This window comes from Pseudoxanthomonas sp. 134C1 (assembly GCF_057773065.1).
In genome coordinates this window covers 226,431-281,974 of record NZ_JBYMTH010000003.1, presented here as the reverse complement: position 1 = coordinate 281,974, position 55,544 = coordinate 226,431, and the positions used below count along the sequence as shown (strand labels likewise).

Below are 55,544 nucleotides of genomic sequence, written 5' to 3'. Positions count from 1 at the left end.
AGATGTAGGTTCGCGACGTGCCTTTCTCGAAATCATCCTTCGAGGAGTCGATGTAGAACTCGCGGCCGCACAGGCCGAGATAGACGTCTCCATCGGTGCCGGCGTCGCTCTCTTCGCCGGTTTCCAGTTGGAGTTCGATGCGGGTGATCAGGGGCATGACACGCTCCATGTGGCGGGATGTGCGCGGGCCGTGCGCATCGCGGCGGGACGGGCCGGCCGGTACGCACGGGAACGACGGCTATCGCTTCCGTCGCTGGGGAAAACGCGTGGGCACGGCGCCCGAGGTCACCGTTCGTCGTCGGAGCCCCGGCGGGGTGCGACCTCCACACCCACGAGCCGCAGTGCGGGCCCGGTGATCAGCGCGCCCAACAACGCGCATGGCGTACCCCACAACAGTACGGCCACGTAGATCAGGGATGCTCCGCCACCCGAGTAGGGCGCGACGCAGTCCGTGTAGTAGGCGAGCCACAACCAGGGCGACAGCAGCAGGCAGGCGCCCACCGCACGGAGCGGATTGGCGGTCAGCAGGGAGATCAGGGCAGGCAGCAGCGGGACGAGGAGAAAGATCCCCACGGCACCCAGATAGTCGAGGAACGAGTGGTCGTAGCAGGAAACACTGTTGAACGCCTGTTGCGCGAGGATGGCGGCCACGGCGGCGGCGCCAAGCGAAAGGGCGGCCTTGCGGGAAATGATCACGGGAAGCTCGGGCCGGGAACGACGCGGGCCACCCGCCACGGATTACCGGGCCGGCGCGGCATCGGCTTTCCCGGCGAGTGCTTTCAGGGCGGCGACGGTCTGCTTGTCGGAAAAACCGCAGTGTCCTTCACCGGCTGGCGGCAACACCACGGGCGGCGGTATCGCACCCGCCCGGCTTGCCAGTTGCGGATACACGCCCTGCATGTGCGGCACGATGGTCGGATCGCGCCGGTTGAACTGAATCACCAACGGTCGCTTCAGTGCGCCGCTCAACGTCAACTCGTCAACGGCCTTCGCGTGGGCCGCCGGATCCGCCGGATGGCGTTTCACGCCCGCATTGAAAGCGGCGTCGTCGCCGAAACCGGCGTACACCGTGTCCTGATTGCCGACCAGCATGCCGCCATGTCGCTTGGCCATGTCATGGAACACCAGTGCGTGCAGGCTGATGACGCCCGCGAGTTCGTCCGGTGTTACTTCCAGTCGGGTGGCGAGTCGTTGCCGCTTGTCCGGCTGCGCCTGCAGCGCTGTCGCGATGCCTTGATACAGCTGCATCTGGGGAAGACCCGCCGCCGTCGGCGAGGCCAGGCCGTCCGCGGGCAGCCCTTCCACCTTCGGGAAGAAGTAGTCGAAGGCCACCAGCGTGGTCAGCAGTTCGCCGGCCAGCGCTTCGCCCGGCAGGTTGGCGCCACACAGCGAGACACCGCCGGTGTAATGGGCGGGGTGCCGTTCCAGGCTCGCAATCGCCACCGCGCCGCCCATCGAGAAGCCGAGGATCCAGGTGCGCTTCGTGTCCGGATGGCGGGCGATGAAATGCTGGCGCAGGTGTTCGGTATCCGCGACCGCATCGGCGACCGCCCAACCCTGGCTGCGATAACCGCTCTGCGCGACCGCGTAGCCGGCACCGAGCAATGCAGGCGTGGCTTCATTGGCCGGCCATGCGGAGGGACGCGGAGTGCCGACCGGTTCGAATCCGTGCGCCAGCATGACCAGTTCGCCGTTCCAGTGATCCGGAACATCGATGCGCCAGGGCGCACCCTGCAGTTCGCCTGTTTCGGAGACCGGTGGTGTGGCGATTGCACAAGGCGCCCACTGGGAGAGACACAGCAGGAGAGCGAGTCTTGCTACCGCGGACATGGCGTCGTTCCTGGCGGGCGGGACCGGGCAAACATAGCATCCGTGCGGTCGCTGCTGTACAAGGACACGACCGCCGAGATTCAAGGAGGTGCGGCATGGTTCGACTCACTGCCGGTTGCCTGTGCGGCGACGTCAGGCTGGTGGCGACGGGGCATCCGTATCGCGTGGGCATCTGCCATTGCCTCGACTGCCGGAAACATCATGGCGCCCTGTTCTATGCCGCCGCGATTTTCCCCCGCGAGGCCGTGGTCATCGAGGGTGAAACCCGCGACTACGCCGGGCGGCACTTCTGCCCCCGCTGTGGATCCTCCGTCTTCGCGCGGAGTGGGGACGAGCTCGAGGTGCACCTCGGCGGCCTGGATGCGCCGGATCAGCTCGTGCCGACGTACGAATGCTGGACCGTCCGTCGCGAGGCCTGGCTGCCTGCGTTTCCCGACATGCACCGATACGAACGCGACCGCGAGGCTACAGGCAGATCGGGGGCGTAGTCAGAATCCCGCAAGCCGGCCTGGCGAGCGCGGCATGTGCCAGGGAGCGCGTGACCTTGCCATCGCTTCTGGGCTCGGCCACGATCCCGTTGCCGTGTGGCGCAAAGCGGGTGATGGGTTTCTGGATGACGGACTTTCCCGGCAAGACGATCGTCGCGACGGAGGCTTCGTACGCTGTCCACGGTGGACCATTCGGGCTGGCTTCCATTTCCATCCGCCTGGCGCCGTTCGAGTTCGATTCGGAGGTGCACGATACCTCACTCCGTTGCGATCAGATTGATCTCGATCTGGGTGATCTGTCCGCGTTGGCGGGGAAGGTGTTCGATTTTCCCCTCAATCCCGAGCCGGGTTGCATCGATGGCAGTCTCTATCTTCTGAACAGGCATGTTTTCTTCCTCACCAGGCGCCTGTCATTTGGTTCTGTCGCCAACGATGCGATCCCATTGAGGATAGAAGGGTTGCTGGAGTTCAGCAGCAGCGGGTTGCCCGGACATGCGGATGTCGAGCTGTCCCTGGACACGGTGCTCCCACTGCCGCTGACGTCCGCCCAACTTGGGCAACTGGCCGAGCGCGCGATCGATGAGGTGGGGGCGCAGTCTCCGCGTGACATCGGCAAGGTCATGGGGTTGCTCGCCAAGGATCGCCGCGTCCGCGGCCGGCTGGCCGAGCTCAATGACGAGGTGCGCCGCGTACTTCAGGAGAAAGACGGGAAAGGCCGGTAATCGGCGGTCCCTGCAGGTCTGGAACAGGCGGCGCGCCCACGCGGGGCCATCCATGGCGGGATTGGGGGCGCAGGGATAGGGGCCCCTGCGCCGGCACCGGATGAGTGACGCGCCGGATGTTCCGAACGTCTATTTCTTGCGCAGCCTCGTCAGCGACTCGACCAGTCCGTCATTGCGCACCATGCACAGGTAGCGGCCATCCGGATAGTCGACGATCAACTCGGTGACGCTGTCGTTGACCGGCACCCGGGTGACCAGCGCGCCGTCCGCCTGCGCACGTACGTTGCACGCACCCAGCAGGGTCGTATCGATCCCCGGCCGGCCACCGGACGCCGGCGCGCTGTATCGGCTTCCCGAGACATTCCTGAAAACCGCCCGGCAGCCGTCCTTCACCCAGACCGAGTGGTGGTAGAGGCCCCAGGTCTCGCCCTGTTCGCAGCGCGCCTTGCTCAGTTGGCGTATCAGGCGCACATCGCCGTGCGTATCCATCGGGCATTCGGATTGCCGCTGATCCACGGATTCGCAGGTGACTTCGGCCGCACCATCGGAACGGGTTTCCGCCCGGTTTCCCGTGTCGGCGCCGGCACTGGCCACGGGAGCGGTATTGCCGATCGAGCAGACACCGTTCGCGCCGCCCTTGCCGGTATACGAAAGCTGCGTGCTCCCATCCGGCGAATTGCTGATGGAAAGCGTGACCCCGCTCTGCGCATCCCGGGCCTCGAAGTAGTTGTCGTTGAAGCGCTTGAGCTGGGTTTCCCGGCCATTGATGTAGACCGGTCCTCCCTCGTCGGCATGGACCTCGATTGAACCGGGGCAGGTCGCGTTGAAGCCCGGAATCGCCGCCGCCGCTTTGCCGGCGAGGCCAAGGGACAGGGCAAGCGCGCTCGTCAGCATCCATCTCTTCATCCGTCTGCTCCTTTTGGGCGGTGAGGCGGAGAAGCTTACGCCCGCAAGCCTTTCGACGGATATGCGGTTCTGTGACCTGGTTGCGACTCCCGTTTGCCGATCGGGCAGATACCGGCCGGCGGAGAGGAGTATCCGCTCCTCGTCAGTCGGCTTCAGGGGCGCCTTCGGCGTGGTGTTCGCCTTGAACCCGGGCAGGCATTCCGGGGGATGGAGAACGACCGGCCAATGGAGAATCCGCCATTGACTCGCGACGTCCGCCGCCCGAGCATGCCTGGACTTCCCTGGCCGAGGCGGGCTCGATCAGGAGCGCGATCAATCGGGGGCGAAGATGGCGAGGATTACCGGAATTGGCGGCGTCTTCCTGAAGTGCAGGGGCGACAGCGCCGCATTGGCCGCCTGGTACGAAAAACACCTGGGCATGCCGTTGGAGCCCTGGGGTGGCGCGATCCTGCGCTGGCCGGACGACAAGGCCGGGGACGGGGGACTGACGGTGTGGCATCTCGCCCAGCGGGACAGCCAGTGGTTCAGTCCCAGCGAGTCGTCTTTCATGATCAACTACCGGGTCGACAACCTCGACGAGCTGCTGGCGCAACTGCGCGAGGCCGGCGTGGACATTGTCGGCGGCCCGGAGTCGCACGAGAACGGCAAGTTCGCCTGGATCATGGATCCGGACGGCAACAAGGTCGAGCTGTGGGAGCCGATGCTGTGGGATGAGAAGAACAAGGGGACGTGACCCTGTTCCCTTGTCCCGGGTTGGCTGACGCCAGCGTCTTCGCTAGGGAACCCGCGTGAACGTCGTGGTCTGCAGGATCGGGTTGCCTTCCTTGCTGAAAAAGGCCTTGGTTTCGGTCAACGTCTTGCCATCACCGGTCACGGTGTAGATGCGTGTGGACGAGGGCGTGCCCTTGTAGGCCAGTTGCAGGACCAGCACATTGGGTGCGGGCATCTTCATCGCGGACACGTCGGCCCAGTAGTCGCCGGTGACCGGACCGGGGGTGCCGTCCAGCGCCAGCATGGCGTCCGAATGCATCGTGCTGCCATCCGGATTGACGATGTTGACCTGCGTGGTCCACTTGCCGTCGGCGTGATCGCGGAACTCCAGCGTCACGCTTTTCGGCCGCGCTTCCGGCGGCATCGGCAGCTTGTCGACGTCGATGGCCCACTTTCCCGTCAGCGGAGATGCGGCGGGCGAGTCGGCGAAGGCCGGCGCGGCTTGCAGTACGACAGCGGTCAGCAGGGCGGCGAACATCGTCTTCATGGGAATCTCCGTCGAAGGGGAGGATGAAATGTGGACGCAGGGAGGCAAGCGTACTTCCGAGCCGCTGGAATGTACTTGGCGGATTGCGGCATTCCGCGAAGTTGCGGTCGAGCCCGCTTCAGGAAGGGCAACACTCTCCGTGCTGCACGGCAGACGGCAAGTGAATCCCCTGACAGCCCAAAGACAGCAGCGCGAAACAAGAAAGGGAGGCGCCGCGCGCCTCCCACCGCAAATTTATATGACGCCCGGGGGCTTGCGGCAAGGCCCTGCGCATGCGGCAGCATCGCCAGCCTGTCGAAACGGCGGCGCACCGGAGCGGACGATGACGCATTCGCAGACCTACTACCACGGCACCAAGGCCGAGCTGCGGGCGGGCGATCTGATCGCCCCGGGCCGTGTTTCCAACTACGGCACCCGCAAACCGGCGCGTTTCGTCTATCTGTCCGCCACCCTGGATGCGGCGATCTGGGGAGCCGAACTGGCGATGGGCGAGGGGCCCGGTCGGATCTACATCGTGGTACCGACCGGCCCCATCGAAGACGATCCCAACCTGACCGACAAACGGTTTCCCGGTAATCCCACCCGGTCCTACCGGTCCGCGCATCCCTTCCGCGTGGTGGGCGAGGTCGCGGAATGGGAAGGGCATTCTCCCGAGCGGCTCGCCGAGATGCGCGCGCACCTGGAGAATCTCCGCCGCCAGGGCATCGAGGCGATCGAGGAATGATCGCGGTGACGCATGGGGGCCTGCGTTGTGTCGAGGCGCATGGGACGCTTTAATGGGAGTCTGTTTCGCGCGCATCCGGGAACCATGCACAGGCCAGTCATGAAGCGATTCGCCATGTTGCTGATCGCGGCGTCCCTGATGCTGCCCGCGTTCGCCGCGCCCGATGCGGAGGTGGCGCCCGTGGCGGTCGTTGCCGGTGGACATTGGGAAGCCGGCGCCGTGAAGGGAACCTATCGCGTCGTCGCCGAAAGCATCGGTTTCGAGCACGTCAGCTGCCGCGTATGGATCGAGTGGGTGACGGTGCCCGGGTCCGGCCCGTCAACCGTCGCCGCGCGCGTACCGTTCACCGAGCTGTCGAACGGATTCTGGGCCTGCGATCCGGGCGGAAATGCCATCTCGCTGGTCGACGACAGGCTGGCGCTGCGGGCAACGCACACGTATTCAGGTGAAACGCGGACGTTCGAAGTCATGCTGGGCGCGCCCGGCGAGTATCGGATGGTCGGCCAGTAGCCGGTGCGGAGATCCGCGAACCGCCGGGATGCCGCCACCGGACATCCGCATCGCTCGGGCACCACGAATCAGTGGCCGGCCAGCCACAACACGATGAGCAGGAACACCACCGCCAGCAGCAGCGCCAGCGTGTACGCGACCACCCTGCCCATGAAGGTGGGGGCGGGACGCCCGGGCAATACGGCCACATCGCCGTCCGGCCAGCCCAGGTAGGCGTCCAGAAGGCGACTCGCAACGGACAGGACATAGCCGCAGGCCAGAGAGAAGATGCCAGCGACACGCAAGGTCATGGTGGCGAGCGCGGAATCCGGCAGCGGGGACGCCAGCAGGAAAAGCACGCCCAGCGCCATCGAGATCGCCTCGAAGCGTTGCGCCAGGCGTCGATCGAGCGGTGTGGCGCCCATCGACAGCCCGTTGCCCAGCCGCCGGACCCAGCGCGGTTTCTCCACGAATTCGCCGGCGGATGGACGCGTGGCATAGAGCTCGCGTTCGAGCTGATCGACATCGAGGTTGAACGCGGCCGCCAGCGCTCGCAGCGAGGCATAGCTGACCCGATGGCCCGCTTCCAGCCGCTGCACGGTCCGCAGGCTCAGGCCGCTCATCTCGGCCAGCTTTTCCTGCGACAGGTACCGGGTTTCTCGAAGGGATCTGAAGGACATGGCGGTTTTCGTCGAATGGGCGCCGCAGGTTGGTCCGGAATCGTCGCTGTCGGTGACGTCAGGACGCCGCCAATCCGCCGCCAGTGCCACGATTCGCCATCACGGCGCCGTCTTCGGGGTCACGAGCGTTTGTCCAGCGCGCCGGTCAGCCCGACCGCCATCCGCTCGGCCAGCGAGCGTTGCAAGGGCACATAGTCGTCCATGTCCGTGTCGCCGGTGAATTCGCCCGACCACAGCAGGCGTCCATCCCGCTTGTCGACCAGGGTCAGCACCACGACGGTCTGCCGAGGCGTCTGCCGCACGCTGACGCGGGCGTGCAGATCCGCTTCCCGGCTGTCGGCTGCCACGCTGTAGCCGGCGGGCAGGCGATGGCTGATCCGCGCGGTCAGGCTTTCGCGCAGGCCGGCGTTGAACTTGGGGAACAGCACGTATTCGCACAGGCCCTGTACCGGTTCGATGGCGATGCGATGTTCGGGCGGGGACAGCGCCGCATGCGCCCAGAGCGCGCCGCCGACACCCAGCGCCACGGCGAGCAGGCCGCCGGCCAGCGGCCAGCGCGCCGGAGCTCGCGCGCTCGTCGGTGGCGGTGGCCCCGCCGCGTCGTCTTCGCCGGCCAGCGTACCGATGAAGCGATAGCCCGCGCGCGGCCGGGTCTGGATGTAGCGCGGGGCTTCGGCATCGTCTTCCAGCAGGGTGCGGATGCGACGGATGCAGGTGTTGAGGGCGGCATCGCCGCCGGTGCCTGCGCGCGGCCAGAACCGTTCGAGCAGTTCGTGGCGGGAAACGATCCGATCCCGATGCGCGATCAGGTAGGCCAGGACGTCCACCACCTGGGGCGGTGCATCCAGCGGAATGTCGTTCCGGAACGCCTGCAGGGCGGCCGGGTCCAGGCGGACATCATCGAAGCGAAGCATCACTTTCTCCCAGTTCCCGCGGCCCGGAAGCCTTGCGGTGACGACATGTCAGCCGATGTCAGGACATGTCATTGGCCGATTCTGACAGATGGCCCCAGGCTTTTCCGGACCGCGCCGCGGGCATCCGGCCGGGAAAGGCGTCATTCCCGCCCGATCCCGGATCCGACATGGATCCGGGGGCGGTCCGCGGTCGCTGTCGTCTTCCACATTCCTCTGGAGCCTGTTCATGCGTTTACCCGTCCGCGTCGCGTGGTGCGTCTTTCTCGCCTGTGCCGGAATGGCCGGTCCGGCCCGCGCGGAGCGGACCGACGTGGAGGTCCGCGTGCTGGCGCGGGGCGCCAAATTCCTCGGTGGCTACACCGCGCCGGTGCGGGTGGTCCTGAGCGATGCCGACACCGGCGAGATCCTGGTCCGGGGCCAGACATCGGGCACCACCGGCGACACCCGGATCATCATGGCCGCAGGAGCGGACCCGGGCGCCAAACGATCCAGCGCCGATTCGGCGCTGTTCCGGACCACCCTCGATCTGGATCGCCCGCGCCGGGTCACCGCGAGCGTGACCGGACCGCTCAGCCAGCCGCAGGCCATCACGACCGCCACCAGCACCCAATGGATCCTGCCGGGCCGCCACCTCGCCACGGGCGACGGCTGGTTGCTGGAGCTGCCGGGCCTGATCGTCGATCTGGCCAGCCCGGTCGCCTATCAGTGGATCAGGACCGGCGCGACAGTGCCGGTGCGCGTGGGCGTCACGCTGCTGTGCGGTTGCGCGATTTCCGCCCAGGGACCTTGGCGCGTGGACGAAACCGACGTCGAACTCCATGTGACGGTGGAGGGTGGCGCCCCGCGCCGCTACCCGCTCCGGTTCGATCCGGGCAGCGGCTTGTTCGGCGCGGACATTCCCGTCGAACAGGCGGGGCTGCATGAACTGGAGGTGCGCGCCTGGATGGAGGCGAGCAACAATGCGGGCGTGGCGCGCACCGCGTTCTTCGTCCAATGACCGCGGTGCTTGAACGGAGGGATGACAACCGCATCCGGCGTGCCCTCGGAGCGAGGCGGGATATCGCGGCACCCGGCAACAGGGGAAACGGAATGACGTACAGGGGGGTGATGACGGTACTGGTCGTGCTGGCGGTCCTGTTGCCGAATGCCGTCTTCGCGCGTGACGGCGATGCGTTGTCCCGTGCGCTGGAACGACAAATGGCGCTCAACCGCGAACGCCATGGCATCGCCGGCCAGGCAATGCTGGTCGCGCGTGACGGCAAGGTGGTGTTCCGGGGCGTGGATGGCGAGGCGAACGTGGACACGCGCCGGCTTGTCGCGAGCGACGACGTCTTCCCCGCGTATTCGCTGGCCAAGCTGTTCACCAGCACCCTGATCATGCAACTGGTCGAGCAGGGGCGGGTGGATCTGGACACCCCCGCGAGCGCCTACCTGCCCGGGCTGCCGGCGGCCTGGCGGACGATCGCGGTGCGCGACTTCCTCGATCACACCTCCGGCGTACCGGAGTACTTCGACAACCGGAACGGTGCGGGCGCGGCGGCGGACACGGTGTTCGCTCCGGATCTGGCGGATGTGTTCACCTTGCTGGCGGACAGGCCGATGCAGTTCGCTCCCGGCACCGACACGCGCTACACGCAGACCAACTATCTGGTGCTGGCCGCGCTGCTGGAAGCCCGCTACGGGATGCCGTATCCGCGGATCGCCGAAAAACGCATCCTGCGCAGACTCGGCATGCGCCACACCTGGCTGGGACCGGCCGGATTGCCCCGACGCGGCGTGGTGACCAGCTACATCGGCAAGGCGGGGCGCCTGCAGGAAGAGAAGGATCTCGCCTGGCCGGCCTACGCCTACGGTCACGCCGGCCTGTATCTGACGCTGGATGATCTGGGCCGGTTCCTGCGGGCGATGAGCTCGGGTGAACTGGTGGGCAAGGCAACGCTGCGTCGTCTCTGGCAGCCACGCACGCTGCCCGGCGGAAAGCGCGCCTGGTTCGCCGCCGGCTGGGAATACGGCGAGAGCGACGGATACCGCCAGGTCGGCCATGACGGCGGCACGCGTGTCCGCGTCCGCATCGTGTTCAAGGATTCGCTGGACGAAGACGTCCATGCCTTCGCCTATCTGACCAATGGCAGCGTCCGGAATGCCTGGTCGCGCATGCTGATGGACAGCGCGATGGGAGCGGCGGCGCCGGATAGGTTTCCGGCGGAAGCGTTGTCGGAAACGCTGGTGGCGTACGCGCTGCAGGCACCCGCCGAAGGCGACGTGCAGGCCATGGCCCGCTCGATTCGCGCGGGCAGCGTGCGTGATGCCGCCGAACGGGAGCGGATCGTCAACAACGCCGGTTACGCCGTGCGCGAGAACCTGGGAGTGGATGCGGCATTGCGCGTGTTCGAACTGAACACCGTCCTGTTCCCCGCGTCGGCCAACGTCTGGGACAGCCTGGCGGAAGCCCGCGCGGCCAAGGGAGACGTGGACAAGGCCAACGCGCTGCGTGACAAGGCGCGGCAACTCGCGGCACCGGCGGCCGAGCGGCCGCTGCGATAGCAGGGAGCAGGGCGACGGACGTCTTCAGGCGCGCATGACGAACCCGAGCGTTCCGCGCTGCCGGGTGCGGGAGCGCATCCGGCGTCGGAGTGGTACGTTCACTCCATTTCTTCGGACAATCATCGAACCGTCGTCGTCGGGAGATGGGCGTGACCATGGGGAGACACAGGTTGAAATCAGCCATGTTGACGCTGACCGCCGCACTCGTTCTTGCGGGCTGCGGCTGGAACGGTTCCGGATCGCCCGATCCTTACGCACTGTTGCCGGGAAAATGGGGCTGGGAGGGATCCGATGACTGCAAGGTCGCTCCCGAGGTCATCAGTTTCAGTGGAGACAGGAAGCACATGTACATCGCGCTTTCGCCCGTCAGGGAAGACGGAGGCCGCGAACCCAGGAGGCTGGCCGAGTACCGGATCCTGCGGGAAACCCCGGCGGGGCTCGAAATGTCGTTGACGGGGGAAACGCGTACCAATGATGCCGGTCAGCCGGTGACCTGGACTCTCGTTCTGATGAGTCAGGAAAAATACTGCTGGCAGCGCAGTGACTGGGGAGCCGGCTGCACGAGGCCGCTGCAGCGTTGCGCGATCAAGGGGTGAACGGACGCCGCGCTATTCACTCGCGCGCGCATACCGTCCCGGCGACATGCCCACGTAGCGGCTGAAGGCCGCACTGAACGCGCTGAGGGAACCGTAGCCCACGCGCTCGGCGGCCTCGCCGACGCTGGCGTCCTGGTGGCGCAGCAGATCCCGCGCCAGGGCCATGCGCCAGGACAGCAGGTATTCCATCGGCGCCACGCCGACGTGGCGGGTGAAGCGATCGAAGAAGGCCGAGCGCGACAGCGCGGCCAGCTTCGCCAGTTGCGCGACGGTCCAGCCGTGCGCGGGACGCGCGTGCATTTCTCGCAGGGTGGGAGCCAGGCGCGCGTCGGCCAGCCCGCGCAGCAGGCCGGGAGGATTGTCGTCGCCCGCCGACGCGCGCAGTGTCTCCACCAGCAGCAGATCGATCAGGTGCGCCAGCACGATGCCGCGGCCGGGTTGGTCCGCGTCGGCCTCCTCGCCCAGCAACCGCACCAGCATCGACAGACGTGTCTGGCCGCGCACGTGTACCAGCGCCGGCAGCAGGGAAGCGAGCAGGGCCGGGTCGTGGGTATCGAACTGGAACCAGCCGCCGAGCAGGCGCACGTCCGGCGGACCATCGGGGTCTCCGTGGCGGATGTCGGTGGTGCCGGCGGCCGCGGCATGCGGATCGATCCGGGTGGGCAGGTGGGTGTTGCCATTGCCCAGGGTGAAGCCGGGCGTCGCCGGCAACAGCACGAAGTCACCGGCCCGCAACGCGACCGGCGCCAGGCCATCGACGGTCAGCAGGCAGTCGCCTTCCAGCACCACGCAGAAGCTCGGCTCGCCGAACTCGGTATAGCGGACCGCCCAGGTGCCGGCGCCGCTGATGCCCTTGGAGAACACCGTGCGGGGCCGGAGGAGGTGGACGATGTCGGACAGCGGGTCGCTCATGGCGGATGATGGCTAAACAAATTAGGACTATATCGCATGGATAGTCCTGTTTTCGACGCCTATCGTGGTTCCTCCTTTCCCTGGAGTCACCCGCATGAAGACCGTCCTGATCACCGGCTGTTCCTCCGGCTATGGCCTGGAGACCGCCCGCCATTTCCATGCGCGGGGCTGGCGCGTGATCGCCACCATGCGTGCCCCGCGGCCGGATCTGTTGCCGTCGGATGAGCGCATGAGCGTATTGCCGCTGGATGTCACCCGGCCGGAGAGCGTCGTGGCCGCGCTGCGCGCCAGCGGTCCGATCGACGTGCTGGTCAACAACGCCGGCATCGGCCTGTTCGGCGCTTTCGAAGCCACGCCGATGCGAACGGTGCGGGAGATCTTCGAGACCAACACCTTCGGGGTAATGGCGATGGTCCAGGCGGTGATCCCGCAGTTCCGCGAACGCGGCGCGGGGATCATCGTCAACGTCACCTCGAGCGTGACGCTCGCTCCGATGCCGCTGGTCGCGGCCTATGCCGCCAGCAAGACGGCCGTCGAAGGATTCACCACGTCGCTGGCGCATGAAATGGAAGCGGTGGGCGTGACGGTGAAGCTGGTCGAACCGGGCTACGCGCCCACCACCCGATTCGCCGTCAATGGCGAAGAGCGGATGCGCGGCCTGATCCCCGAGGCCTACGCCGATTTCGCCAACCGGATTTTCGCCGCGCTGTCCGCGGGCGGCGACTTCACCCGCGAGACGGACGTGGCGCAGGCTGTCTGGCAGGCGGCGAATGATGCGACCGGTACCCTGCGATTCCCCGCCGGCGCGGATGCGGTTGCGCTGGCGTTGGCGGGTTCCAGGCAACCAGCGGGCTGAGCCGGGCAGAAAGCATCGTGCCCGCCGGGCCCGGCAAGCGGCATCGAACAGCCGCGGCATGGCCCGGATCGCGGGAACGGTGACCGCCGTCGAACATCTCCTCTTGACCGCAAGCGGTGTGTGGATCAATTTCTCTGCTGGACGCCCCAAGGGAAACAGGGGACTCCCGCACCGACATGGCCTATCTGTCCGCGCTGCTGTTCCTGGCGGCTCACGCCTGCGCCATCGGGATCTCCGGCGGCGCGCCGTTGGCGTCCTATCCGTTCCTGGTGCTTGCGACGCTGATGGCGGCGGTGAGCTGCGCATGGCGCGCGCGCCGCGCGCCGCGTCCCGAGCGGGAATGGGATCTCGCCGCGCTGGCGATGCTGCTGTGGGCCGGCGGCATGCTGGCGGCGGCCTGGCAGGCATGGACCGGCAGCCCACTGGCCGGCGCCGCCAGCCTGCTGTTGTACGTGCTGTACGGTGTGCCGCTGACCTTCGCGATCGCCAGCGCGGGCAACGAAGCATGGCCGCTGCGGCTCATCGACGCGGTGCTGGCGATCGGGCTGGGCGCGCTGTACGCGGGGCATACGCTCTCTTTGGCGATGGACCAGACCGTGGGCGGGCAGAATTTCCTGGATCTTCGCCTGACCCTGGATCTGGAAAACCTGTTCATCGCCACTTTCGCACTGGCACGCCTGGCGATCAGCACCACCAGCCGCGCACGCGATTATTTCCGCGCACTGTCCTGCTTCGCGGTCGCTTACCTGCTGGTGGCGGCCATCACCAACCACTTCTTCGCCGACATCGATTTCGGCGGCTACACGGATCTGATCATCGGCATCCCGTTCCTGTGGCTGGCCATCCTGGGCCGACAGGCGCCCTCCGCGCCCTCCCTCCGCGCATATCCGCCGCGCCGCAACCATCTGGTGCGGGCCGGCAGCCACCTGTTCCTGCCGTTGACCCTGCTGCCGATCTCCGCGCTGGTGGTCGGCACCCGGCCGCTGCTGGGCGCGCTCGGCTTCGTGCTGGCCACGCTGGGCGCGGCGATCCGCGGCGTGATGCTGCAGATCCGGACCTACGAGGAGCGGGATCAGCTCGACGTGCTCGCCCGCATCGACGGACTGACCCGCATTCCCAACCGCCGTCATTTCGAGGAATCGATGGATCGGGAATGGCGCCGTTGCATGCGTTCCGGGGATTCGCTGGCGTTGCTGATGATCGACATCGACCACTTCAAGCAGCTCAACGACACCTACGGGCATCCGGAAGGCGATCGCATCCTGCAGGCCGTGGCCCGCGCGCTGGCGGCATGCGCGCATCGTTCGTCGGATACGGTGGCCCGCTATGGCGGCGAGGAGTTCGCCGCGCTGCTGCCTTCCATCGGCCGCGGCGGCGCACTGAATGTCGCCGAGGCGATGCGAAACGCGGTCGAGGAACTCGCGCTGCCATCGCCCCACGCCGGGGATCGGGTCACGATCAGCATCGGCGTGGCCTTCATCGCCGCCGTTGAGGGCGGCCATCCTTCCGATCTGCTCGCCAACGCGGACGAGGCGCTGTACCGGGCGAAGGCGGAGGGACGCAACCGTGTCCGGGACGCGGCTTCGGCGGTGTCCTGATCGCGACGCGGACCTCGACGGGCGGATCAAGCGCCCGGCGACGTGAGCGGTTTCAGCAACAGCAACACGCACAAGCTCCCCATGAAGACCGCCATCAGCGCATCCAGCACGCGCCAGGCGCGCGGATCGCGGAACATCGGGAGCAACAGCCGCGCCCCGTAACCGAGGCTGGAGAACCACGCCATGCTGGCGAGGCAGGCACCCGCCGCGAATGCGACGCGCGCGGACCCCGCATAGCGGGTGGACAGGCTGCCCAGCAGCACCATGGTGTCCAGGTAGACGTGCGGGTTGAGGAAGGTGAAGGCCAGGCAGGCCAGCAGCACGCGTCGCCCATCGGCGTCTCCGGTGCCCGTGGGTGCCAGCGCGCCGCCGCCCCGCCAGGCGCGACGGGCCGCCATCAGCCCGTAGGCGGCCAGGAAGGCCGCGCCGCCGTAACGCAGCGCCTCCAGCAATGAAGGCCATTGCCGCACCAGCGCGCCGATGCCGGCCACGCCGCAGGCGATCAGCGCGATGTCGCCGAGCATGCAGGTCAGCACCACCCTGCCGACGTACCGGCGCTGCAGCCCCTGGCGCAGGACGAACGCGTTCTGCGCGCCGATGGCGATGATGAGGCCGGCGCCGGCGATGAATCCGGCGGAAGCGGCGGCAGGAAGCATGGGGTCATCCGGAGACGGGGCAGCGCAGCCTGCCGCTCCGGACCACATAAGGCCAGCTGATTTTGCTTTAGGCTGTGAAGCAAATCTAATCCGGGGTTCCCGCCGTGGATCTCATCCACCCGCAACTGGCCGCGTTCGCCGCGGTGCTGGAGGAAGGCAGTTTCGAAGCCGCCGCCCGCCGTCTGTCCATCACCCCGTCGGCGGTGTCGCAACGGATCAAGTCACTGGAGGATCGCCTGGGCCAGGTGATCGTCGTGCGCCAGGCGCCGTGCCGGCCCACGCCCGCCGGCGAGAAACTGCTGCGACGCGTGCGGCCGATGCAGGCGCTGGAAGCCGAGGCGCTGGCGGATTTCCTGCCGGAGGCGGCGACGTCGCCGGCCAGCCGCTCGATCGCCATCGCCGTCAACGACGATTCGCTGGAAACCTGGTTCATCGCCGCGCTGGCATACCTGCATGAGCGCCACGGCTACCTGTTCGACGTGCGCGTGGACGATCAGGATCACACCCTGGAACTGCTGCGCGACGGCACCGTGCTGGGCGCGGTGACCGCCGAGGCGCGCGCGCTGCAGGGTTGCAACGTCCATCCACTGGGCACCATGCGCTACTGCGCAATCGCCTCGCCGGCCTTCGCCGCGCGTCATTTTCCCTCCGGCGTGGATGCCGCTTCGCTCGCGCGGGCGCCGATGGTGGTCTACAACCGCAAGGACGAACTGCAGGCGCGCTTCGTCCGCCGCATCACCCGCGCGCGCATCGCGCCGCCCACCCACTACCTGCCCACGTCCACCGGCTTCGTGGATGCCGCCACGCTTGGCCTGGGCTGGTGCCTGGCGCCGGAATCCATGGTGGCGCCCGCGTTGAAGGCGAAGACGATCGTCAACATCGATCCATCCCGCTGGATCGACGTGCCGCTGCACTGGCAGCACGCGGCGGTGCGCTCCAGCACGCTCCGGCAGATCAGCGATGCGTTGCGCGAGGCGGCGGCGGGTGTGCTGCGTACCTGAAAAGACGATGGACTGAGGCGGAAAATCCGCGACGTGGCAAGCCGGCCGCCGTGATCGGCCTAGAGCACATGACCGGTCGCCGCGGTCCAGTACTGGATGACCTGACGGCTGGTTCTGGCCGGCGCTGAATCCGCCGGCCCACCGAGCAGCGATTCAGCCAATGCGCCCGATTCGACCGCACGCAGGAATGCGGAGATTTCGGTCGCGAGGGGAATGAGTGCGGCGGATCTGGCGTGCGCGGCCAAACCGACGCGCTCGCCCATCCCGCGCAACCGATCCGCCGCCGAATCCGCATGAGCGCCGAGATCCTCCACCACGGAAGTGTTGGTCCGCAGGGTGAGATCCGCCCAGCCCAAAGCCGTGGACGCGGCAAGCTCCTGTCTGGCGAGTTGCTGGCCTTGACGACGGGCGAGCAAGCGGTCGCGAAGTCGGGCCGCCGCGCGAACCATCGAGCCGCCGTCCGAGCTTCCCGCATCGAGCGCCCGGGAGATCTGCCGAAGCAGTTCCTCGAACAGCGGCACGAAATCGGCGTTGTGCTGCTCCGCCTTTTCGTAGGCTGCGGGACTGTTGTCTTCCGCGCCAAACGCCAACTCCATGCCGAACAATCGCCAGTAGGCATTCCGGCGACCCGCCTCCGGGTCGCGCGCGGGCGGGCGCGAGGAAGGCCAATGCGCCATCGGCATCACTTCGCCGTCCAGGATCACCTCCGAGGCATCCAGCCAGCGCTGTGTCGCCGGGCTCGGCACGCCCAGCGATTCACCGCTGCGGTACAGGCGCACGACGCGCTGGAGAATCTGCACGACACGCGTGTTTTCCAGCATGAAAGCATAGGCGAGGTGATTCCAGGCCGGGCCGGCCTCCGGTTCAAAGCCTGCGAACGCGCCCGTCGTCCATCGGGTGCGCCGCGCCGGACCCGCGGGTCGTGGCTCCGGCTTCCAGGGATCGAACGCGTCCCAGACCTGCTCCATGTGCAGCACCAAATCGAGCGGGTCGGATGCCAGGATGACCGCATCGAGTGCGTCGCTCCCGGCGGTGGCGATGGACGCGCCCGGCGCGCTTGCGGCGTCTCCCGCGGCAATGCGCTCGACAAGCTGGATGAACATGGCCGGCCACTCCGGTGGGATGAACCCATCGTAGACCCGTGAGCGGGCGAAGCGCCAACGCGCGGCGCGATGCGGATCGGGGTGTCGATATACTTTCATCGAATTCCGGATGCGGCTTCCATCCGGCGAGCCATCGCCACCGCTTCCGCCAGGAGACAACGCATGCTGAAGATCTGGGGCCGCATCAATTCCTCCAATGTCCGCAAGGTGTTGTGGGCCGCGCGGGAACTGGGGCTGGCCTGTGAATCCATCAACGCCGGCGGCGCATTCGGTGTGGTGGACAGCCCGGAATACCGGCGGAAGAATCCGAATGGCCGGGTGCCGATGATCGAGGATGGCGATTTCGTCCTCTGGGAATCCAACGCCATCGTCCGCTACCTGATGGCGCGCTACGGCGCCGATGGCCTGTACGCCGCCGAGCCGATGGCGCGGGCGAGCGCGGACAAGTGGATGGACTGGACGACCTCCACCTTCGCCGGGCCGTTCCGCACCGTGTTCTGGGGTGTGCTGCGCACCCCGCCCGAACAGCAGGACCGGGACGCCATCCATGCCGCCATCCGCGACATCGACGAACTGCTGCGGATTCCGGAACAGGCGTTGGCCGAACAGCCGTACCTTTCCGGCGAGAACTTCGGCATGGGCGACATTCCACTGGGCAGCTTCATCTATGCATGGTTCGAGATGCCCATCGAGCGCGCGCCGGCGCCGCACCTGTCCGCCTGGTACGCGCGCCTCAGGACGCGCCCGGCCTATCAGTCCGCCGTCATGACCGCGCTGACCTGATGCGCGGGTGAAGAAAGACACTCCGTACGCCGGGCCTGGGGTGGCACGCAGTGGGCCATCCCGGACGTTGGCGGGCAGGCGGGTGCGACCCTGTTCGCGGAGGCGGCATCCCGGAAGAGAGAAGTGCCGGCCCCCTTTCACTGGACACCGGAGATTGCCCGCATGCGCCGCTGGATGCTGTTGTCGCTGATGACCATCACTCCCTTTCCGGGGTCCGCCGCCATCCCCGCTTCCGGTCAGGCGGAATCTGCGCCACATGGGAGCGCGGAGACGGAGCAGATCCTGTCGTTCCTGCTCACCTGCACCGCCGATGATTTCCGGAAATCCGATCCGGGAACTTCCGTGCGGGTCCGGGACGTTCGTCTGGCCCGCGTGCCGACCACGACGGGAAAGTCTCCCCAATACGAGCCGTGTGGAGAGTTCATCGCCGGTACGGAGCAGCATGAATGGGCCAAGTTCGCCACGGTGAAGACGTCCGGTTACGAGCAGTGGACCGGCGCGGCGGCGACCGGGCTCTGTGGACGCGAGGACATCGCGTGGGAAGAGGTTCCCGGCCTGACCGAATCGCTCCGGCGGAAACTGGACGCGCATTGTACCGGCGCGCGCGTTCCGGCGATCGCGCGCATGCGTCTTTCATCCGTCAGGACCAGCGGCGGGGATGCCGGCGCCCGTTGATCCAGCCACCCAGCCAGGTCGTGCGGACGAACAGCCCGTAACTGCCCAGCAGCAAGGCCAGGGCGACCAGCAGGACGGCGATGAATTTCAAACCGGCCGGGCCGGGCACGCGCACGATCAGCACCTGCAGGACCATCACCACCGGGATGTGCGCCAGATAGATCCAGTAGGACGCATCGGCCAGGTAGCGGCGGAATGGATGCGCGTTGGCGAATGCCCGCAGCGCCGCGCCGGTGAGGCCGAAGGTCCAGCTCCACGCGCCCAGCGCGTAGAGCGTCGCGTACAGCCAGGTGCGCGACTCGCGCGCGGCGGGTACCAGCACCACCTGGCCTCCCAGCAGCGCCAGACAGATCAGCGTGCATGCCACAGCGACGACGAGCTGCATCCGCCAATGCCGCGCCAGTCCGGGCAGCAGGTCGCGCCCGCGGTGCAGCCACCAGCCGAACAGGAACGCGCTGCCGAAGGCGACGCACGCCGCCAGCGAGGGATACAGCGATTGGTCCGGGGTGGGAACGCCGAAGAACGCATACCACTTCGCCGTGCTCGCCAATGCGATCGCCAGCGGCAGGGCCAGCAGTGGCGGTCCGGCGCGGGACGCCAGCACGCGCGTGACGGCGTCGCCCCATCGCAGCAACGCCGGCGAAAACGGCAGGCGGCCGATGATGGCGCGTAACGCCAGCAGCGCCGCGTAGCAGAGCGTCAGCGCGTACAGGAACCACAGGTGGGTCAGCGGAAACGTCTCCGGAGTGAGCGGCGGCGGAGGTGGCGACGGCGGCAGGGTGCCGCCGTTGTCCAGCATCGCGCCCAGCGCCAGCGCCGACACGATGCCGGTCATCACCAGCGGCCAGCCGGCCAGCAGGACCAGGGTGATGCGCTTGCCGCGATCGCGGATGAAGCCACCCGTTCCCAGCCGTTCGCAGGCCAGCCGGCCGAAGAAGCCGGCCAGCAGGAAGAACAGCACCATCCGGAACATGTGCGGAATGTAGAAGCCCAGGCCGATCCAGGCGGAAGGATCCGGATCGTGGGTGACCCAGAACGCCTTTGCGCCCGGCATGAAGGCGATGCTGGCGTGGACCACGAGCCCGAGCAGCAGCGCGAATCCGCGCAATGCGTCCAGCCCATGCAGGCGGTCGTTGCCGGAGAGGGAGGCGGGAAGTGAGGGGCTGGACATGCGAGGTTCCTTTTTTGGGCACGCGCGTCCCCGGCCCGCCGTTGATGGGCGGGAGCGCGTGTGGAAACAGGGAATGACGCGGCACGGTCGCCGCGCGGCGGATCAGCGGTCCGGCGGGTGGATGGCGGATGGCATGGCGGGAGCTCCGGGCGACGGTCGAACCGTGATTCGCGGCGGAGCCGGAAAAATCACGGCGATGCCGGCAAGCGCGCGCAGGCGGCCGGCGAGGAATGCCGATACGACAACGCGGCTGGCGCTGCCTAGGCCTTCGCGGCCTCGGCGTAATGCGCCCGCATGAACCCGGTGAAGGCGCGCACCTTCGCCGTCAGTTGGCGCGCATGCGGATACAGGGCGAAATAGTGGCGGTGGCCGGCGTGGTATTGCGGCAGCACGCGGAGCAGGCGGCCGGCGGCGAGATCGGCCTGGACAGTCAGGAAGGTCAGCGCGGCGATGCCCTGGCCGGCCAGGGTGGCCGCATGCAGCGAGAGGATCGAATCCACCCGCAGCCTGTCGCCGGTGGAGACGGACGTTTTCTTCCCGTCCGGCGACACCAGCGTCAACGCCGCGCCGTCACCGGCGTAGGCCAGCAGGCCATGTCCCGCGAGATCGTCGGGCGTGCGTGGCAGGCCATGCCGGGCGATGTAGGCCGGCGCGGCGACCAGTACGCGTTCGGAGACCGCCAGTTCCCGTGCCGCGAGGGTGCTGTCGGCGAGCGGGCCGGAGATCCGGATCGCCATGTCGAATCCGCCCTTGATCAGATCCACCGGGCGATCGTCGCAGGACAGATCCAGGCGGATGCCCGGATGGCGTTGCACGAAACCGGGCAGCCATTGCCCCAGTTCCAGCGCCCCGATCGCGTGCGGAAGACTGACCCGCAGCAGGCCCGACGGCGAGCCTGCATCGCCTTTCACACGTTGCCGCGCGATATCCAGCCGATCGAGGATGTCGACGCAATCCAGGTAGTACCGGGCGCCGGCCTCGGTGGGCGTGAGGCCGCGGCTGTTGCGGTTGAGCAGGCGGGCGCCCAGTTCGCGTTCCAGTTGGCCAATCTGGCGGGACAACGAGGTGTGGGTCGTGCCCAGGCGTTCGGCGGCGCGGGTGAAGCTGCCGGCTTCCACGATGTTCCGGTATGCGCGCATGGCCGAGGCATGATCCATTTTCCACTCCGGTGATGGCATCCGCGGACCTGCGGATGCCGGGTTGGGCCGGGAGCGTATCACCGCACCGGTCAACGCATCGATCACCGCACCGGCAGGGCGAGGATCTGATCGGTGGTCATCACGTCGCCGAAGGTGTCCTCGATTTCCGCCAGCGCCGACGCGTGCAGTTGCTGATGGTCGACACGACCGCCATCGCGCAGATCGAGGTCGCGGGTGGCGGTGGCATCGGCGGACACGACGACGCGATATCCGCGGACGGAGGCATCGCGCGCCGCGCCGGCCACGCAGGCGTGGGTCTGCAGGCCGGCGATGATGAGGGTGTCGGCGCCCGCCTCCTTCAGGATCTTCTCCATCGTCCCGGCGGAGTTTCCGGCGAACACGCTGACCGCATCCTTGCGGACGACGGCTTCGCCGGCATCCGGTTGCATGGCCTCATGGAATCCGACCGTCGCGCCGCCTTCGGCGAACAGCGGCGCCCCGGTCGGCAGGACGTGCTGGACGTGGATGACGCGGATGCCGTGCCGTCCGGCGAAGTCACGCAGGCGGCGGGTCTGCCGGAGCGCGGCCTGTCCGTCCGGAATGACCATGCGGCCACCGGGGAAGTACTCGTTCTGGAAGTCGATGACCAGCAGGACGGTCCTGTCCGCGCGCAATTCGGCGACGAGCGCGGCGCCAGCCATGCTGCGGATGGTAGGCGCGGGTTGCGCGGCGACATCGCCGAGTCCGGCGATGCCGAACGCGGCGAGGCCCAGCAGGGAAGTGATTCGCATGGAACTGACCTCGGTTGTCATGGGGCGGCCATGGTGCGGCGCCCGTCACGCATCGGGTAGCCGAGATGGCGCACAGCAGCGGTGCGGTTCGCGCACAGCCGACGTGCCGCTGGGATGCCCGGATGATAGGGTTTCCCGTCAGGCGCGAAATGCGCGGTGAATCGGGGAGGCGGACGTATGAAGCACGGAATGATGATCGGCGCGATGATCGGGATCGCATCCGCAATCGCGACGTTCCAGATATCCATGTACGCGCTGGCCTACGCCGCCGCGATCGCGATGCCGCATGGCTTTCCCACGGGGATATGGGATGTCTTCGTGTTGTTTGGACCGGGGGCGTGGTTGGTCGCGCTGGTGATCCATGGAATCGCGCTTCGGATGGTCTCCGTGCACATCCCGGTGGCGCTGCTGGCCTTTGTCGCGACCTGTGTCGTCGCGCTGGCGGTCATCGGCAGCCTGCATGCCGGCGGCAAGACCCTGCTCGCCTGGACGCTGGGCGCCGGGCTGGCCTCATGGTGGGTGGCGCGTGGCAGGCGACGGAAGCCGGGCCAGGCGGTGCAGGGCACGTGAATCCTTCGCATGCACGCCTTGCCATCGATGTGCCCCGCCAGGCCCGCGATGCCAGCGGCGCATTGCAGGAAGGATTGGGGGACCATCTCCTCGCCCTCTATCTCTACGGCTCCTTCGTCGAAGGCGGCCTGCGCGCGCAGAGCGATATCGATCTGCTCGCGGTGGTGCGGCGGCCGTTGACGCCCGCCGAACGCGCCGCCCTGATGCGGAGCCTGCTGGCGTTCTCCGCATATCCGGCGAGAAATGGATTGCGTCCGCTGGAAGTGACCTGCCTGGTCCTGTCCGACATCCAGCCCTGGCGGCACCCGGCCCGCCGCGAATTGCAGTTCGGCGAATGGCTGCGACCGGAACTGGAAGCGGGGACGGTGCCGCCGCCGGAACCGGATCCCGACATCGCCCTGCTGATCGCGCAGGCGCGCGCCAAGGGGATCGCGCTGCACGGGCCCGCCGCCGCCGAACTCTTACCCGAGATTCCACGCGAGGACATCCGCGCAGCCATCCTCGCGATGATGCCGGAGGTGGCGCGCAACTGGCGCGGAGAGGAGAAGCACGCGCTGCTCACCCTGGCGCGCATGTGGGTGACATTGCGAACCGGTGAATTCGCCGCCAAGGACGTCGCGGCCGCGCGTGCGCTGGCGGAAGTGCCCGGTGAACATCATGCCGTCCTCCTGCACGCCGTTGCGGTCTATCGCGGCGAGTACGAAGAGGATTGGAGCGGGTGGCCGGCGGAGGTGGAAGCATGCGCCCGTTGGTTCGTACAGGCGGTCAACGTGTTGACGCAAGGCGATTCCCCACGCTTGCCGAGCCCACGGTAGAACGGCGCACACCAACTGAAACTTGCGGGGAGAGAGGCTGCGAGATTGACGGTCACTGTCCGCCGTTCAAGCAAATGTCAGTTGTAATCACAATTACACGGGTGTAAAAGAGCGACCAGATGCCAAGGGATGGCGAGGCATCATGGGTTCTGTCGTCCGCGTGGAGATGCGACGTACCGTCAGCTCTTTTTTGCAGCGACTGACACGTTTATGGACAAGCGCGCCGGGATGCGTGTGGCGCGTGGAACAGGGGATTCCGTCGTGCCTACCGAGAGCTCCGCAACGTCGCCAAAACTGGCGGGTTTCCTGCTGGCCGTGGTCATCGGCGTGCTGTTTGCGCCGCTGGCGCTGCGCCTGGCCGATGTGGTCGCACAATCGACTGGAGGCGGCTCCCAGCCCGGCGTCGTGGTTTATGCCGACCCCATATCGGATGCCGTCTCGGCCACCGCCGCCGAGTTCCGCGTGGACGAATCGGGAGCGGCTACCTACACCATTCCCCTGTACGCGGTGCCGGGTACCGCCGGAGTGGAGCCGCGACTGAGTCTGTCCTACTCCAGCCAGGCCGGCCACGGCCCGCTGGGCAAGGGCTGGTCCATTGACGGACTGTCCTCCATCACCCGTTGCCGAGCGACGCGCGAAGCCGGCGACTTCCTGGGAGCGGCCACACCGGATGGCGAATTCCGGCCGGTCAACTTCTCTGCCTCCGATCGCTACTGCCTGGATGGACAGCGATTGGTGCCATCCCCGGTGGCATGTCCCGCAGCGGGAAGTCTGAGTGGTGTTGCGCTGGCGACCGAGATCGATTCGTTCCGCCGCATCTGCGCCTACACGGCCAACGCGGTACTGGGACCGGCCTTCTTCACGGTGGAAGGCAAGGATGGCTCCATCAGCTGGTATGGCGACCGCGACAACAATGGCAGCGCCAACCGCCCGGATGGCTATGTCGAAACCACTTCGCCGCTGCGCCCGGGCGCAGCGCTGTTCTGGGCGCAGACGCGTTTCCAGGACTCCACCGGCAACTACGTCGACTACGTTTATTCGGAGAACCCTGCTGGTGCCGGTACTGGCGAGCACCTCCTGGCCGAGGTGCGTTACACCGGCAAGACGGCACTGCCCGGTCAATCCGCAAGCCATTTGCCGTACGCCAAGTTGCAGTTCAACTACACCGCGCGGTCCGCCGCCGATTGGACACGCGCGTATGTCGCCGGTGGGGTGGTCACCGGCTCGCGCCGGTTGGACAGTATCACCAGTTGCGCCACCGCCGGCAGTTGCGCGAAGGAGCAGCAGGCACGCCATATCCTGCTGACCTATTCGGCGGCTCCGTCCGGCAGTGGCCTGGACACGTTGGTGGGCCTGCAGGAATGCCGTGACAACACCGCGGCGGTATGCAGCTCGCCGACGTCATTCCTGTGGAGCAGCGGCGCCCATCAGTTCGCCAGCTATGAGAAGCCGGCGAATCTTTCCTTGGCCACAGACCATTTCAAGCATTTCAAACTGGGTGACTTCAACGGCGACGGACGTCAGGACCTGGCGGTTCTCTATCTCGCGGGTCAGGGATGCTACGGCGGCAGTTGGATCATCAGCATGTTGGGAGCACTGGACAGCGCGGGACGCCCCACGTTCACCAACGCCACCTACAACTGCGTGCCGGTGGACATCACCGCCCGGGGGGAAGGGGCCTGGCACCTGCTGGACTACAACGGCGACGGGCGGGATGACCTGTTCGTGTCGAGCGCGGCGGGGCAGGGATGGCGCGTCCATCCTTCCAATGGAACGCACTTCGACATGACGGTGAATCTTATCGCCGGGCTGTCCCCCATCGTGCCTTCGGACAATACAGCGACCCAGCAGGCACAAGTGGCCGATTTCAACGGCGATGGGCTTGCCGATATCGTCTATCCGACCGCATCGGGCATGCGGGCCCGCTTGATGGAACGTCATGCGACGGGTTTCGTCTGGGGCGCGGAGAGGACCGTGCAGGTTGATCCCGCGGACTTGCAGGCAGCGTACACCTGTGCGCCGGGCGATACCTGCACCAGCACCGCAGCCAGCGCACCGAGTACGTTGGGGAGCTTTACCCAACTGGCGGACTTCAACGGTGACGCGGCGTCCGACCTGCTGATTCAGGTCACGACCCGGATACGGTTCGGGGAACCGATTTGCGATCCCTTGCTGGCGGCCCGCAGCTACCAGCACGCCATCCTGGACGAGGTTTCGAGCCGCACGGATGTCCGGGCGCGGCCACCGTGCGTGACGGGAGCGAGTTCCTACAATCTGACGGCATTCAGCGTGAAGTCGTTGACCGCGACCACGATCACGTTGGGGGCCTACGGCGTGGTCGCGTCCGGTACGATTTCTTCCCTCCAGCTTGCCGACTTCAATGGCGATGGGCTGACCGATTCGGTCTATCGCAGGATAGGGACCAACGCGTGGATGTACCGCATCAATACGGGTGCGGGCATGCAACATGACGTGGAACTACCCGTGCCGGGCGGACTCGAGGACTACGCGAAGTTTGTCGATGTGAATGGCGATGGCCGTTCCGATGCTCTGTACCTCGTCGATGTGGGCAACAAGATCTACTACTGGCGCCGGGCACTGCCCAACGGCGGGTTCGCTCCCGGCGCGCCGCTGCCCGGTGGCAATGCACGGCACTGCGATGGCAGCTGCAATCCGGCCCAGAGCGTGGCCTGGTTCTCCGACGCGGATGGTGATGGCAACCCCGACTTCCAGACGTTGAGTTTCTATGGCAGTACGGTCGCATTGTTCTTCTCGCGCGGCACGCAGGTGTTCCAGCCCCGCGACGTCATCACCCGGGTGACCAACGGCCTGGGCCTGGAAACCGACATCACCTACGCATCCCTGACCAATGCCGCCGTGTACCGGCGTGAGACCGGATCGCGCAATGGTCTGAACTGGGGACGCGGGTCGCCGGTGATGGACATGATCGCGCCCAGTTACGTGGTGGCACGGGTCGCCAGTACTTCGCCGGTGACGGGCAATCCCAACGCCAAGGCCTCGGTCATCTACCGGTACACGGGCGGGCGGATCCAGGGCGGAGGGCGCGGCTTCCTGGGTTTCAGCGCGGTCAGCACCGTGGACACCAACCATGCGGAAGGGCATGTCGTCACGACGACGCTGTATGCGCAGAACTTCCCGTATGTCGGCATGCCGACACGGACGGTGAAGGTAGCCGTCATCGGGCAGACCTACGCCGTCTCACCGTGCCTGACCGGAACCATCAGCAACAGTTGCTTCGCCGTGCCCGGGCAGGCATTTCCCGCCTTTGGCGGCAGCATGTTCTCCAACCAGCTCCACAGTTGGGAGGTCGCTCCCGCCACGCTGTCCGCGTAAAGCCCGCTCCATGTCCGTACGCAAGGCACGGAAGAAACGCTGCGGGATCCTTATACGGGAACCTACACCAGCCGCGTGGGGACGGCTTACAGCTATGGCGCGAACGGCAACGTCAGCCAGACAGTGGTGGATACCTACACCGGCAACAGCACACTGGTGTCCACGCTCATCACCAGCAACACCTATGCCGACAATGTCGCCAAGTGGCGGCTCGGGCGCCTGACCGCGAGTACCATCACCCACCGCAGGCCCGGCCAGACCGATGTCGTCCGCACCTCGGGCTTTGGTTATGCGATGAGCGGTGCGGTGACCGGTCTGTTGAACGAGGAGCGCAGCCAGCCCGGCGCAAGCGCCAACCTGGCTTCGACGAAAGCCTATTCGCTGGACGAATACGGCAATCGCGTCCAGTCCACGACCTGCGCCGCGCCGGGCACCAACTGTTCGACGGCCGGCTTCGTGTTCCATCCCGCGAGCATGGATGCGGTCAAGCGCTACTCGCGGATGGAATACGACGCCACCGGGCGTTTCCCGGTGGCGACCTACGAGCCGTTCTGGTCCGGCACGGGCGCCCAGGAGCTGCGCACCGCCTTCATCGCCGATCGCGACATCTTCGGTAATCCGGTCAACACGCTGGATGTCAACAACGTTCGCACCATGAAGATGGCCGGACTGCTGGGCCGCGACTACTTCACCTGGGTGCGTACCGCGCCCAACGCCAACCCCGGGCAAGGAGGGGCCAGCGCGACGACGACCTATCGCTGGTGCGGCTCAGGAGCCAACGCGGTCAACTGCCCCGACGGTGCCCGCTTCCGTCAGCAGATCGCGGCGACCGAGTCTCTCCGCCAGTGGACCTATTTCGACGCGATGGGCCACCCGCTGCTCAAGGCGGTGGAGAGTTTCAACGCCGGCGTGAGCGGACAGGACGTGTCCGCCGTCTGCACCCAATACGACGCCGTGGGCAGGCCGACGCGCGCCTCCAACCCGTTCTTCCTGCCAGGGGTCGCAGGCACCGCGGGGCCGGCTGGATTGGGAGCGGTCTGTGCATCCGGTGAACGCCTGTGGACGACGACCCGTTACGACATCCTGGGCCGGGTTACGAACGTGCAGACGCCGGATGGCAATCAGGTCACCACCACCTATGCGGGCCTGAGCACGACCACGCGCGACCAGCGCAACAATCCGACGACCCAGGTCCGCAATGGCAGGGGCGAACTGGTGAATACGGTTGATGCCAATGGCATGCAGACCGATTTCGCCTATACCGCGGATGGCAATCTGCGCACCGTCAGCCGTAATGCCGGCAACGGCGTGATCAGCAACAGCTTCGTCTACGACGTGTCGGGAAGAAAAATCCAGCAGAACGATCCGGATACCGGCACCACGCTGTTCCAGTACAACGCACTGGGTGAACTGATCGCGCAGACCGACAACGGCGGCTATCGCATCGAACATGAACTGGATGCGCGCGGTCGTGCTTGGCGCAAGACCAGTCGATTGCCCGGTGGCGCGGCGGAAACGGTGTCGACGCTTGACTTCGACAATGCGGTCAACGGTGCCGGGCAACTTGCCAGCGAAACCATCACCGGCACCTATGCCGCCTGGTCCGGACAAACCGGGACCGGGCTGGGTTACACGCGCCAGTACTTCTACGACACGTTGGGACGACCACAGGGCAGTCAGGCAACCGTGGATGGGCAGTGGTATTTCAGCCATCAGGAGTACGATCTGCTGGGCCGTCCCTGGAAATCGCAGGACGCCAGCGGGCTGTGGACAAAAAACCAATACGGTCCGCGCGGTCCCATCGCGATCTGCGCCAGCGACAGCACGGACGTCAACGTGGCCTGCGGCAGTGGTGCGGAAACCTACCAGCGCACCCTGGCCACCGATGCCTGGGGCAACGTGGTGCGCGAGCGCCGCGGTGGATTGGCGGCGATGGAGGTTGTGCGCCAGTACCACGCCCGGACAGGCCGTATCGCGGACATCTGCGCGGGAAATGCGGCCTGCAATCTCGTCAAGGAAGCCTACGCCTGGGATGCTGCCGGCAACCTGAGCACCCATCAGAAGGAAGGGCGCTATCTGGAAACCTTTTCCTACGATGGGCTGAATCGCCTGGTCGAGGGGAAACTGGCCTGGACCAACGGCGTGCCGGTCAACCAGACCACGCTGCTCAACGCCTACGACGGTCTGGGCAACATCTGCAGCAAGAATGGCATCGGCTATGCCTACCCCGGTGGTGATGGCTGCGTTGGCGCACTGGCGATGCCGGTGGCCGGGCAGATGCAGGCGGCGCGGGACCTCAGCCACTACTTGGTGCCGGTGGAGAAGCGGGTGTCGGCTCGTGCCTTTGCGCGGGCGCAGCCGTCGCCAGCACAGGGCATCGTGCCGCCGGAACGGGCCGAGACCCGCCGGATGGCCGCGCGACCGAAGACATTCCAGCGAGCTGCCCTGGCTGCACGTCCGAAGTTCGGCACCTCGCGGACGACCGCCGGCACGTCGCCGCTCGCCACCAACAGCATCGTCGCGCTGGGTGCCATCACCGGCAGCCCGCATGCGGTCAGCCAGACCGGGCAGGGCGCCGCCGCGGCGTTCTACACCTACGACGATCGCGGCAACCAGACCCTGCGCGATGCGCCGGGCACGGCCAACGACCGCACCGTGCGTTACAGCGCCGATGGCAAGGCTCATGAAATCCAGATGGGCGGCGGCCAGCGGGTGCGGTTCTGGTACGGTCCGGACGGGCAACGCTACAAGCGCGAGGAAGCGGGCACGGTCACCTTGTACCTGGGCGGGGTGGAACTGGTGATTCAGGGCGGGTTGACGACCGCCCGGCGCGTCATCGGCGGCATCGTGCAGCAGACGGTGGCGGGCGGCGCGGTGCAGGCGACGCGGTACCTGTTCCATGACCATCTGGGCAGCGTGGTGCGCATCGCCGATGCCAACGGGGCGCTGGCCGAGGGCCTGGACTTCACCGCCTTCGGCGAGCGGCGTGGCTACAGCGACCCCAACGGCGTCGGCGGCGCCTCACCCACGACGCCGCGCGGCTTCACCGGCCACGAGATGGTGGACGGCACCGGCGTCATCCACATGAACGGGCGCATCTACGACGCGGCCCTGGGCCGGTTCCTGCAACCGGACCCGCTGGTGCAGTCGCCGGACAACGCGCAGAGCTGGAACGCCTACACCTACGTGTTCAACAACCCGCTGGCGTACACGGACCCGACGGGGATGTTCACGTTCCGGCAACTGGTGGGCATCGCCATCGCGGTCATCGGCACGCTGGTGGCGCCGCAGTTCGGCAGCGTGTGGGCCAAGATTGGCTATGCGATGGCGATTGGTTTCGCCAGCGGCTACGTGGCGACGGGCACCTTCAAGGGCGGTGTCATCGGCGCGTTCTCGGCAGGCGTCACCGTGGGCATCGCCAACGCAGGCAACCTGGACCCTTGGCAGAAAGTGGGTTTGCAGGCCACGACCGGCGGGGTGGTGGAGAGTCTGAGCGGGGGCAGGTTCGGGCACGGGTTCGTGTCCGCGGGGGTGACCGCATCGGTGATGCCGCAGGTGGGTCATATCCGCAACGACACCGTGCGGACCACCGTGGGCGCGTTGGTGGGCGGTACGCTGTCCAGGGCCACGGGTGGGAAGTTCGCCAATGGGGCGGTGAGTGGGGCGATTCAGGGGGCGATGATGCGGACCTCTACTGGGGCCCGTACACCAAGCGACAGTAACGAGATGGGAGATGGATTCCTTGATGGAGTTAGTGAATGGACGCGAGGTATCTACAGGAAAATTGCATACCCAAGAGAACTGAATGATCCAGTGTTGCTAGAAGGAATGAGAGATGCGTGGGCTGATTCGCAGCCTACGAATCCATTTTCACGACATGAAGAAGGAGGGTACTGGGGGTATGAGGCAGATGGAAGTATTGGGGTTCGTCGGTGGGAGCGCGGGGACCTCACAAGCATCAGGCGACCTGCAATCGACCCAGGCGGGACGTACAAAGGATTGCGAGTAAGGGGGTCTTTTCATACTCATCCTACGCCTCGCGGTTACGATGCGCGGGGCAGATTGTGGTCTTCAAGACCAAGTTCGGCGGACTATTTTAATCTGGAGAACCGAGAGCTTGGAATAATGCCTGGATATAGTTATGTGATCGATAATGTAAACGTCATATCATACGGGCGAGCAAATAGCTTTTATATTATTGGGAGGCACGAGGATGTATTGGGTAAGTAGGGTTATTCTGTTTGTTTCTATATTGGGATTTTTTATTTTAACTGTGGCGGCGAATGATTGGCGGCGCGACATTTATGCTGAGCAAGCAGGGCTGTACTCGCTTGCTCTGACGTCTGCATATGAATCAATGCGACCAGACATTGATGTTAGAGGTAAGACGGTAGTCATAACGCCGGTTAAGAAGTATCTTGTTGTTTCATTTCTTGGGTCTCCTGAAAGAATGGGAGGGAGATTTCATGCCGTCTTCGACGTTGACAAGAAAAGGATAGTTCACGTATCAGTTGAAGACTAAAGATTGCACGATCACTTCTGGAGTGTAGTGGCGGAGAAATATGGGGTGCGTTCGGAGCGTGTCTCTATAGAAGTGCAACCGAGGCGTGATGCGGGCGATGAAATAGCCGGGCAAATTAGCGGTCTGGTGCTCATTGGGACGCTGGCCGAGGGCCTGGACTTCACCGCCTTCGGCGAGCGGCGTGGCTACAGCGACCCCAACGGCGTCGGCGGCGCCTCACCCACGACGCCGCGCGGCTTCACCGGCCACGAGATGGTGGACGGCACCGGCGTCATCCACATGAACGGGCGCATCTACGACGCGGCCCTGGGCCGGTTCCTGCAACCGGACCCGCTGGTGCAGTCGCCGGACAACGCGCAGAGCTGGAACGCCTACACCTACGTGTTCAACAACCCGCTGGCGTACACGGACCCGACGGGGATGTTCACGTTCCGGCAACTGGTGGGCATCGCCATCGCGGTCATCGGCACGCTGGTGGCACCGCAGTTCGGCAGCGTGTGGGCCAAGATTGGCTATGCGATGGCGATTGGTTTCGCCAGTGGCTACGTGGCGACGGGCACCTTCAAGGGCGGCGTGATTGGGGCGTTCTCGGCGGGCATCACCCTGGGCATCGCCAACGCGGGCGGTCTGGACGCCTGGCAGAAAGTGGGTTTGCAGGCCACGACCGGCGGGGTGGTGGAGAGTCTGAGCGGGGGCAGGTTCGGGCACGGGTTCGTGTCCGCGGGGGTGACCGCATCGGTGATGCCGCAGGTAGGCCATATCCGTAACGACACCGTGCGGACCACCGTGGGCGCGCTGGTGGGCGGTACGCTGTCCAAGGCCACGGGTGGGAAGTTTGCCAATGGGGCGGTGACTGGGGCTATTCAGGGGGCGATGGCCCGTGTTCAGACCCAAAGACAGTCTTCTCAGGCATACGGGACTGGTGATGGAACAGAGGGGGCGCCGGAAGAGATCGCAGTACTGCTAAAAGACCCAAAGACGCGACAGGAAGGGTTAAGGGCGATGGCGCGCTCGGTAGATCGAGGCTACATGGCGAATGATATCTACTATAAGGATCAATTTTACGTAAACAGTGATGGCGGGATTGAACCATATACTGGCGCGGTTACTCAGGGGCGAATTATCACCTTCTACAAGCCGGCGTTCTATTGGGACTATGATGCTCTCGTGAGCGACTTGGAGCACGAAGTCATTCACTGGCATCAGTATCGCCAGCGAGGCGGCGCAAAAACCCACGAGCAAATGCTTGAGCGAGAGCTTGCAGCGTACAAATTTCAAGTGGAATCGAACGCATTCAGACGAGCCCCTGTGGATTTTCAGCGAGGTACCATTCGATCGTTTCAACTGCATATTGACGCCTATCGGCAGGCGACAGAGCCGCCGCGCATTCGTATTTGCAGCGACATATCAAAGGAGTGTTGAAGGTGATGCCTCATTCCATACTAATTAAAAAAAACATAGTTCTTGCATTTGTTTTGGGTTGTCTCTTGGTGCCTGCGGCTAGGGCTCTAGCCGTCGATAGCGACATAAAACTCCAGATCAATTCGGATGGAAATTTTTTTGATGTCTATATAGCCAACTCTTCCGAAGATATTGTCTCCATCTATCCCCGGATTTCCTATTTGGGTGTAGAACGCAACATCAGTCTGTTCTTCTTTAAGGGAAAGGAACGATGCAGTGAGTGTGCACTAAAGTCGGATGCTTCAATGCCACTTTCCGTGCCGCCTGGAAAGGGGGCGATCTCGCTCGCGCCAAGTGAATTGATCGGTCGACGTTTCGAGGAGAGTGCCATTGCTTCGAGCTACTCGCTTAAGCCTGGTTGTTATGGTGTATATGCAACCTATCGTGAGAAGTACCCCCCCACCGGGGCCTTCGCAGGCGTGATTGTTTCGAACGCGGTTCGGATGTGCGTACCCTGACCAACTTCTTTCTTGGTCAGCGCGGGGCTTGTGCATGCCGTCACCTTGCGTTGTACATCCATGCTTTCGGTACTAGCGGACGAGAGGTGTCACCTCAACCGCACTCCGTATCGGCCGTCTTATTTGCGGCGCACACCCGGCGGCGGACCAACGCCACGCGCGCCGCGATCCTGCTAGCTGTGTTTTTTTGCTCATCTTGCACCATGCAGGATTCAAATGACGTTGGACAAGTTAGCCAAGATCCATATCGGCTGCTGCGCTGCTACGAGCATGGTTCTGCAGCGGGAAAATTTTGCCGGGCGTCGATGCTGCAGGTAGTTACATCGCGCGGATTATTTGATGGGCGACAGATAATCGTTCCAGGATTCATGGGGGATTTGGATGGCGATATCTATCTGTTCCCGAGCAGAGAATTCTATCTCAGTCGAGATTTGTCATCGTCGGTGAGGCTGTTGGGCAATCTGGAACCTTTGAAAGGCAAAGACCAGAGCAACATCATTGTGTTCGGTACGTTCTCACTGGATGCGCCTGACCCTTCCACTCTCATGAAGCCTGTGGGGGCCATCAATGTGCTAAGTGTCCGTGACGGCTACAACAAGCGCTGAACTGGGGGGTGAATCTCGAAGACCGACGGACTATAGGAGTTGTTGGCTGAGTGGAGCTGCGTTGGTCGCCCAGAGTCCGGCTTCGCTCACTAATAGCCGCATCTACGACGCGGCCCTGGGCCGGTTCCTGCAACCGGACCCGCTGGTGCAGTCGCCGGACAACGCGCAGAGCTGGAACGCGTACACCTACGTGTTCAACAACCCGCTGGCGTACACGGACCCGACAGGGATGTTCACGTTCCGGCAACTGGTGGGCATCGCCATCGCGGTCATCGGCACGCTGGTGGCGCCGCAGTTGGGCAGCGTGTGGGCCAAGATGGGCTATGCGATGGCGATTGGTTTCGCCAGCGGCTACGTGGCGACGGGCACCTTCAAGGGCGGTGTCATCGGCGCGTTCTCGGCAGGCGTCACCGTGGGCATCGCCAACGCAGGCAACCTGGACCCTTGGCAGAAAGTGGGTTTGCAGGCCACGACCGGCGGGGTGGTGGAAAGTCTGGGCGGGGGCAGGTTCGGGCACGGGTTCGTGTCCGCGGGCGTGACCGCATCGGTGATGCCGCAGGTGGGTCATATCCGCAATGACACCGTGCGGACCACCGTTGGGGCATTGGTGGGCGGAACGCTGTCCAAGGCCACGGGCGGGAAGTTTGCCAACGGGGCGGTCAGTGGGGCGATTCAGGGGGCGATGAGTAAAGGCCCACCAAGAAAATCCAGTGGAAAGCCAGTGCTGAAATTTGGTGCGGGGACAGAGCGGATGAAGGCTGCTTGGGAGGAAAACTCTGCGGTAATAATCAAAGATCTCGCCAGCGATGGGAAGGTCTTCCCAAACGGCATGATTTACAATGTCGTGGCTGTAGAAGTCGTTGATTCAGAAAATGGAACAGCAGAGTTTGATGGAGAGTCAATCCTTGTCAGTAAGGAAAGTCTCGATGGGGCTTGGACAAGTAAGCAACTCGCTGGAATCATCAGGCATGAGTTGAGTCATGCATTTGACTATTTAAATGGGAATTTCAAATTCATTAAATCGGGAACCTTGGATCAAATCATAGAAAACAAGGTTAATGTTGCGAGATCGGAGATATCGGCATATGAAGCCGATATACGATACGCGAACCACTATGAGTTCGATGATATTTACTTTATAGATCAGTATGAGCGAGCTATCGAAGGGTATCGGGCGTGTGCGGAGGAAAGGTTGTGCTGAATATTCTTGTTGTCAGCCGTTCTTTGGGCTTGGGAAGTCTCTTGGTGTTTCTCTCTTTGTTTGATCTGAAAGCGCAGGAAATAGAGCGATATGCTTTTCAAGAACTAAAGGTGACTGGCAATATCGCAGAAATGGGGGTTGTTGTGTTCAATTCAGGGGAGCGTGCTGGGTTTTACTTGGATTTTACGAAGGCGATGGCGCGGGGGTGCGGCTCGGGACTTTCGGTGAATTCTGATTATTCAGAATCAAGGTTCAAGAGAGTTTATGGCTGGCTGGAGCCGGATGCATGGAGTTACAGGTCTGTTGAATTCTCATCCATGGAGGAGCTGAGTAAAGATTGTAAAATTGATGTTGATATTGAATATATTCGTGAAGGCGGGGTGAGGGATAGGCGTGCTTCAGGGCTTGTTGGAAGTCATGATTTTAAGAGGGTTACAGGTGGGTGGAGGGGGTTTGTGGATGAGCATTCGTTGAGCGATGAGGGAATAAAAATGGCATACCCGCTTGTCGAGTTTCCCGGTGGGCATGCAGGTAAAGCTACGATCGGATTGTTGGTGGTAAATGATAGGGATGATTCTTTTTTATTGAAATTTAGCAATCTCATTTTTGTCTGTCGGGATGGCGGGTCACTGCTTGCCAAACAGAAGGAGCTTGGCGTCTGGGTGGATTCTGGAAGTGCGGGGCATGTTGAATTTGATTTGGGGGGAGAAATTTCGTCTGCCAAAGGTGGCTGCACTTTGAGTCTTGATTATTCGGTGGAGTGGTTGGACGGGCGTGTTCTTAAATCGAAATTTTCGTTCGATAAGATCATTCATGGGAGAAGGGTTGCGCTAGGCAGAATGGGGAAGGAAAAGATAGCCGAGTAGCTGTGATGGTGCGGTCTTGGGGGGGCTGGGGTGCGCGATTCTAATAGCCGGATCTGTGCAGTCACCGGACAACGCGCAGAGCTGGAACGCCTACACCTACGTGTTCAACAACCCGCTGGCGTACACGGACCCGACGGGGATGTTCACGTTCCGGCAACTGGTGGGCATCGCCATTGCCGTCATCGGCACGTTGGTGGCACCGCAGTTCGGCAGCGTGTGGGCCAAGATGGGCTATGCGATGGCCATCGGTTTCGCCAGTGGCTACGTGGCGACGGGCACCTTCAAGGGCGGCGTGATTGGGGCGTTCTCGGCGGGCATCACCCTGGGCATCGCCAACGCGGGCGGTCTGGACGCCTGGCAGAAAGTGGGTTTGCAGGCCACGACCGGCGGGGTGGTGGAGAGTCTGAGCGGGGGCAGATTCGGGCACGGGTTCGTGTCCGCGGGGGTGACCGCATCGGTGATGCCGCAGGTGGGCCATATCCGTAACGACACCGTGCGGACCACCGTGGGCGCGTTGGTGGGCGGTACGCTGTCCAAGGCCACGGGTGGGAAGTTCGCAAACGGGGCGGTGAGTGGGGCCATCCAGGGGGCGATGAGCAAGCGTGCCGATGAACGGGCTCAGACTGAGCCGTATCTCAAGAACGGAAAAGTTGCGTCCACCGATGTTGGAGATGAGACGGGAGGCGCATATCTCGAACAAGCGAAGAGAGATTTTTATACGCTTAGGCGGTCGGGCGACCTTCCCGCAGAATTCGGCTTCCTCACAGAGATAGAAAATCGCGAGTCGGCAGGTCTATTGGGTCGAAATCCAGTATTGAGCGAGTATCTGGATGCTACGTACTATGATGTGGAAGGGTACGCGGAGCGTATAGGTGGTGATCGAGTCTCAATTATCGGGTATGCGAGCATAGATGGTTATGGTTATCCAAGTAAGCCGATTCGATTCTTTAAGGGGTCAATGACATCTGATCGGTTGGAAAATTTAAAGAACTATGGTCACGAAGTTCTACACAGAAATCCTAGGTTTGCTCAGCGCTGGATTCGTGCAACAAGCCAGCCAGCGCACGATCAAATCCATAGAGAAATGGATGAAGTAATTGATAGGATTAGACTGCCATGAAAGTAAACGCAAGTTCAATTTTGTTGGCTGCCCTGCTTTTGATTTCATTTGAGCTGCAGGCACTGACTCCAGCAAAGCAGGATGTACATGCGGAGATTCGCAATGCAAAATCAGTGGCGATCTATCGAGTTGTCTCGAGCCGGTGTCTTGAGTTCTTGAAAGTTGGAGGGTGCAAGAGGGCACAATATGAGTTGTCTATTGTCAGCAAGTTGAAAGGCGTGCTGGGTGAGAATGTAACTACTATCCGTGCGGGAGTTAGGCCTGGGTTTCTTACTTTGGGCTCGTTGGTATTGGGTTATGAAAATTCGTACGGACATAAGCGAAACCAGTCTCGCCAAGAGTTTGGATTGCTTCCTATTGCTGATATCAGCATTGATGGGGTTGATGAGCGCGTTGTCGTTCTTTCCGAAGAAGAGGTTGCGCCGAATGTGAGGCGTGTTGGATTTTATGAGCGCGGATCAAGTCCTCCGAGAGAAATTATATTTAATGAGAATACTGGTCGTTACATAATGCGGGTTGCGCCATTTGGCTCGCTAGTAAAGATCAAATAGTGGATTTTTTGGCTGCAGAAAAATTTAGTTCAGTGCCACTACGGTCTGCGGCAATCGGCGTAGGCTAAGTGACCCCAGCAGCAGCGGCAGCGCGTCAGCCACGACGATGCGCGACTTCACCGGCCACGAGATGGTGGACGCCAGCGGGTGCGCTTCCGGTACGGTCCGGACGGATAGCACTACAAGCGCGAACGACGGATAGAAAAGTGATATGGATCGTGCGCGAGGCAGGAGAATCACTGAACGCCTAGAGATCCTTCCTCAGCAGGACGACACACCGGCCATCGGAGTTCTCCATTTCGCCGATGGCGGCGAACCCCATCCGGTGATGGAAGGCGAGGGAGGCGGGGTTGGGCGGGATGAGGTTGACCTCGCAGCACAGAACGGTCGCGCCGAGGCGGTGGGCCTGTTCCGTCAGGGCCTGGTAGAGCATCCGGCCGATGCCGGTGGCGCGGGTATCGGGGTTGACGACGATCTGGTCCACGTAGAAGAAAGGTGCGTTTATCAGGGAGCGCAGGGCGAGGAATTCCTCGCCGTCGTAGGGATGGTCGTGGACGAAGGCGAGGGCGTAGCCGGCGAGGTCGCCGTCGTCCTGCACGGCGGCCAGGTGAAGCGGGGACAGGGCCAGCAGGCGGGCCAGTTCCGAGGCGTCGAGTGCGAATACGGCAGGAGCCGCCGCCCGGTTGAGGCGGAGGACTTCGCTGGTGTTTTCGTTTCGCAGCGGTCGCAGGGTTGGCATCAGTCGGGGTGTGGATTCAACCGGTGTGGTTGGTATCCATATCACAGGTGGTTGCGGGGGAGCGGAGCAAAGCTCCGCTCTACGGGTGTCGCGCTGCCCGCATCCGCCCTTCGGGCACCTTCCCCCGCAGGCGGGGGAAGGGTTCGGATGTGCAATTTGGGGCGCTTGGCGGATCGGGTGGCAGCCGCGATGATGACGTCTGCAAACGAAGCGAATCCCGATGATCACCTCAACCGTCACCGAAGCCCTGTCCCAGCTGTTCGATGCGCATCGCATCGCCCACGTCACCCACGGCGACTGGATCGCGCCCGACGGCGAACTGCCGGCGATGCGCGCGGTCTGGCATCCGGGCGAGGCGACCGGGCGGCTGGATGTCCAGGTGGTGCTGCCGGACAAGACCGTCGTCGAGGAGAACTTCGCCGGACTCGGCGAGGGCGAGGATGGACTCAATGACGGGATGGCGAACTTCACCCGCAATTCGTTCCACGTATTCCTGTCGGCGCTGTGGGGGTGGAGGGACGAGGAACAGGTGACGGTGGAGACGTGGTCGTTCGGTGACAGGGACTACGCCGCGCACATCGGCAACTTCGGCACCCGTGGCTCGGCGGGCATGCAGCCGTCGATACCGGAGGATCTGTTCGCCCGGCTGGAAGCCGCCATCCGCGCCGAATCGCCGACCGGCCACACCCACTGGTTCCGCTTTTTCTTCTGCAATCTCAATGGCACGTTCACCGTCGAAGCACTGCGCGACAACGAGCCCTGGGGAGCGGGCGAGCACGCCTTGAAGTCGGCGGACTGGCCCGCGCAGGACGGGTACTACAGCGTCCGATTGTTCCTGATGCTGCGGGCGGTCTGACGGCCGGATCAGATCGCCGTCGCCGTCATGCCCGCGAACTTCAGCGGTCGATTGGCGGGTCAGGCAGGCATCCGTTCCTGCGCGGTGTCGCGGGATTCGCGGAGGATTGGCCTCGCGCGGAGAGGGCACCCGTCGGTTCGCTGTCCCATGGGATGCCGGCCTGCGCCGGGGCGACGGGCGGAATCCCGGGCACTTCCCCCGACTTGATTTAAATCAATTGCGAATCATTCTCATCCGGGTAGAATTGCCCCGATAGCCGCTGCGGACGCAGTCAGCCAACCCTCTTCACTCCAGGTTGGTTCCGTGTCCACCATGCATCGGCGCGCTTTCGCGCGCACCCCGCTTTCCCTGTCCCTCGCTTCGCTCCTCACGCTGTCCGCCAGCGCCATGGCGCAGACCGCGCTGCCGTCGGCGGGCGAGGCGGACGCACCCGCGCCCACCACGCTCGATACCATCCGGGTCAACGCCTACCGGACCACGTCCCACGCGCAGGGTGCGACCAAGACCGACACTTCCATCGCCGAGACGCCGCAGTCGGTGTCGGTGATCGCGCGCGAGGAACTGGACGCGCGCGGCGTGCAGAACCTCAACGACGCCATGCGCTACGTGGCCGGCGTCAGCCTGGAAAGCACCGGCATCGACAACCGCGTCGACGATTTCCGCATCCGCGGTTTCGATGCCGGCAGCTGGAGCAACAACGTCACCCTCGACGGCATGCGTGCGCCGCAGGGCGGGCAGTGGAACCGGACCATGTTCGACAGCTGGAACCTGGAGCGGGTGGAAGTGCTGAAGGGGCCCTCCGCGGTCATGTACGGCCAGGTCGCTCCGGGCGGCATGGTCAACCAGGTCAGCAAGACGCCGCGACCGGACGCCGAACGGCAGCTGCGCATCGGCGTGGACGGCCACGGCCAGGCCAGCGCGGCGTTCGATGTCGGCGCGGGCAAGCAGGGCGACGCGCATCTGTTCCGTCTGGTCGGCCTGTATCGCGACGGTGATACCCAGATCAAGCACACCGAACAGAAGCACGGCTTCCTCGCGCCCAGTTACAGCTGGCAGATCGCCGAGCGCACGCGACTGACCCTGCTGGGCCTGTACCAGAAGGACGATGGCGGATCGACCTACCAGTTCCTGCCGATGGCCGGCACGCTGGTGCCGACCGCTCATGGGCGGATGAAGAACACCACCTTCATCGGCGAGCCGGACTGGAACACCTTCGACCGCACCATCTGGACCGCCGGCTGGCTGTTCGAACACGCCTTCAATGCGAACTGGACGCTGAGCCAGAGCGCGCGGCGCACGCATGTGGATTCGCTGTTCCAGACCGTGGTCACCAGTGGCGGCCTCAATCCCGACGGCCGCACCCAGAACCGCCGCGCCACCTGGGGCACCGGCGATTCGGACGGCGACACCGTCGACACCCGCCTGCAGGGCAAGTTCGACACCGGCGCGGCCTCGCACACGCTGCTGCTGGGCGTGGATTGGCAGAAGGCGGACTGGGAGGGCCGGCGCGGCGCGATGACCAACCCGGCGCCGATCGACATCTTCCGTCCGGTCTACACCGGTTACGTGTCGGTTACCCGCACCATCAGCATCACGCGCGGCGTCAACCGACAGACCGGCGTGTACCTGCAGGATCAGATCGCGCTGGACAACTGGCGCTTCACCCTCGGCGGTCGCTACGACTGGACCCGGGACGACACCGCGACCGCCAGCCACACCGTGGCCACGGGTGTCACCGGTCCGTGGACGCGCACGCGGCTGGACGCCGAGGCGTTCACCGGTCGTGCTGGCGTGGTGTATCTGTTCGACAATGGACTCACGCCTTACGCGAGCTATGCGGAGTCGTTCCAGCCGTCCACCACCAGCGTGCTGCAGAGCTTCACCCGCACGCCGTTCGATCCGATCACCGGCAAGCAGTGGGAAGCCGGCCTGAAGTACCAGCCCGCCGGCTTCGACGGCCTGATGACGCTGTCGGTGTACGACCTGCGCCAGCAGAACGTGCTGACCCAGGATCCGGACGCGGCGCACGACACCTGCGGCGCCACCGGCCAGGACCAGTGTTCGGTCCAGGACGGCGAAGGCCGCGTGCGCGGCATCGAACTGGAAGGCCGCATCACCCCGCTGGAAGGCTTCAGCGTGATCGGCGCGGCGACCCGGATGGATTCGGAGATGACCCGCAGCGATCTGTACCAGGGCAAGCAGATCGCGATGGTGCCGGACTACACCGCGTCGCTGTGGGCGGACTACACCTTCCAGGGCGGTGCGCTGGCCGGGCTGAGCCTGGCCGCCGGCGTGCGTTACAACGGCGAAAGCTACGGCGACAGCGCCAATCTGTACCGGATTCCCGCCTACACGCTGTTCGACGCGGCCCTGCGCTACGACCTTGGCGATCTCGGTGGCGTGCATACGCAATTCAGCCTCAACGTCAGCAACCTGTCGGACAAGCTGTACGTGTCGACCTGCGGCGGTGTGTCGTCCTGCTACTACGGCAGCGGCCGCACGGTGTTGGCGACGGCGAGATTCAGCTGGTGAGGGGGCTGTCGGGCCTCCTCGTGGTGATGGTGCTGCTGGCGATGGCGGTGCCCGCCATCGCGCAACCGGATCCGAGCCGTCGCGTCGGCACCACCGTCGCCGATACCGGTGTGCCGGGATATCGCTTCGAACGCGTCACCCTGGCGTCGGGAGAAGGGCGGGAGTATCGGTTGAACCTCGCGGTCCCGCTCGCGCCGCCACCCGCCGCGGGTTATCCGGCGGTGTGGCTGCTGGACGGCAACGCGGCGCTGATGGAGACGCCGGCGGCCCTGGTGCAGGCGCTGGCGAAGGCGCCTTCGCCGCCGCTGCTGGTATTCGTCGCCCACGACAACGACCTGCGCATCGACGGCGCGGCGCGCGCGCACGATTACACCCCGCGCCTGCCCGGCGGGGATGCCGTGCAGGTGGACCCGATGGGACGCCGCAATGGCGGCGCGGACGGCTTCCTCGACTGGCTGACCGGTGCGGCGCGCGAGCGCGTGCGCCGGGTGGCGCCGCTGGACGATGCGCGGCAGGCGATCTGGGGGCACTCCTACGGCGGCGTGCTCGTGCTGCATGCGTTGTTCTCGCGGCCGGAGTCCTTTGATGCCTATGCGGCGGTGGATCCGTCGTTGTGGTGGGGTGACGGCTACCTGTTGAAAGAGGCTGACGAAGCCGCGCCGTCCAAGGACGTAGCGTTGTGGTTGGCCGCGGGTGAGAACGTCGCTGTGCCTTCGGGAAAAGCGCCCCCATCCCAGCCTTCCCCCGTACACGGGGGAAGGGGCGGAAGCGTGGATCGCTCGCCTGAAAACTCCCTCCCCCGCATGCGGGGGAGGGCCGGGGTGGGAGCCACCGAAGCCGAACCCCGACCCGCAAACGCGGACCGACCGGATCACGCGCCGATGCGGCGCGCGCGCGATGCGGTGCCGCCCGGCGCGGCGAAGGATCTGGCGGAACGGCAAAAGGCGCGTGGCGTGGATACGCGTTACGTGCCGCTGCCGGGTCTTTCGCACGGACAGACGCTGGGCGCGTCGTTGCCATTGTTCCTGCGCGCGTTCGCGGGTCTGGCGTCCCCATGAATACCGTTCTGGTCGTAGTGGCCGCGGGCACCGGCGTCGCCGGTGCCGTGCTGCTTTACCTGGCTTCCCCGCGACAGTCGTGGCGCGCCGCCGGACCGTGGCCGGCGCGTGCGCGCGGCTGGCCGGGCGGCCTGTGCCTGTTGATTTCGCTGCTGGCACTGCTGCAACTGCTGGGCGCGCTCGCCGCCGCGTTCACCTGGCTCACCCTGCTGATGCTGGTGTGGTCGGTGATGCCGTTTGCCGGCGCGTGGCGCGCGCGCCATCGGAAGAGGGCGGACCGGTGAGCCGGCCCGCGCCGAAACTGCAGAGCCGGCATTGGCTGGGCAAGAGCTGCGCGGGCCTGCTGCTGGGCTTCGGCCTGGCGCTCGCGGTGTCGGGCCTGTTCGCCTGGTGGGGACCGGGTGGCATCGCCGGTGGACCGGGCAAGCTGCAATTCAACATGTGGCTGATGGCGCCGATCTGGGCGCTCGTGCTGGGTTTCGTCTTCCTGTTCCGCACCCCGCTGCGCGCGTGGCTGTGGCTGTCGCTGGCCAACGCGCTGGCGTTCGGGCTGCTGTACGCCAGCCGCTGGCTGCCGGGTTGATTCTTTCCATCGGATCCCGCATGCGCATCCGCAACGACATCATCAAGGTCTACAAGGACGTCCACATCTGGGTGGGCATCCTCAGTGGACTGTGCCTGTTCATCGCGTTCTATGCGGGCGCGCTGACCATGTTCGAGAAACCGATCGAGCGCTGGGCCAGTCCGCCGAGCCAACTCGCGCCGGCCGTGCCGCTGGAGCGGGCACCGGAGCTCGTCGCCGCCACCGTCGCCGCGCATCCGGAAGCCGCGCGCGATTACGAAATCCGCATCACGCCCACGCCGGATGCGCCGGCGCGGATGCTGTGGCACGTGCGGGGCGAGCGTCGGGGGGACGTCGCCAGTTTCGCCGCCGCGCTGGATGGTGAAGGCCGCCTGCAGACCCGCGCGCTGGAGAAGACCGAGGTCGCCGAGTGGATCGACATCCTGCACCAGCAGGTCGGCCTGCCGTTCCCCCACGAAGTGGCGATGCCGATCATGGGCATCATCGCGCTGCTGTACTGCGTGGCGCTGGTATCCGGCGTGATCGTCCTGCTGCCGACCCTGATCAAGGATCTGTTCGCGCTGCGCATCGGCCACAACCTCAAGCGCATGTGGCTGGACGCGCACAACGCGCTGGGCATCCTGAGTCTGCCGTTCCACATCGTCATGGCGCTCACCGCCGTGGTGTTCGCTTTCCACGATCAGTTCTACGACCTGCAGGAACGGGTGGTGTATCCGACCGCGATCGAATGGGGCGGGGAACCGCCTCCGCAGCGGCCAGCGGGCGCGCAGGTGCTGGCGCCGGCCGAACTGGTGCGGCAGGCGCGGTCCCAGGCGCCGGGTTTCGAGGTGCTGGCGGTGAGCTACCAGAGCCGTGGCGGGGTGACCCGGGTGCGGCTGGAGGGCGTGGACCCGCGCCATCCGATCCGTGGTCGCATCTCCACCCAGATCGGCGCCAATCCCTATACCGGCGAACTGCATCGGAACGACATTCCCGGGCGCCATGCGGGCTACGAGACCGCGATCGCCAGTTTCTTCAGCCTGCACTTCGGCAACTTCGGCGGGTTGCCGGTGCGGTGGGCGTACTTCCTGCTCGGCCTGGCCGGCGCGATGCTGTTCTACACCGGCAACGTGCTGTGGCTGGAGTCGCGGCGCAGGAAGGAGCGCGGCCAGGGCGCCGTCGCACAGCGCCGTTCGAGCCGGGTGATGGCCTGCCTGACCGTGGGCGTGGCGCTGGGCTGCGTGGCCGGCATCTCCGCCACGCTCGCCGCGGCCAAGTGGCTGCCGGCGCGCGTCGAAGATCCGGCGCTGTGGCATCGGCTCGTCTACTACGCGGTATTCCTGGGTGCGACCGGATGGGCCTTCCTGCGCGGCGCCGGCCGCGCGTCATCGGAACTGGCGCTGTTCGCAGCGGCCGCAACCCTGCTGATTCCACTCGGCAGTCTCGTCGGGCACTGGGGCCTGGGCGGCGCGTGGTTCCCGCCGGGTGTGCTGGCATGGGTCGACGGGATCGCGCTGCTGGGAGCAGGCGCACTGCTGCTGATGGCGGTGCACGCGCGGCGGCGCGCGCGCTTGGGTCCCCGCGACAGCGTGTGGGCTGGGCCGGGCACGGGCGTCCCGGTGGCATCGCAGGAGCCTCTCACATCGGATAGCTGATTCCACGCGACAGGCATGTGCGGGTCCACCAGGGCAAGGCGATGCGAAGAAGGGAGTGTTCATTGCCTGCGTCGCGCAACGCACTTGAGGGGCGGCGTGTTACCGCGCGCGCTGAACGGCGTAGCGTTCCTGGACGAAGCCATTTTCGGAATGCGTTGCAGCGATCAGTCGCAGCTTCTGTTCGGGGGCATCGGCACCGAACAGCGGTATTCCATTGCCCAGCAGCAGCGGGACGCGGGTGATGGTCAGCTCATCGATCAATCCGGCCCGCAGGAAGCGTTGCACGGTGTTGCCGCCGTCGATGTACAGGTGGCGGCATCCTTCTTCGGCCAGTTGCCGGGTGATTTCTTCCGGCGAACCACTCATCCATCGCACGTTGGCGGGCTGGCCGGCGGAGGTGTCAGGCGGCCGCGTCGACAGCACGATGACCGGCAGGGCGCCATAGGGCCATTCGGGAAAGGTGCGGACCTTGTCGTAGGTATGACGTCCCATCACCAGGGCGTCGACATCGGCGATGAAGGCTTCGTAGCCGAGCCCGTTGAGCAGGGAAACGGCGTATTCGGGGCGCAGCAGCCAATCGATATCACCGTCCGCTCCGGCAATGTAGCCGTCCACGCTGGTGGCGATGTAGACCGAACACTTCGTCATGCCAGATCCCCGCGATGGACCAGATGGATCTTGTTGCCATCGGGATCGCGCAGGTAGGCGCCGAAATAGCCTTTGCCGTAGTGCGGGCGTTCGCCGGGCTCGCCTTCGCTTCTGCCACCCGCCAGCAGTCCGGCGGCGTAAGCCTGCGACACTTGCTGTTCATCGCCGGCGAGGAACGCCAGCATGCTGCCGTTTCCGGCGCTGGCGGGCTGCCGATCGAACGGTTGATAGACATAGAAACGGGGCAATGCCTGGCCCGGCTTGATCCAGCAGCGGGCCGAGGGGCCGCCATCCGGTGTCACTTCACGCTGCCGCAAACCCAGCGGCAACAAGATGGCGTCGTAGAACGCGGCTGCGGCATCCAGATCGCTGACACCCACGGTAACGTGACTGAACATGAATTTTCTTCCCGACAACAATGATCTTTTGTGACTGGAACAGTATCAGCGTTGCCGGCGGATGGACAGTTGGATGGCGTGCCTGTTCGCATTCAACGCTCGAAGATCCGTCGTTGTCATCGAAGATACAGGTGAGGGTGCCGGCATCGATGAACATGCCGCAAGACCCGTCATCATCCCGATGGAACTTCGGGGGCAAAGACGGAGCATCGGGACAATGCACCCGCCAGGCGCGCATCGTGGCAATGACGAAAGGGATGCTTCATCCCGCCGACCACTGGAAACACAACAGGAAGCCGTCCGGATCGCGGACGTACAACTGATTCATGCCGTACGGCGTGACCTTGGGCGGTTCCACGTCCACGTCCTTTGCCCGCAAATGCCGGTAGACCGCGTCCGGATCGGGACAGCCGAAGTAGAGGCAGACATCGCGATGCTGCGACAGGCGCTGCGGATCCGGCGAAGCCGGCCGGTCATCCGCTTCGTATGCCGTGTTCAACATCAGCTCGGCCTCGCCCAGCCGCAGCAGTCCCCAATCGAACTGATCGCCATCGCGCACCGAGGTTTCGACGATCTCGAACCCCAGCACGTCCCGGTAGAAACGGACGGACGTCGGCATGTCGAAGACCTGCAACAACGCGCATACACCACGCACTTCGATGCTCATGATGTTCTCCAACGGTCGGTGCCACCCTTGCGGCGGCTGACGAACGGGACGGGCCCGCGGATTCCGGTGCCGCAGTATCGCACCGCGCAGGGCATCCCGTTCTGCTAGATTCACCGGTTCCCCTCGATACGCATGGCGCCCATGACCCGCATCGCCGTCGTCTCCGATATCCATGGCAACCTCGCCGCGCTGGAAGCGGTGGCGGACGACATCCGCGCGCGTGGCGCGACCCGGGTGGTCAACCTCGGCGACAACCTGTCCGGACCGCTGCTGCCGCGCGAGACCGCCCGCTTCCTGATGGACTCGGGCTGGTTGTCGCTGGCCGGCAATCACGAACGGCAGATCCTGCAATTGCTGCGGGACGGACGGGGCGGAGAATCCGACCGCTACGCGGCATCCCGACTGGGCACCGCGGAACTGGACTGGCTGCGTTCGCTGGAATCCTGCGTGCGCGTGGACGACGACCTGCTGCTGTGCCACGGCACCCCGCGCAGCGATTGCGAGCATCTGCTGGAAACGGTGGTGGGGCCGGGGACGCGAATGGCGTCGGGCGACGAGATTGCCCAGCGGTTGGCGGGGGAAACCGCTCCCGTCATCGCCTGCGGACACACCCATGTGCCGCGCGTCGTGCGCACGCCATCGGGGCAGCTGTTGTTCAATCCCGGCAGCGTCGGCCTGCAGGCGTATCGCGACGATCATCCGGTGCCGTATGTGGTCGAGAACGGTTCGCCGCACGCGCGCTACGCGATCCTGGAAAAGGTCGCGCATGGCTGGCGGGTGGAGCACATCGCCTTGCCCTATGACCACCTCGCGATGGCCCGGCTGGCCGGCGAACGCGGGCGCCCGGAATGGGAGTGGGCGCTGCTCGCCGGCTACCTGGATTGACCGGCGTTTCCGCCGACGGCCCCGGGCGCTCAGGCGCCGGGACGCACCGTCAGGCGCACCTGCCCGATCTCCGAGCGCGGAGGGGCGCCGAACAGGCGCTTGTATTCGCGGCTGAACTGGGAAGGACTTTCGTAACCGACCCGGTGCGCGGCGGCGACCGCGTCGATGCCGTCGGCCAGCATCAGCCGGCGTGCCTCGTGCAGGCGCAGCTGCTTCTGGAATTGCAGCGGCGACAGCGTGGTGACGGCCTTGAACTGGTGGTGCAGCGAGGACGTGCTCATGTGCACCGATTGCGCCAGCTCATCGATGTTGAGCGGATGCAGGAAGCGTTGACGCAGGTGCGCGACCGCGCGCGAGATGCGGTGCGAGCGGGTGTCGGCGGCGGCGATTTCGCGCAGGCTGTGACCGAGGTCGCCGACCAGCACGCGGTAGAAGATTTCGCGGATCGCCAGCGGCGCCAGCACCGGCAGGTCCGTCGGCGTGTCGAGCAGGCGCATCAGCCGCAGCACCGCATCCAGCAATGGGGTCGTCACTTTGGCGGCGTACAGTCCAGGGTCGAGACGGTTGGATGTGGGCTGCGGTCCGGCGTCCAGCATCAACGAGGCGATCACCGCCGGATCGATGTCCAGGCGCAGCGACAGGTAGGGTTTCTCCGGTGTGGCTTCGATCACCTGCCCGATCATCGGCAGGGTCACCGACACCACCAGGTAGTTCAGCGGGTCGTAGCGATAGGTCTGCCCGGCCAGGGTCGATTCCTTGCTGCCTTGGGCGACGATGCACAGGCGTGGTTCGTAGACCGTGGGAATGCAGGGCGTCGGCGTATCCCGCCGCATCAGGTGCAGTTGCGGGATGGCGGTGGCGTGGCTGCCGTCGGACGTTGCCAATTGGGCAATCCGATCCGCCAGTTCGGCCTTCGCCGCGCACGTCGTGCGCTGGGCGAGGGTATCCGCGGAAGTGTTGGCGCTCATGGCGATGGAGGGGGGCGGGGGTAAGGCGATTATTCGTAAGCGCGCCCGCTCATGCAAAGGCCGCCGCGCGGGTTTGCAGAAATAGGCAAGCATTGGGCAGCAATGTACTAACGAACACGCCGGTGAGCCGTCTAACGTAAAGGTCCCCCACCGGATGAGGCGCCCGCGCGCCTCGCGATGCGGGACGGTGCCCGCTCGCCGGGGTGCCGCCCGCGTACCGGCTTCCCCCGTCGTTGGAAGCACGCCCCATGTGGATCGTCCAGTACGCGCTCAACCGTCGCTACACCATCGGGGTGCTCGCCATCCTGATCCTGCTGTTCGGCACCCTGTCGGCCCGGCGCATGCCGACCGACATCCTGCCCGAGGTCGGCATTCCGTCCATCAACCTGGTCTGGACCTACAACGGCCTGTCGGCCGCGGACATGGCCGCCAAGATCACCACCTTCTCCGAGGCGGCCATCCTCAACACCGTGGATGACCTGAAGGAAGTGCGCTCGGAGACCATCAACGGCGCCAGCATCATCCGCATCGACTTCCAGCCCAACGTCAGCCTGGATCGCGCGCTCGGCCAGATCACCGCGGTGTCGCAGACCATCCTGCGGCGCATGCCGCCGGGCACCTCGCCGCCGCTGGTGGTGCGCAACAACGTATCCAGCACGCCGGTGCTGCAACTGGTGCTGTCGTCGGATTCGCTGACCGAGGCGCAGCTTTACGACTACGCGCGCCTGCAACTGCGCTCGCAGATCCAGACCATTCCCGGCATCCGCATGACGCTGCCCTACGGCGGCGCGGCCCGGCAGGTGATGGTGGACCTGAATCCGGCGGCGTTGCAGACCTATGGACTGACGCCGTCCGACATCACCGGTGCGCTCGAGCGCGGCAGCCCGACCCTGCCGTCGGGTTCGATCCGCGAAGGTGCGCGCGAGTTGCAGATCTCGCTCGACGCCAGCCCCGCCTCGGTGCAGGAGTTCCTCGACCTGCCGGTCGCCACCCGCGACGGCGTCGTGCTGTACGTACGCGACGTCGCCTCGGTGCGCGACGGCGGCGCGTTGCAGACCAACATCGCGCGGATGGACGGCTCCAGCGCGGTGTCGGTGGCGCTGATCAAGCTGGGCGGCGCCTCGGCGGTGGAGATCGTGCGCGCGGTGCGCGAGCGGCTGCCGGAAATCGAGGCGTCCGCGCCGCCGGGCATGCGCATCGCGCCGATCTTCGACCAGTCGGTGTTCGTCGACAACGCCATCGGCTCGATCCAGCACGAGGCGGTGCTGGTCGGCCTGCTGGTGGCGCTGGTGGTGCTGGTGTTCATCGGCTCCTGGCGTTCCAGCCTGATCGTGCTGTCGGCCATTCCGCTGGCGCTGCTGGCCAGCGTGGCGATGCTGGACCTGCTGGGTTACACCTTCAACGTGATGACCCTGGGCGGACTGGCGCTGGCGATCGGCATCCTGGTCGACAACGCGGTGGTGGACGTGGAGAACACCAACCGCAACATCGCCCTGGGCAAGGACGTGCGCACGGCGATCCTGGACAGCGCCCGCGAGGTGGTGTTCCCCGAGTTCGTCTCCACCGTTTCCATCTGCATCGTACTGACGCCGATCCTGTTGATGACCGGCCTGTCGGCATGGGTGTTCACCCCGCTGGCGCTGGCGGTGATCTTCGCGATGATCGCCTCGTTCCTGCTGTCGCGCACCCTGATCCCGGTGCTGTGCTACCTGTTGCTGCCGGCGGACATCCGCAGCCGCGAGAACCCGCGCTGGGCGCCGGAGAAACTGCTGCTGGGCATCAACCACAGGGTCGAGCACATCCTGGAATCCCTGCGCGAGCGTCATCATGCGCTGCTGGTGCGACTGGGCCATCACGGCGGCGTGCTGGCGATCGCCGCGCTGCTGGTGATCGCGGTGGGCGTTGGCGCCGGTGCGCTGCTGGGGCGCGAGTACTTCCCGCAGGTCGACGCCGGCCAGCTGCGGCTGCAGGTGCGCATGCCGTCGGGCACGCGACTGGAGCAGACCACCCAGCGCCTGACCGAGATCCAGCGCGAGATCCGCCGGATCATCCCGGCCGACGAGTTGCAGACCGTGTACGAGCAGATTGGCGTGCCGGACGCGATCAACCTGTCGCTGGTGGACAGTGCGGTGGTCGGATCGTTCGAGGCCGAACTGATGTTGCAGCTGCGCTCGCCACACGCGCCGACCCGCGACTACCTGGCGCGGATCCGCCAGCGCATGGTCGAACGCTTCCCCGACGTGAAGGTGTTCGAGCGTCCGCCGGACGCCACCAGCCGCACCCTGGCAGGCTCGGCCGCCGCCGCCTTCGAGGTGCGCCTGATCGGGCGTGACGTGCCGGGCAACCTGGCTTTGGCGCGCGAGGTGGAAAGCCGCCTGCGCCAGGAGCCGGGCGCGGTGGACGTGGCGCTGCGGCAGATCCTGGATCTGCCCGAGTACCGCGTGCACATCGATCGCACCCGCGCCGCCCAGCTCGGGCTGGACGCGCAGCAGGCCAGCCGCGCGGTGCTGTCGGTGCTCGGTACCTCCGGCACGGTCACGCCGGTGTACTGGACCGACACCGTCAACGCGATCGCCTACACCGTGCAGGTGCAGGCGCCGCCGGCCAGCCTGCCCGACGCCGAGACCCTGCTGAACATGCCGCTGCGCATCGGCGGGGAAGGGCAGGCGGTCCTGCTGCGCAACATCGCCACCGTGACTCCGCGCAACGTGCCGGCCAGCATCGCCCGCACCACGCTCGCTCCCACCGTCAGCGTGCTGGCGAACGTGCAGGGCACCGATCTGGGTTCGGTGTACTCGCGCCTGACCCGCATCACCGCCGACGTGCAGGCGCGGATGAAGCCGGGAAACCGCGTCGAGATCACCGGCCAGGCCGGCGAGATGCAGAGCGCCTACGGCGAACTGGCCGGCGGGCTGCTGATGTCGGCGGTATTGGTGTTCCTCGTACTGGTGATCAACTTCCAGTCGTGGATCCAGCCGCTGGTGGCGATGTCCGGCTTGCCGGTCGCCATCGCCGGCGCGGCGATCGGCCTGTTCATCACCGGCACGCCGTTGAGCGTGCCGGCGCTGATGGGCCTGATGATGGTGATCGGCGTATCCACCGCCAACAGCGTGCTGGTGACCAGTTTCGCGCGCGGCCTGATCGCCGACGGCCACGATCCGGAACTGGCCGCGTACGAATCCGCCGCCGTGCGCCTGCGCCCGGTGCTGATGACCGCCAGCGCGATGGTGCTGGGCATCATCCCGATGGCGATCGGCCTGGGTGATGGCGGCGAGCAGAACGCGCCGCTGGGCCGCGCGGTGATCGGCGGCCTGCTGTTCGGCACGCCGGCCACGCTGGTGCTGGTGCCCTCGATCCTGGCCGTGCTTGGCCGCCGGCAGAAGCGCCGCGCCGAAGCTGCGCGGGCCGGCGATATCTCCGCTGTTTCTTCCCCCACCGCCACCGGCGACGCCGCCGGCGCAGGAGTCTCCCCATGAAGACCGTTCCCGTTACCGGCCTGCTGCTGGCCGCCGCCGTCGTGGCCGGCATCGCCACCCTCAGCGGCTGCGGCCGCAGTTCCGCCGCCACCCAGCCGGCCAGCGCCGTGCAGGAAGTACTGACCACGCCCGCCAAGGCGGCGGACCCGCAATCCGAACTGCGGTTGCCGGCACGCGCCGAAGCCGGCGAGTCGGCCAGGCTGTACGCGCGTGCCACCGGTTTCGTCAGCGAGCGCCGGGTGGATCTCGGCGATCAGGTGAAAGCCGGGCAGGTGCTGGCAACGATCGCCACACCGGAAGTCGATCAGGCCGTGCGTGAGGCCGCCGCGGATCTGGAACTCGCGCAGGCCAATCAGGCGCTCGCCAAGGCGAACTTCGATCGCGCCGACGTGCTGGTCGGATCCGGCGCCATCTCGAAGGAACTGCACAGCGAACGGCTGGCGAGTCTGAGCGCGGCGCGCGCGGCCACGTCCGCCGCGCAGGCGCGCCTGTCCAGCGCCCGCGAGCGCCAGGGCTTCCAGGTGGTGCGCGCGCCGTTCGACGGCGTGGTGGTGGCGCGCAATGTCGAACGCGGCGATCGCGTGGTCGGCGATTCGGCGTCGGCGACGCTGCCGATGTTCGAGGTCAACGCGCTGGATCCGCTTCGCATCGTGGTCGACGTGCCGCAGAACGCGGCCCTGCAGGTGCGCCCGGGCATGGCCGGCCAGATGCGCTTCCTGGAACTGGCCGATCAGGCCTTCGACGTGGAAGTGGTGCGCAGCGCGCAGAACATCTCCAGCAGCGTCGGCGCGATGCGCATCGAACTTCGCCTGCCCAATCCGGAGAGCCGCATTCCCGCCGGCATGCTGGGTGAAATCGGCCTGAAAGTGCCGCGCGCGGTGCCGGCGGTGCTGGTGCCGGTGTCGGCGGTATCGCAGGACGCCAGCGGCGCGCAGGTGGCGGTGGTCGGTGGCGACGCGCTGTTGCAGTTCCGCAAGGTGGTGCTGGGTCGCAACCTGGGCAACGAGGCCGAGGTGCTGTCGGGCCTGAAGCCCGGCGAGCAGGTGGTGCTGGCGCCGAACGCGATGCTGGTGGCCGGGCAGAAGGTCAGCGCGAAGGTGAACGCGCCGGCGAAGAAGTAAGGCGCGTCTTCCCTGTTTTCCGTGGGAGCGGCGTGAGTCGCGATGCGATTTCGGGAAAAGCTTGCAACCTACGTCGTTCCCACAAGGCGACGGTGAGAAACACCGGCGCTCACTTCATCGTCGGCATGACGAATTCCGCGCCGCGGGCGCCTTCGGGCCAGCGGGCGGTGATGGTTTTCAGGCGGGTGTAGAAGCGCACGCCGTCCGGGCCGTGCACGTGCAGCGGGCCGAACAGCGAGCGTTTCCAGCCGCCGAAGCTGTGGAACGCCATCGGTACCGGAATCGGCACATTGATGCCGACCATGCCGGCCTGCACCTGGTGGGCGAACTCGCGCGCGGCGCCGCCGTCGCGGGTGAACACAGCGGCGCCGTTGCCATACTCGTGCGCGTTGACCAGTTCCAGCGCGGTCTCCAGATCGGGCACCCGCACCACGCACAGCACCGGGCCGAAGATTTCCTCGCGGTAGATGCGCATGTCCGGGGTGACGTGGTCGAACAGGCAGCCGCCCAGGAAAAAGCCATCGGCGGAGCCTTCCACGACCAGCCCGCGCCCGTCGACCACCAGCGTGGCGCCTTCGGCGACGCCCAGATCGACATGGCCGCGCACTTTGTCGCGATGCGCGCCGGTCACCAATGGTCCCATTTCGGTGTCGCGGCTGCCGGGGCCGATCTTCAATGCGGCGACCTGCGGCGCGAGCTTCTCGATCAGCGCGTCGGCGGTGTGATCGCCCACGCACACGGCCACCGAGATCGCCATGCAGCGCTCGCCGGCCGAACCGTAGCCGGCGCCAAGCAGCGCGGCGGCCGCGCCGTCGATATCCGCGTCGGGCAGCACCACCATGTGGTTCTTGGCGCCGCCCAGCGCCTGCACGCGCTTGCCGTTGGCGCTGCCACGCGCATAGATGTACTCCGCGATGGGGGTGGAGCCGACGAAGCTGACCGCCTGCACGCGCGGGTCGTCCAGCAGCGCATCCACCGCTTCCTTGTCGCCATGCACCACGTTGAACGCGCCATCCGGCAGGCCGGCCTGGCGCAGCAGTTCGGCCAGCATCAGGGAGGCGGACGGATCCCGCTCGGAGGGCTTGAGGACGAAGGTGTTGCCGCAGGCCAGCGCCACCGGGAACATCCACAGCGGCACCATCGCCGGGAAATTGAACGGGGTGATGCCGGCGACCACGCCCAGCGGCGCATGTTCGCTCCAGGAGTCGACGCCGCGGCCCACGTTCATCGAATGCTCGCCCTTGAGCAGGTGCGGAATGCCGCAGGCGAACTCCACCACTTCCAGCCCGCGGGTCACTTCGCCGCGCGCATCCGACAGCACCTTGCCGTGCTCGTAGGTGATGCGCAGGGCGAGCTCGTCCGCGTGCCGTTCCACCAATTCCTTGAACCGGAACAGCACCCGCGCGCGGTTGAGCGGGGTGACCGCGCTCCACGCCGGGAATGCCGCCTGTGCGGCCTGGACCGCGGCGCCCACTTCGACGGCCGAAGCCAGCGGAACGTGCGAGGCGACGTGGCCGGTGGCGGGGTCGAAAACCTCGCCGTGGCGGCCGCTGCTACCGGCCACCGGATGGCCGTTGATGAAGTGGTGGAGGATTTCGGTCATGGGGGCGATTCGGGTTTCGGGTTCAGCCCAGCGCCTGCGCCGCCGGTACGTAGGGATAGCCCAGATCCTCGGCCACGGCCCGGTAGGTGATCTTGCCGGCGTAGACGTTCAGGCCGTTGAGCAGGTGGGGATCGTCCAGCAAGGCGCGGCGCGCGCCCTTGTTCGCCAGTTGCACGGCGAAGGGCAGGGTGGCGTTGGTCAGGGCGAAGGTGGAGGTGCGGGCGACGCCGCCGGGCATGTTGGCGACGCAGTAATGGATGACGCCGTCCACTTCATAGGTCGGATCCTGATGGGTGGTGGGATGGCTGGTCTCGAAGCAGCCGCCCTGATCGATGGCCACGTCCACCAGCACCGAGCCCGGACGCATCAGCTTCAGCTGCGCGCGTGACACCAGCTTGGGCGCGGCCGCGCCGGGGATCAGCACCGCGCCGATCACCAGATCGGTGTAGGGCAGGCGTTCCTCGATCGCGTCGTGGGTGGAATAGATGGTGGTCAGGCGATCGCCGTACAGCTCGTCGATGTACTTCAGGCGATCGATGGAACGGTCGAGGATGGTGACGTGCGCGCCCAGGCCCATCGCCATGCGTGCGGCGTTCAATCCGACCACGCCGCCGCCGATGACCAGTACCTCCGCCGGTTTCACCCCGGGCACGCCGCCGAGCAGGATGCCGGAGCCGCCCTGCGCCTTCTCCAGCGCGTGCGCGCCGGCCTGGATCGACATGCGCCCGGCCACTTCGCTCATCGGCGCCAGCAGCGGCAGGCCGCCGCGGTTGTCGGTGACGGTCTCGTAGGCGATGGCGGTGACCCCGGAAGCGATCAGCGCCTTGGTCTGCTCCGGATCCGGCGCCAGGTGCAGATAGGTGTAGAGGACCTGGCCGGGTCGCAGCATCGCGCATTCCACCGGCTGCGGTTCCTTGACCTTGATGATCATGTCGGCGCGCCGGAAGATCTCCTCCGCGCCGCCGACGATTTCCGCTCCCGCCTTGGCGTACTGCTCGTCGGTCAGGCCGATGGCCT

The 55,544-nt window shown here is 65.7% G+C and carries 54 protein-coding genes (2 of these 54 cut by a window edge); 33 read left to right on the top strand and 21 right to left on the bottom strand.

What is annotated here, in order from left to right; translation table 11 throughout:
* The 3 genes from AC3DEZ_RS08405 to AC3DEZ_RS08395 all read right to left on the bottom strand — a co-directional run.
* On the bottom strand, nt 1-157 hold the 5' end (the start) of the coding sequence (locus AC3DEZ_RS08405; protein WP_488387800.1) for a hypothetical protein. 326 nt of this gene lie to the left of the window's left edge; 157 of the gene's 483 nt are visible here — the first part of the coding sequence; the start codon lies at nt 155-157; its stop codon lies beyond the left edge, outside the window.
* A gap of 128 nt (nt 158-285) precedes the next feature.
* The gene (locus AC3DEZ_RS08400) at nt 286-696 is read right to left on the bottom strand and encodes a Na+:solute symporter (RefSeq protein ID WP_488387799.1); all 411 of its coding nucleotides are present in this window, start codon (nt 694-696) and stop codon (nt 286-288) included.
* A 42-nt stretch (nt 697-738) separates the two neighbouring features.
* Nucleotides 739-1,830 carry an alpha/beta hydrolase family protein gene (locus AC3DEZ_RS08395; protein ID WP_488387798.1) on the bottom strand — a complete coding sequence of 364 codons (1,092 nt, stop codon included), beginning with the start codon at nt 1,828-1,830 and terminating at the stop codon, nt 739-741.
* Between the two features lie 95 nt (nt 1,831-1,925).
* On the opposite strand from AC3DEZ_RS08395, the gene AC3DEZ_RS08390 reads away from it, so the two are divergent.
* Together AC3DEZ_RS08390 and AC3DEZ_RS08385 are read left to right on the top strand one after the other, a co-directional pair.
* On the top strand, nt 1,926-2,318 hold the full coding sequence (locus tag AC3DEZ_RS08390; protein ID WP_488387797.1) for a GFA family protein: 393 nt from the start codon (nt 1,926-1,928) through the stop codon (nt 2,316-2,318).
* A 56-nt stretch (nt 2,319-2,374) separates the two neighbouring features.
* Nucleotides 2,375-3,040 carry a GatB/YqeY domain-containing protein gene (locus tag AC3DEZ_RS08385; protein ID WP_488387796.1) on the top strand — a complete coding sequence of 222 codons (666 nt, stop codon included), beginning with the start codon at nt 2,375-2,377 and terminating at the stop codon, nt 3,038-3,040.
* 129 nt (nt 3,041-3,169) lie between these two features.
* Here AC3DEZ_RS08385 and AC3DEZ_RS08380 read toward each other — a convergent pair whose 3' ends face one another.
* On the bottom strand, nt 3,170-3,946 hold the full coding sequence (locus AC3DEZ_RS08380; protein ID WP_488387795.1) for a DUF3011 domain-containing protein: 777 nt from the start codon (nt 3,944-3,946) through the stop codon (nt 3,170-3,172).
* 328 nt (nt 3,947-4,274) lie between these two features.
* Between AC3DEZ_RS08380 and AC3DEZ_RS08375 the strand changes: the two genes are divergently transcribed.
* Complete coding sequence (locus tag AC3DEZ_RS08375; RefSeq protein WP_488387794.1) at nt 4,275-4,679, top strand: VOC family protein; 405 nt, start codon at nt 4,275-4,277, stop codon at nt 4,677-4,679.
* Between the two features lie 42 nt (nt 4,680-4,721).
* Here the strand turns inward: AC3DEZ_RS08375 and AC3DEZ_RS08370 are convergent, their stop codons facing one another.
* Nucleotides 4,722-5,204: a LuxR family transcriptional regulator gene (locus AC3DEZ_RS08370; protein WP_488387793.1), complete on the bottom strand. Its 483-nt coding sequence runs from the start codon at nt 5,202-5,204 to the stop codon at nt 4,722-4,724.
* 322 nt (nt 5,205-5,526) lie between these two features.
* Here AC3DEZ_RS08370 and arr point away from each other — a divergent pair, with 322 nt between their 5' ends.
* Nucleotides 5,527-5,928: an NAD(+)--rifampin ADP-ribosyltransferase gene (arr, locus tag AC3DEZ_RS08365; protein ID WP_488387792.1), complete on the top strand. Its 402-nt coding sequence runs from the start codon at nt 5,527-5,529 to the stop codon at nt 5,926-5,928.
* Nucleotides 5,929-6,027: 99 nt separating this feature from the next.
* Nucleotides 6,028-6,438: a hypothetical protein gene (locus AC3DEZ_RS08360; RefSeq protein WP_488387791.1), complete on the top strand. Its 411-nt coding sequence runs from the start codon at nt 6,028-6,030 to the stop codon at nt 6,436-6,438.
* 68 nt (nt 6,439-6,506) lie between these two features.
* Here the strand turns inward: AC3DEZ_RS08360 and AC3DEZ_RS08355 are convergent, their stop codons facing one another.
* Together AC3DEZ_RS08355 and AC3DEZ_RS08350 are read right to left on the bottom strand one after the other, a co-directional pair.
* A complete protein-coding gene (locus AC3DEZ_RS08355; protein ID WP_488387790.1) occupies nt 6,507-7,097 on the bottom strand; it encodes a helix-turn-helix domain-containing protein in 591 nt (196 codons plus the stop codon).
* Nucleotides 7,098-7,216: 119 nt separating this feature from the next.
* The gene (locus AC3DEZ_RS08350; protein ID WP_488387789.1) at nt 7,217-8,011 is read right to left on the bottom strand and encodes a winged helix-turn-helix domain-containing protein; all 795 of its coding nucleotides are present in this window, start codon (nt 8,009-8,011) and stop codon (nt 7,217-7,219) included.
* Nucleotides 8,012-8,237: 226 nt separating this feature from the next.
* Here AC3DEZ_RS08350 and AC3DEZ_RS08345 point away from each other — a divergent pair, with 226 nt between their 5' ends.
* The 3 genes from AC3DEZ_RS08345 (at nt 8,238) to AC3DEZ_RS08335 (ending at nt 11,151) form a co-directional block, all read left to right on the top strand.
* Nucleotides 8,238-9,008, top strand: coding sequence for a hypothetical protein (locus tag AC3DEZ_RS08345; RefSeq protein ID WP_488387788.1), 771 nt, complete (start codon nt 8,238-8,240; stop codon nt 9,006-9,008).
* 92 nt (nt 9,009-9,100) lie between these two features.
* A complete protein-coding gene (locus tag AC3DEZ_RS08340) occupies nt 9,101-10,555 on the top strand; it encodes a serine hydrolase domain-containing protein (protein ID WP_488387787.1) in 1,455 nt (484 codons plus the stop codon).
* Nucleotides 10,556-10,737: 182 nt separating this feature from the next.
* Nucleotides 10,738-11,151: a hypothetical protein gene (locus AC3DEZ_RS08335; RefSeq protein WP_488387786.1), complete on the top strand. Its 414-nt coding sequence runs from the start codon at nt 10,738-10,740 to the stop codon at nt 11,149-11,151.
* A gap of 12 nt (nt 11,152-11,163) precedes the next feature.
* Here AC3DEZ_RS08335 and AC3DEZ_RS08330 read toward each other — a convergent pair whose 3' ends face one another.
* Complete coding sequence (locus tag AC3DEZ_RS08330; RefSeq protein ID WP_488387785.1) at nt 11,164-12,063, bottom strand: AraC family transcriptional regulator; 900 nt, start codon at nt 12,061-12,063, stop codon at nt 11,164-11,166.
* Nucleotides 12,064-12,157: 94 nt separating this feature from the next.
* Here AC3DEZ_RS08330 and AC3DEZ_RS08325 point away from each other — a divergent pair, with 94 nt between their 5' ends.
* Nucleotides 12,158-12,919, top strand: coding sequence for an SDR family oxidoreductase (locus AC3DEZ_RS08325; RefSeq protein WP_488387784.1), 762 nt, complete (start codon nt 12,158-12,160; stop codon nt 12,917-12,919).
* 176 nt (nt 12,920-13,095) lie between these two features.
* Nucleotides 13,096-14,517: a GGDEF domain-containing protein gene (locus tag AC3DEZ_RS08320; protein WP_488387783.1), complete on the top strand. Its 1,422-nt coding sequence runs from the start codon at nt 13,096-13,098 to the stop codon at nt 14,515-14,517.
* A 26-nt stretch (nt 14,518-14,543) separates the two neighbouring features.
* Here AC3DEZ_RS08320 and AC3DEZ_RS08315 read toward each other — a convergent pair whose 3' ends face one another.
* The gene (locus tag AC3DEZ_RS08315; RefSeq protein WP_488387782.1) at nt 14,544-15,173 is read right to left on the bottom strand and encodes a LysE/ArgO family amino acid transporter; all 630 of its coding nucleotides are present in this window, start codon (nt 15,171-15,173) and stop codon (nt 14,544-14,546) included.
* A 104-nt stretch (nt 15,174-15,277) separates the two neighbouring features.
* Here AC3DEZ_RS08315 and AC3DEZ_RS08310 point away from each other — a divergent pair, with 104 nt between their 5' ends.
* Nucleotides 15,278-16,174, top strand: coding sequence for a LysR family transcriptional regulator ArgP (locus AC3DEZ_RS08310; protein ID WP_488387781.1), 897 nt, complete (start codon nt 15,278-15,280; stop codon nt 16,172-16,174).
* 59 nt (nt 16,175-16,233) lie between these two features.
* Here AC3DEZ_RS08310 and AC3DEZ_RS08305 read toward each other — a convergent pair whose 3' ends face one another.
* Complete coding sequence (locus tag AC3DEZ_RS08305) at nt 16,234-17,277, bottom strand: hypothetical protein (protein ID WP_488387780.1); 1,044 nt, start codon at nt 17,275-17,277, stop codon at nt 16,234-16,236.
* A gap of 162 nt (nt 17,278-17,439) precedes the next feature.
* Here AC3DEZ_RS08305 and AC3DEZ_RS08300 point away from each other — a divergent pair, with 162 nt between their 5' ends.
* Together AC3DEZ_RS08300 and AC3DEZ_RS08295 are read left to right on the top strand one after the other, a co-directional pair.
* The gene (locus AC3DEZ_RS08300; RefSeq protein WP_488387779.1) at nt 17,440-18,060 is read left to right on the top strand and encodes a glutathione S-transferase family protein; all 621 of its coding nucleotides are present in this window, start codon (nt 17,440-17,442) and stop codon (nt 18,058-18,060) included.
* Nucleotides 18,061-18,222: 162 nt separating this feature from the next.
* A complete protein-coding gene (locus AC3DEZ_RS08295) occupies nt 18,223-18,735 on the top strand; it encodes a hypothetical protein (protein WP_488387778.1) in 513 nt (170 codons plus the stop codon).
* Here AC3DEZ_RS08295 and AC3DEZ_RS08290 read toward each other — a convergent pair.
* From AC3DEZ_RS08290 to AC3DEZ_RS08275, 4 genes are all read right to left on the bottom strand, one after another.
* Nucleotides 18,701-19,906 (bottom strand): acyltransferase family protein, encoded by a 1,206-nt coding sequence (locus tag AC3DEZ_RS08290; protein ID WP_488387777.1) that lies wholly within the window; start codon nt 19,904-19,906, stop codon nt 18,701-18,703. The two genes, AC3DEZ_RS08295 and AC3DEZ_RS08290, sit on opposite strands and share 35 nt — an antisense overlap.
* A gap of 260 nt (nt 19,907-20,166) precedes the next feature.
* Nucleotides 20,167-21,063: a LysR family transcriptional regulator gene (locus tag AC3DEZ_RS08285; protein WP_488387776.1), complete on the bottom strand. Its 897-nt coding sequence runs from the start codon at nt 21,061-21,063 to the stop codon at nt 20,167-20,169.
* Between the two features lie 83 nt (nt 21,064-21,146).
* Complete coding sequence (locus AC3DEZ_RS08280) at nt 21,147-21,836, bottom strand: cysteine hydrolase family protein (RefSeq protein ID WP_488387775.1); 690 nt, start codon at nt 21,834-21,836, stop codon at nt 21,147-21,149.
* Nucleotides 21,837-21,853: 17 nt separating this feature from the next.
* The gene (locus AC3DEZ_RS08275) at nt 21,854-22,084 is read right to left on the bottom strand and encodes a hypothetical protein (protein ID WP_488387774.1); all 231 of its coding nucleotides are present in this window, start codon (nt 22,082-22,084) and stop codon (nt 21,854-21,856) included.
* On the opposite strand from AC3DEZ_RS08275, the gene AC3DEZ_RS08270 reads away from it, so the two are divergent.
* From AC3DEZ_RS08270 to AC3DEZ_RS08220, 11 genes are all read left to right on the top strand, one after another.
* Nucleotides 22,083-22,406 (top strand): hypothetical protein, encoded by a 324-nt coding sequence (locus AC3DEZ_RS08270; protein ID WP_488387773.1) that lies wholly within the window; start codon nt 22,083-22,085, stop codon nt 22,404-22,406. The two genes, AC3DEZ_RS08275 and AC3DEZ_RS08270, sit on opposite strands and share 2 nt — an antisense overlap.
* A complete protein-coding gene (locus tag AC3DEZ_RS08265; RefSeq protein WP_488387772.1) occupies nt 22,403-23,221 on the top strand; it encodes an aminoglycoside adenylyltransferase family protein in 819 nt (272 codons plus the stop codon). Before AC3DEZ_RS08270 ends, AC3DEZ_RS08265 begins: the two co-directional genes overlap by 4 nt.
* A 210-nt stretch (nt 23,222-23,431) precedes the next feature.
* Nucleotides 23,432-26,575: an FG-GAP-like repeat-containing protein gene (locus AC3DEZ_RS08260; RefSeq protein WP_488387771.1), complete on the top strand. Its 3,144-nt coding sequence runs from the start codon at nt 23,432-23,434 to the stop codon at nt 26,573-26,575.
* 75 nt (nt 26,576-26,650) lie between these two features.
* Nucleotides 26,651-30,805 (top strand): RHS repeat-associated core domain-containing protein, encoded by a 4,155-nt coding sequence (locus AC3DEZ_RS08255; RefSeq protein ID WP_488387770.1) that lies wholly within the window; start codon nt 26,651-26,653, stop codon nt 30,803-30,805.
* Between the two features lie 319 nt (nt 30,806-31,124).
* Nucleotides 31,125-32,519: an RHS repeat-associated core domain-containing protein gene (locus AC3DEZ_RS08250; protein ID WP_488387769.1), complete on the top strand. Its 1,395-nt coding sequence runs from the start codon at nt 31,125-31,127 to the stop codon at nt 32,517-32,519.
* A 5-nt stretch (nt 32,520-32,524) separates the two neighbouring features.
* Complete coding sequence (locus AC3DEZ_RS08245) at nt 32,525-33,016, top strand: hypothetical protein (RefSeq protein WP_488387768.1); 492 nt, start codon at nt 32,525-32,527, stop codon at nt 33,014-33,016.
* Nucleotides 33,004-33,621 (top strand): hypothetical protein, encoded by a 618-nt coding sequence (locus tag AC3DEZ_RS08240; protein ID WP_488387767.1) that lies wholly within the window; start codon nt 33,004-33,006, stop codon nt 33,619-33,621. The genes AC3DEZ_RS08245 and AC3DEZ_RS08240 overlap by 13 nt, the downstream gene beginning before the upstream one ends.
* 61 nt (nt 33,622-33,682) lie before the next feature.
* The gene (locus tag AC3DEZ_RS08235; protein WP_488387766.1) at nt 33,683-34,822 is read left to right on the top strand and encodes an RHS repeat-associated core domain-containing protein; all 1,140 of its coding nucleotides are present in this window, start codon (nt 33,683-33,685) and stop codon (nt 34,820-34,822) included.
* Entirely contained in the window at nt 34,816-35,688 is an 873-nt protein-coding gene (locus tag AC3DEZ_RS08230; protein WP_488387765.1) for a hypothetical protein, read from the top strand. The genes AC3DEZ_RS08235 and AC3DEZ_RS08230 overlap by 7 nt, the downstream gene beginning before the upstream one ends.
* Nucleotides 35,689-35,788: 100 nt before the next feature.
* Complete coding sequence (locus tag AC3DEZ_RS08225) at nt 35,789-36,808, top strand: hypothetical protein (RefSeq protein WP_488387764.1); 1,020 nt, start codon at nt 35,789-35,791, stop codon at nt 36,806-36,808.
* Nucleotides 36,805-37,359 carry a hypothetical protein gene (locus AC3DEZ_RS08220; RefSeq protein WP_488387763.1) on the top strand — a complete coding sequence of 185 codons (555 nt, stop codon included), beginning with the start codon at nt 36,805-36,807 and terminating at the stop codon, nt 37,357-37,359. The genes AC3DEZ_RS08225 and AC3DEZ_RS08220 overlap by 4 nt, the downstream gene beginning before the upstream one ends.
* 247 nt (nt 37,360-37,606) lie before the next feature.
* Here AC3DEZ_RS08220 and AC3DEZ_RS08215 read toward each other — a convergent pair whose 3' ends face one another.
* Entirely contained in the window at nt 37,607-38,098 is a 492-nt protein-coding gene (locus AC3DEZ_RS08215; protein WP_488387762.1) for a GNAT family N-acetyltransferase, read from the bottom strand.
* A 220-nt stretch (nt 38,099-38,318) separates the two neighbouring features.
* On the opposite strand from AC3DEZ_RS08215, the gene AC3DEZ_RS08210 reads away from it, so the two are divergent.
* The 6 genes from AC3DEZ_RS08210 to AC3DEZ_RS08185 all read left to right on the top strand — a co-directional run bounded on the left by AC3DEZ_RS08210 (nt 38,319) and on the right by AC3DEZ_RS08185 (nt 44,761).
* A complete protein-coding gene (locus tag AC3DEZ_RS08210) occupies nt 38,319-38,954 on the top strand; it encodes a DUF6348 family protein (RefSeq protein WP_488387761.1) in 636 nt (211 codons plus the stop codon).
* A 312-nt stretch (nt 38,955-39,266) separates the two neighbouring features.
* Nucleotides 39,267-41,486 (top strand): TonB-dependent siderophore receptor, encoded by a 2,220-nt coding sequence (locus AC3DEZ_RS08205; protein ID WP_488387949.1) that lies wholly within the window; start codon nt 39,267-39,269, stop codon nt 41,484-41,486.
* A complete protein-coding gene (locus AC3DEZ_RS08200) occupies nt 41,483-42,544 on the top strand; it encodes an alpha/beta hydrolase (protein ID WP_488387760.1) in 1,062 nt (353 codons plus the stop codon). The genes AC3DEZ_RS08205 and AC3DEZ_RS08200 overlap by 4 nt, the downstream gene beginning before the upstream one ends.
* Complete coding sequence (locus AC3DEZ_RS08195; protein ID WP_488387759.1) at nt 42,541-42,828, top strand: hypothetical protein; 288 nt, start codon at nt 42,541-42,543, stop codon at nt 42,826-42,828. Before AC3DEZ_RS08200 ends, AC3DEZ_RS08195 begins: the two co-directional genes overlap by 4 nt.
* Complete coding sequence (locus AC3DEZ_RS08190) at nt 42,825-43,127, top strand: hypothetical protein (protein WP_488387758.1); 303 nt, start codon at nt 42,825-42,827, stop codon at nt 43,125-43,127. Before AC3DEZ_RS08195 ends, AC3DEZ_RS08190 begins: the two co-directional genes overlap by 4 nt.
* 20 nt (nt 43,128-43,147) lie before the next feature.
* On the top strand, nt 43,148-44,761 hold the full coding sequence (locus tag AC3DEZ_RS08185) for a PepSY-associated TM helix domain-containing protein (RefSeq protein ID WP_488387757.1): 1,614 nt from the start codon (nt 43,148-43,150) through the stop codon (nt 44,759-44,761).
* Nucleotides 44,762-44,860: 99 nt separating this feature from the next.
* On the opposite strand, the gene AC3DEZ_RS08180 is transcribed toward AC3DEZ_RS08185, so the two are convergent.
* From AC3DEZ_RS08180 to AC3DEZ_RS08170, 3 genes are all read right to left on the bottom strand, one after another.
* Entirely contained in the window at nt 44,861-45,409 is a 549-nt protein-coding gene (locus AC3DEZ_RS08180; RefSeq protein WP_488387756.1) for a dihydrofolate reductase family protein, read from the bottom strand.
* The gene (locus AC3DEZ_RS08175) at nt 45,406-45,807 is read right to left on the bottom strand and encodes a VOC family protein (RefSeq protein WP_488387755.1); all 402 of its coding nucleotides are present in this window, start codon (nt 45,805-45,807) and stop codon (nt 45,406-45,408) included. The genes AC3DEZ_RS08180 and AC3DEZ_RS08175 overlap by 4 nt, the downstream gene beginning before the upstream one ends.
* Nucleotides 45,808-46,069: 262 nt before the next feature.
* Complete coding sequence (locus AC3DEZ_RS08170; RefSeq protein ID WP_488387754.1) at nt 46,070-46,474, bottom strand: VOC family protein; 405 nt, start codon at nt 46,472-46,474, stop codon at nt 46,070-46,072.
* Between the two features lie 141 nt (nt 46,475-46,615).
* On the opposite strand from AC3DEZ_RS08170, the gene AC3DEZ_RS08165 reads away from it, so the two are divergent.
* Complete coding sequence (locus AC3DEZ_RS08165; RefSeq protein ID WP_488387753.1) at nt 46,616-47,359, top strand: metallophosphoesterase family protein; 744 nt, start codon at nt 46,616-46,618, stop codon at nt 47,357-47,359.
* A 29-nt stretch (nt 47,360-47,388) separates the two neighbouring features.
* Here AC3DEZ_RS08165 and AC3DEZ_RS08160 read toward each other — a convergent pair whose 3' ends face one another.
* On the bottom strand, nt 47,389-48,327 hold the full coding sequence (locus AC3DEZ_RS08160) for an AraC family transcriptional regulator (RefSeq protein ID WP_488387752.1): 939 nt from the start codon (nt 48,325-48,327) through the stop codon (nt 47,389-47,391).
* Between the two features lie 248 nt (nt 48,328-48,575).
* Here AC3DEZ_RS08160 and AC3DEZ_RS08155 point away from each other — a divergent pair, with 248 nt between their 5' ends.
* Both AC3DEZ_RS08155 and AC3DEZ_RS08150 read left to right on the top strand, forming a co-directional pair.
* On the top strand, nt 48,576-51,803 hold the full coding sequence (locus tag AC3DEZ_RS08155; protein ID WP_488387751.1) for an efflux RND transporter permease subunit: 3,228 nt from the start codon (nt 48,576-48,578) through the stop codon (nt 51,801-51,803).
* Nucleotides 51,800-52,924, top strand: coding sequence for an efflux RND transporter periplasmic adaptor subunit (locus tag AC3DEZ_RS08150; RefSeq protein ID WP_488387750.1), 1,125 nt, complete (start codon nt 51,800-51,802; stop codon nt 52,922-52,924). Before AC3DEZ_RS08155 ends, AC3DEZ_RS08150 begins: the two co-directional genes overlap by 4 nt.
* A gap of 109 nt (nt 52,925-53,033) precedes the next feature.
* On the opposite strand, the gene AC3DEZ_RS08145 is transcribed toward AC3DEZ_RS08150, so the two are convergent.
* The gene (locus AC3DEZ_RS08145) at nt 53,034-54,527 is read right to left on the bottom strand and encodes a CoA-acylating methylmalonate-semialdehyde dehydrogenase (protein WP_488387749.1); all 1,494 of its coding nucleotides are present in this window, start codon (nt 54,525-54,527) and stop codon (nt 53,034-53,036) included.
* 22 nt (nt 54,528-54,549) lie between these two features.
* Nucleotides 54,550-55,544, bottom strand: the 3' portion of a protein-coding gene (gene ald / locus AC3DEZ_RS08140; protein WP_488387748.1) for an alanine dehydrogenase. The gene runs 121 nt beyond the window's last position; the window shows 995 of its 1,116 coding nt (coding positions 122-1,116); its start codon lies off the right edge, out of view; the stop codon is at nt 54,550-54,552.

What these genes read in the sequence shown, in the direction of transcription:
- AC3DEZ_RS08220 (WP_488387763.1), top strand. Translation starts at nt 36,805, where the DNA reads ATGAAAGTAAACGCAAGTTCAATTTTGTTGGCTGCCCTGCTTTTGATT.
- AC3DEZ_RS08370 (WP_488387793.1), bottom strand. Translation starts at nt 5,204, where the DNA reads ATGAAGACGATGTTCGCCGCCCTGCTGACCGCTGTCGTACTGCAAGCC.
- AC3DEZ_RS08270 (WP_488387773.1), top strand. Translation starts at nt 22,083, where the DNA reads ATGTACGCGCTGGCCTACGCCGCCGCGATCGCGATGCCGCATGGCTTT.
- AC3DEZ_RS08335 (WP_488387786.1), top strand. Translation starts at nt 10,738, where the DNA reads ATGTTGACGCTGACCGCCGCACTCGTTCTTGCGGGCTGCGGCTGGAAC.
- AC3DEZ_RS08165 (WP_488387753.1), top strand. Translation starts at nt 46,616, where the DNA reads ATGACCCGCATCGCCGTCGTCTCCGATATCCATGGCAACCTCGCCGCG.
- AC3DEZ_RS08185 (WP_488387757.1), top strand. Translation starts at nt 43,148, where the DNA reads ATGCGCATCCGCAACGACATCATCAAGGTCTACAAGGACGTCCACATC.
- AC3DEZ_RS08380 (WP_488387795.1), bottom strand. Translation starts at nt 3,946, where the DNA reads ATGAAGAGATGGATGCTGACGAGCGCGCTTGCCCTGTCCCTTGGCCTC.
- AC3DEZ_RS08375 (WP_488387794.1), top strand. Translation starts at nt 4,275, where the DNA reads ATGGCGAGGATTACCGGAATTGGCGGCGTCTTCCTGAAGTGCAGGGGC.
- AC3DEZ_RS08390 (WP_488387797.1), top strand. Translation starts at nt 1,926, where the DNA reads ATGGTTCGACTCACTGCCGGTTGCCTGTGCGGCGACGTCAGGCTGGTG.
- AC3DEZ_RS08150 (WP_488387750.1), top strand. Translation starts at nt 51,800, where the DNA reads ATGAAGACCGTTCCCGTTACCGGCCTGCTGCTGGCCGCCGCCGTCGTG.
- AC3DEZ_RS08320 (WP_488387783.1), top strand. Translation starts at nt 13,096, where the DNA reads ATGGCCTATCTGTCCGCGCTGCTGTTCCTGGCGGCTCACGCCTGCGCC.
- AC3DEZ_RS08170 (WP_488387754.1), bottom strand. Translation starts at nt 46,474, where the DNA reads ATGAGCATCGAAGTGCGTGGTGTATGCGCGTTGTTGCAGGTCTTCGAC.
- AC3DEZ_RS08330 (WP_488387785.1), bottom strand. Translation starts at nt 12,063, where the DNA reads ATGAGCGACCCGCTGTCCGACATCGTCCACCTCCTCCGGCCCCGCACG.
- AC3DEZ_RS08315 (WP_488387782.1), bottom strand. Translation starts at nt 15,173, where the DNA reads ATGCTTCCTGCCGCCGCTTCCGCCGGATTCATCGCCGGCGCCGGCCTC.
- AC3DEZ_RS08160 (WP_488387752.1), bottom strand. Translation starts at nt 48,327, where the DNA reads ATGAGCGCCAACACTTCCGCGGATACCCTCGCCCAGCGCACGACGTGC.
- AC3DEZ_RS08280 (WP_488387775.1), bottom strand. Translation starts at nt 21,836, where the DNA reads ATGCGAATCACTTCCCTGCTGGGCCTCGCCGCGTTCGGCATCGCCGGA.
- AC3DEZ_RS08300 (WP_488387779.1), top strand. Translation starts at nt 17,440, where the DNA reads ATGCTGAAGATCTGGGGCCGCATCAATTCCTCCAATGTCCGCAAGGTG.
- AC3DEZ_RS08245 (WP_488387768.1), top strand. Translation starts at nt 32,525, where the DNA reads ATGCCTCATTCCATACTAATTAAAAAAAACATAGTTCTTGCATTTGTT.
- AC3DEZ_RS08355 (WP_488387790.1), bottom strand. Translation starts at nt 7,097, where the DNA reads ATGTCCTTCAGATCCCTTCGAGAAACCCGGTACCTGTCGCAGGAAAAG.
- AC3DEZ_RS08395 (WP_488387798.1), bottom strand. Translation starts at nt 1,830, where the DNA reads ATGTCCGCGGTAGCAAGACTCGCTCTCCTGCTGTGTCTCTCCCAGTGG.
- AC3DEZ_RS08275 (WP_488387774.1), bottom strand. Translation starts at nt 22,084, where the DNA reads ATGGATATCTGGAACGTCGCGATTGCGGATGCGATCCCGATCATCGCG.
- AC3DEZ_RS08145 (WP_488387749.1), bottom strand. Translation starts at nt 54,527, where the DNA reads ATGACCGAAATCCTCCACCACTTCATCAACGGCCATCCGGTGGCCGGT.
- AC3DEZ_RS08350 (WP_488387789.1), bottom strand. Translation starts at nt 8,011, where the DNA reads ATGCTTCGCTTCGATGATGTCCGCCTGGACCCGGCCGCCCTGCAGGCG.
- AC3DEZ_RS08180 (WP_488387756.1), bottom strand. Translation starts at nt 45,409, where the DNA reads ATGACGAAGTGTTCGGTCTACATCGCCACCAGCGTGGACGGCTACATT.
- AC3DEZ_RS08205 (WP_488387949.1), top strand. Translation starts at nt 39,267, where the DNA reads ATGCATCGGCGCGCTTTCGCGCGCACCCCGCTTTCCCTGTCCCTCGCT.
- AC3DEZ_RS08215 (WP_488387762.1), bottom strand. Translation starts at nt 38,098, where the DNA reads ATGCCAACCCTGCGACCGCTGCGAAACGAAAACACCAGCGAAGTCCTC.
- AC3DEZ_RS08295 (WP_488387778.1), top strand. Translation starts at nt 18,223, where the DNA reads ATGCGCCGCTGGATGCTGTTGTCGCTGATGACCATCACTCCCTTTCCG.
- AC3DEZ_RS08345 (WP_488387788.1), top strand. Translation starts at nt 8,238, where the DNA reads ATGCGTTTACCCGTCCGCGTCGCGTGGTGCGTCTTTCTCGCCTGTGCC.
- arr (WP_488387792.1), top strand. Translation starts at nt 5,527, where the DNA reads ATGACGCATTCGCAGACCTACTACCACGGCACCAAGGCCGAGCTGCGG.
- AC3DEZ_RS08155 (WP_488387751.1), top strand. Translation starts at nt 48,576, where the DNA reads ATGTGGATCGTCCAGTACGCGCTCAACCGTCGCTACACCATCGGGGTG.
- AC3DEZ_RS08260 (WP_488387771.1), top strand. Translation starts at nt 23,432, where the DNA reads ATGGACAAGCGCGCCGGGATGCGTGTGGCGCGTGGAACAGGGGATTCC.
- AC3DEZ_RS08175 (WP_488387755.1), bottom strand. Translation starts at nt 45,807, where the DNA reads ATGTTCAGTCACGTTACCGTGGGTGTCAGCGATCTGGATGCCGCAGCC.
- AC3DEZ_RS08195 (WP_488387759.1), top strand. Translation starts at nt 42,541, where the DNA reads ATGAATACCGTTCTGGTCGTAGTGGCCGCGGGCACCGGCGTCGCCGGT.
- AC3DEZ_RS08285 (WP_488387776.1), bottom strand. Translation starts at nt 21,063, where the DNA reads ATGGATCATGCCTCGGCCATGCGCGCATACCGGAACATCGTGGAAGCC.
- AC3DEZ_RS08325 (WP_488387784.1), top strand. Translation starts at nt 12,158, where the DNA reads ATGAAGACCGTCCTGATCACCGGCTGTTCCTCCGGCTATGGCCTGGAG.
- AC3DEZ_RS08360 (WP_488387791.1), top strand. Translation starts at nt 6,028, where the DNA reads ATGAAGCGATTCGCCATGTTGCTGATCGCGGCGTCCCTGATGCTGCCC.
- AC3DEZ_RS08290 (WP_488387777.1), bottom strand. Translation starts at nt 19,906, where the DNA reads ATGTCCAGCCCCTCACTTCCCGCCTCCCTCTCCGGCAACGACCGCCTG.
- AC3DEZ_RS08305 (WP_488387780.1), bottom strand. Translation starts at nt 17,277, where the DNA reads ATGTTCATCCAGCTTGTCGAGCGCATTGCCGCGGGAGACGCCGCAAGC.
- AC3DEZ_RS08210 (WP_488387761.1), top strand. Translation starts at nt 38,319, where the DNA reads ATGATCACCTCAACCGTCACCGAAGCCCTGTCCCAGCTGTTCGATGCG.
- AC3DEZ_RS08340 (WP_488387787.1), top strand. Translation starts at nt 9,101, where the DNA reads ATGACGTACAGGGGGGTGATGACGGTACTGGTCGTGCTGGCGGTCCTG.